Source organism: Shewanella sp. OMA3-2 (assembly GCF_021513195.1).
GTDB lineage: Bacteria > Pseudomonadota > Gammaproteobacteria > Enterobacterales > Shewanellaceae > Shewanella.
The window spans coordinates 1,298,085-1,355,755 of sequence record NZ_CP090974.1; the positions used below are offsets into that span (position 1 = coordinate 1,298,085).

A 57,671-nucleotide genomic window follows, 5' to 3' on the forward strand; every position below is an offset into this window, starting at 1 on the left:
AGCCGGTTTAATAGTATCTAATAACCGGGTAACAGAGTTAAATGTCACTAGGTAACCATTAATAGACTGATCAAGGTTTTCTAACCATGCCAGTTGATATATGTAGGGTTCAAGTTTGCCGTCAATCGGCGTGAATGCCATATCGGAAGAGTAAATTTCTGCTCCTCCCATGGTACTTTTACCTTTCAATAGTTTTGGTGGTAGGGTTAAGTTTTCTAAATTATTTGCAGTGGCAAATTTAAGTTTTCCTTGCGGATCATACAATGCCAAACCGAGTAATTCAGGGATGTTTTGGGTCAACGAGTTCCAGCTTTGGAAAAGTTTTTGTTTTTGTTCATCATTTGGACTAGAAATGTATTGACGCAGTAACTCACCATTAGCAAATGTTTGGGTCCGAAATTGTAGAAAAACCATTTTATCAGTCGCAAGTGAAGCTACTGTTTGCAATTCGCTGTAACGCTGTCCAGCCCAGTCTTCTTGCAGTCTGCGCTCACCCATATCAATAATGGTATTACTGATAATAATCAGCCCAATCAACAATAAAATAACCTGACTGAAAAGTGATAAAATCTGGGTGCGAGACCAATGAATATCTTGGACTGAAGCAATGAGAGATGTGATACCTGAGATTGTTGTTTTTCTTTTAAACATCGTGCCAACTTTGTCTGTATAAGTAGCCAAACTACACTAAAGTGAAGTGGACGCTAATATTAGCATGAATTACTTAATTAAATCATGCTAACCCACAATATCAAGTTGGCGTTCGATAAAGTAGCAATTAGCATCAAAGGCTATGGTTCGGCACTGATTAATATCAACCCCAGCTAAGCCGTTTATGGCGCTGACGGATACTGATTGAATATATTGCGGGGCTAGGGTAATAAATTCACGCACAGCAGTATAAGCATGGGTTAATTTGGGTTGGCAATGTTCAATATAGGCTTGCTCTGTGTCGGCGTTGAGGGATATCGACATCGCATCAATACACCTGGCTAATTCAGGTAAAATATTACGTCGATGAAATAGATTGCCTAATCCATCGGTATTGAGCCTGACTTGAGCGCCACGATTTTTCAATTCTTTAGCTACCGTCAGCAGGGTGTTTAAATTCAGTGTCGGTTCGCCGTAACCGCAAAAAACATATTCCTCAAACTTATCTACCTGTCCCAATAGTGGCAGTATCTCGTCAGCGCTAATGGGGTGATTTAAGGTTAAATCATATTGGGCAACTTGCTTGCTACCATTATGTTTAGGGCAAAACTTACAACGTAAGGTACAACGGCTGGTTAAATTGATATAGCGACTGTGACGAATATCATAGACTAAGGTGTTGTGAGTTGTCGTAGTATGATCGGTTAGCTGAATTTGCGACATAGCATGCTGAAGTTGTGAATGTTGGTTTATATTAACCGTTCCATTAATAAATGAATGATCGACAGGTCTCAGATTAGACAAACAAAAACAGCGCTAAATAAGCGCTGTTTTTGTTTGTAAATGATAGCGATTAATAATAATCCGTCTCTGTGTTTTTAGGTTGCCACCACCATAAATAGAAGCGCTTCAGCACACGTTTAATGTCATCTAAAATAATATACAGAACCGGCACTAAAATTAACGTCACCACGGTGGAAAACAAAATACCAAAAGCCAATGACGTTGCCATAGGGATAACAATTTTAGCTTGTAAGCTCTTTTCCATAATAATGGGTACCAGGCCAACAAAGGTGGTTAACGAGGTAAGAATAATCGCTCTGAATCGATAACAACCTGAGTCAATAGCTGATTGCAGCATCGACTTGCCTTCTTCGCGTGATTTATTAACAAAGTCGACTAAGATTAACGAGTCATTGACCACCACACCTGCTAGCGCGACTATGCCGCATAGGCTCAACACGCTCATTGATAATCCCAGCATGTAATGACCGACTAACGCACCAATCATACCAAAAGGGATGACTGACATAATGATCAAAGGCTGGGTGTATGATTTAAGCGGAATAGCCATTAATGCATATATTGTAAACATGGCGAAGAAAAAGCCCTGTATTAAGCCTAACATGGCATTTTGTTCATCTAAACTGCTGCCATCTAATGATGCTGATACATGAGGATATTTAGCTGATAAATAGGGAATAAACTCAGACTGAACCTCATCAACAACTTTGCTTGGCTCTACTTTGTTGGTATTGGCATTAGCGCTAATCGTAATGGCTCGGCGGCCATCTACACGGGTGATAGACGCATAAGAGTCACCTAACTCGATGGAGGCTACACTTGAAAACGGCACCGTTTGGCCGTTACTGGTGCGGATCATCATGTTTTCAAGATGCCCCACGGTGCGACGCTGCTCAAGTGGGTAGCGGATCATCACCTTAACTTCTTCTTTATTGCGCAAAATACGTTGTGCTTCGTAACCATAGAAGCCGTAACGAACTTGGCGCGCTAAGTCAGACAGTGTTAATCCTTGTGCCTGCGCTTCAGGCAAAATATTTAGGCGAATTTCCTGACTGCCCGAGGAGAAGTTGTCTGAAATATCATATACACCTTCGTAGGTCGCCAGCTTATCTTTAATTTCTTTAGAGGCTAAGGCCAGTTGATCTAAATCTGTTGAGGTTAATCTAAAGGATAAATCGCCACCGGTCTCATTAGTGCTGGCATTAATATTGAGTTTTTTAACCGACAGTAATTCAGGCAATTGTTTACGCCACTCTTCAGCAATAGACACGCCGTCAACGTCTCTATCTTCACCTTTAGTTAACTCAGTAAAAATAAACGCTGAAGTGCGTGAGCTTAATGATACAAAACTGTGTTTCACTACACCTGTGCCATATTCCTGCTCCATAACTTGGTTCATTTTATATAAAGCATCTTCTACTTGCTGAACTGTCGCTAAGGTATTCAGCTCAGAGCTACCTTCTTCCATTTCTAGCTGTACTTGAATAAAGTCAGAGGGAATATCAGGGAAAAAAACCCAACGGACTTTACCACTGGCAACCAAAGCGATAGAGAGGATTAACACCCCAATAAAGACGGCAACAACATTGTAGCGGTGTTTAATGCAGGCTTCTAAAAAGTGGCGATATTTATGATGAATAAAATATTGTAGTTTGTCATTTAAACTTACTTTGAAGCGTGAAAATACATTAGTGGGTTTAGTTTTCTTTTTGACTTTCATGTGCGCTAAATGGGCAGGCAAGATAAATTTTGATTCAATGAGTGAGAAGGCTAAACACAAAATCACAATCATGCCGATAGACTTCCAAATAATCCCCATCGGACCGGAGACCAGAATCATAGGAGTAAAGGCTGCAATTGTAGTGAGCACCCCGAAGGTTGCAGGCATAGCGACCTTGTGGACGCCCTTTATCACATTATCTAAAGAATGACCGTTTTCTTCAACTTCACTGTAGGCACTTTCACCTATAACGATGGCATCATCGACGACTATCCCTAGTACCAAGATGAAGGCAAATAAGGTCAACATGTTAATCGACATGCCTACCACTGGCATTAGCAACATGGCGCCTAAGAAACACACAGGTAACCCCATCATTACCCAAAAAGCTAATTTCAGGTCAAGAAACAAGGCGAGAATAATAAATACCAATAGGGCACCGTAAAACATGTTAGATAACATCATGTTCAAGCGGCCTTGAAGGTAGTGAGTTAAGTCCCCCCAAGTATCTACTTTTATATTAGCGGGTAGGGTGCTTTGACGATCAGCTATATAGGCTTTTACTTGTGTGGATATTGCTAATGCGTCTTGATCATCAATACTGGTGACTTCAATAATTGCTGCAGGCTTGCCATTAAAGCGGGTGTATTCTAATCTTTCTTCAAAGTCATCTTTAATATTAGCAACTTGAGGCAGCATAATACGGCTGCCATCGGTGCGGGTTAACACTACAATTTTAGCAAAGTCTTCGCCAGTATAAGCTTGGCCTTTGGTACGCAATAATATATCACCATCTTGAGCGCGAATAGCGCCACCGGGTAAGTCGATAGAGGCATTTTGGACAGCTTGCGCTACCTGGCTAAAACTTAAGCCATATTCGCGCAGCTTATCTTCCGACACTTCAATGCCTATTTCGTAATCTCTTACACCACTTAATTTAGCGCGTGTTACGCCGGGTAAGTCGGTGAGATCTTCACGAATTGATTTAGCCATCTCTTTCATGTCATGGGCCGACATGTCACCATAAACCGACACCCAAATTACATTGTTTTCAGGCTTTATTTGAAAAATATTAGGTTTTTCAATGTTATCAGGAAAGGTGGATATTGCATCAATACGCAATTTAGCTTCATCAAGTACTTGTTGGACATCAAAACCATCATCCACTTCAATGGTGACTGACCCTACGCTATCACTGGCTACTGAGGTGGTTTTCTTAATTCCAGAAATATCCTGAATCGCTTCCTCAATTTTAATGTTAATCCCCTCTTCAATTTCTTGTGGGGCTGCACCAGGATAGGCCACAGTGATATTAATCAGATTAAGTGAAAAGCTTGGGAAAATTTCTTTATTAATGATTACGGCGCTGAATAATCCACCAATAATCAGGACTAACATAAGTAAGTTTGCTGCAACGTTATTGCGTGCAAACCAAGAGATGATTCCTGAGTGGCTTTGCATTACAGCTCTCCTGCAGGATTTAGCTTATCATCAGAGACATCATCGGCAGGAGTTAACTTGTCGTCCTCGCCTAATATTTTCACTTTTTGACCATTAGACAGGTTGGCAACATTGGTCATTGAGATTCGTTCACCATCGGTAAAGCTGTCTTTAATATACACGCTGTCAATGTCGGTTCTTACTAGGTTGACATTGCGCATCTCAATGACATTATCATCACTGACAATGGCCACTTGGTCATTGCGCACTACGTGTCTAGGAAGCTGCACAATACCGCTTACGGTGCGACCTTTAATGACTGCGCTGACAAAACTGCCGTATTTTAAAGGTAACTGTTTATTGTTTTTTGACTTAATAAGATAAGGATCAAGTACTTCAGCAACCAGATAAACCATACGATTTTGCTCGTCGATGACATTCTCGCTGCGGATGATATTGCCATTCCAAGTGACGTTTTGCCCCGCTAAAGATGCGCTTAAGGTGACTTCTGTGTCTGGATTGTCAATTGACTCTAGATAAGCCAAATCATTATTGGTCAATGGCAAACGAATTTCTGCGGTACTGGTATCGTATAATTCGCCTAAATTAGTGCCCAAAGTCACGTATTGGCCCAAGTCGACATGGCGAGCTTTAATTATGCCGTCAAACGGGGCGCGAATAACGGTGCGTTCAAGATTACGTTGCGCACGAGCCAGTGCTGCTTTGGATGACTTTACATTAGCCTGTTCTTTTTTAAGCTGTGGAATACGTAAGCCTAATTCTGGGGCTACGCCATTATCGAAATCTTTAAATTCTATTTTAGCCACTTGGCCGCGAGCCATTTCTTCGTTTAGCATTGCGGTTGCCTGCGCTACATTGGCTTCCGCTTGCATTAAGTCTGCTTCATAATCAGAAGGTTCAATTAACGCCAATTGCTCGCCTTTCTTAACCATGCCACCGGCAACAAACTCGGCCGATATACTTTGTAGTCGGCCTTGTACTTCTGTTACTAGCTGGGTTTTATACTTGGGATTAACGACACCATAGGAAGGTAAGTTTAATGAAACGGTTTGTTGCTTTACTGTCATCACATCAATAATAGTGAGAATTTCTGCCTCTTCTTTTTGTTCAGGAGCTTCTTGGGTTTGCATCAATAATTCTGCAAATCCAATCGCGACGATCAGGATAAAAAGGGGGCTCAGTCTTCTTAAAATAATTTTCATTCTTTTTGCGTATCCATGCTGAAATGATGCTGATGAATTTATTTTGTACAAAATGCGGTATTTTTAGGCAATATATATACATTTTGTTATTCTTATCAGTAATCTGTCTAAATTAGCAGATTTTATGATTCGGCTAAACTGGTTTATGTAAAATAGCTGTATCAGGATGTTGCGGTTGTTAACAATTTGAAGGGGAAAAATGAACAGCAATGTGTTGCTGGGAATGTATGTTAGATATTATGTAAGCAATAAAAAAACGAACCCGTTTAGGTTCGTTTTTATCTTTAATTGGAATATTTCAGTTAGCGCAGTATTTACTACTGCCAATTAACTATTTTTTCTTTTTTGATTTTTTAGAGAATTTTTTAGCGTCCTTGGCATTAGCTTTTTTCTTACCGGGCACTTTAGCTTCTTTATGCTTTGGACGAAGCTCTTCAATAACACGGCGTTTTAAAGGTTGCTCAATATAGCGCTCAATTTTGCCTACAATTCGCACATCATGGGCTTCCATTAATGAAATAGCAGTCCCTTTAGCGCCAGCGCGTCCTGTACGGCCAATACGGTGTACATAGGTGTCAGCTGAACGTGGCATGTCAAAGTTAATCACATGGGTAATATCATCTACGTCAATACCACGGGCAGCAACATCGGTAGCCAACAGTACATTGACTTCACCTTTGGTAAAACGTCCTAGGGCTTGGAAACGTTTCTTTTGTTCCATATCGCCACGCATAAACGCACAAGGTATATTGGCCTTTAATAATAATCCTTCAAGACTAGCCACGGCTTCACGGGTTTTAACGAATACGATTGTGCGTTTAACTTGCTCTTGTCTTAAGATGTTACACAGTAAGGCAAACTTATGATCTTTATCGTCAGCTAAATGCGCCCACTGATGAATTTTAGCTTTTTCGCTGCGAGGAGCTTCGACGTCTATGGTGACAGGATCTTTTAATAGATCACGTGCGAAACGCTCTACACCACTGCCTTCTAAAGTAGCAGAAAACAACATGTTTTGTTTACGGCCTTGGGCTTCAATCGCAATGGCTTGTACCACTGAAGAGAATCCCATGTCCAGCATGCGGTCGGCTTCATCAATTACTAAAATATCGACTTCAGTAGCGTCGAATTTTCTTTTATCTAGGTATTCCATTAATCGGCCCGGTGTGGCGATTAATATATCGATATTACCTGCAAGGGCTTCTTCTTGAGGCGCATAAGGAACACCACCAGTAATAATGGCAATATCTAAATCTAAGTCAGTAGCGAGATGACATGCATAACGATGAATTTGGCTGGCAAGCTCGCGGGTAGGTGTTAACACCATGATGCGGGCTTGACCTTCGAAACGACGTGGAAAATCGATTAGGTGTTGTAAAGCTGGCAATAAGAAACTTGCTGTTTTACCTGTCCCTGTTGGCGCACGTGCAAGAATATCCCGTTGCTCCATCGCCATAGGAATAGCTTGTTGTTGTACTGTCGTGGGGCTTTTGTGGCCCATGGCTTTCAGTGAATCTAATAACCTTGGGTCTAAATCGAAATCTTCAAATAACATGCACGTGGGTCTCGCTTAAAAGTAGCCGTCTATTATAGCTGACGAATCACACAGGCTAAAGTTTTAAGTAGAAATCCTTGCATAAAACTGTCATTGCAGCCGAATAGTGACCTTGTTTATCACGTATATCGATCGTGTCTGTAACATATTGCTGATTTGAGGCAAGGTGCTTAATCGCTAGCAGTAGCCGAGTAGGTGGCTTTTTAGTGACACTGCAAACTTCAATACGTTGAGTTATGTCTAAGTCTGAGCCAGACAATGCTTGTTTGAACATGACCTCACTTTGAACCGGAATAATGCAGCTGGCCACGCCATCTTTGGCTAATAAAGTACATATGGATTGAGCTAAGTCCGAAAAACTCAGCTGATTGGTGTGTCTTGCTGTCGCTCTCGCCACATGTTGGGTTTGCGGGCCATTGGTGAAATAGGGGGGATTACAAATAATATGATCAAAGTATTGGCGGCAGCTTGTTGCTATTTTTTGCTGTGCTAAGCAAAAGTCTTGAATGCTTGATGATACCAATGCAATTTTTTCAGCCCATGGGCTTTGAGCGATATTATTGAGGCAATCTTGAGCCGCTAAGGTATCTAACTCTATTGCAGTGATATGAGTTTTTGTCGATGTTCGTTGTGCAGCCATTAAGCTCAATAAGCCACTTCCTGCGCCAATATCGATAACACGTTCAGCATTAACTAAATTAGCCCAGGCACCGAGTAACACTCCATCGGTACTCACACTCATGCCGCAATGGCTGTCATCAATATGGAATTGTTTAAATGTGAATGGCATCAAAGTTACTGTGTGAACGAATTAAAGGTCGATTATAACAAATCACCGTAGCGTTTTATTGATTGGCGAACGCTTATTTAATAACACCCAGTATTTATTTTACACAGTATTGTTACCCCAGCGAATCTGCGCAGCGGTAACAATATAAATATCAGCTTCATCATTGACTAATTTACCGGTTTGTTAATTTATGTTATCGCTTATTGAAGGCTGTGCTAGTTATGTTTAGTGCTTTTGGTAATTGTTTCAGGCTTAAAAACTAAATAACTGAATATATTTAGTCTCTATTGCGTATTATTAGCATCTTTGCTATTAGTTCAGGCTGCTATTTCACAGTAAAACCGTTTGGAATGGCTGGATTCAGTCAAACACTAACAAAGGATTATATAAACAGATTAACAATGATTATTTTTCGCACTAATTTTAACGTATTTAGCTAGGTTGATGTGTAAATATAGTTTTACGATCTGTGGTGTGTTCATTATTAGCAGTAGCTAAAATGAATTTGATCACTTAAGTTGGTTAAAGAACAAATACAACAAAAAGAGATGTTAACGTGCAAACAACTAAATTATCGATCGTCGATACCTTTGGCCTAGGATTTATGGCTTTCGCATTCTTTTTAGGTGCAGGTAATCTTATATTTCCACCTTTTGCGGGGTTTTTAGCGGGTGAGAATATGTCACTGGCTATGGTGGGCTTTTTATTAACCGCGGTGGGAATGCCACTGATTGGGTTAATTGCGGTTGCTAAAGCCAATGGTAAAATTATGGCCTATTTGCCACCATTGGCTGCTACAGCACTGGCCATTGCCATTTATATTATTATTGGACCGGCTTTTGCGGCGCCTCGAACCAGTTTGGTCGCCTTTGAAATCGGTGTGCGTCCGTTTATTATTAACCCAGATGCGGTGATGATGATCGCTGGCCAAGCAATTAATATCGCTCAGCTTATATTCACCTTAGTCTTTTTCTCTATTGTGATGTTTATGTCGCTTTATCCTGGCAAGCTTTTGGACAACGTCGGCAAAGTGCTAACCCCTATTTTACTGACTTTGTTGGTTGCTTTAGCTATGAGCGTGATGTTTATCCCTGGCTCAGCGGTAGGTTCTCCTTCAGCCGAATATCTGGCAAGTCCATTATCAAAGGGGATTCTTGAAGGTTACAACACTATGGATACCTTGGCATCACTGATGTTTGGTATGCTGATTATCGATTTACTGCGTAAAAAAGGCGTTAACAATGTTGCGGATCAAACCAAGTATCTAATCCGCGCCGCAATTATTGCCGCATCTGGATTAGCATTTGTGTATATATCGCTATTCTTTCTAGGTGCTTCTGCTGGCGATTTAGCCAATGGCGCATCAAACGGTGGAGTCATTTTAACTAACTATGTTGACCATAATTTTGGCATGTTAGGTATTATTATGCTATCGACCGTAGTTGGCTTAGCATGTTTGACTACCGCGATTGGCTTGGTCACTGCGTGTTCTGAGTTTTTTAATGAGCTTCTGCCGTCAGTTTCATATAAAGGTTTTGTGATTATTTTCAGTGTGGTGTGTGCCACGGTTGCTAACGTTGGTTTATCGCAATTAATCTCAATTAGTATTCCGGTATTGATGACGATTTATCCGGTGGCTATTGCATTGGTATTAGTGACCTTTATTACGCCACAGTTTGCTCGCCCTGAATTATCACAACGCTTAATTCTAAGCGTTGCGCTAGCTTTTGGCGTGTTAGACGGATTAAAAACCGGTGGCTTTGATATGTCGACGTTTAATTTTTTACCCTTGCACGCAGAAGGCATGGCTTGGTTATTACCAACCGTTATTGTTTCAGTGGTATGTTTATTTTTACCTAAAAGAGACCAAACAGCCTCAGCAGCATAAATACTTATAAGCTAAGTGACTGTAAGCTAGATAACTTAGAAGCTCAGCGCTAAGCAAGGATTGCTAATACTTAACCGTTGGATATGTTAACCTACAAGCAGCATATTCAGCGTGTTAAATAGAGTCTTACGTGAAATTGAATCAATACTCTCCGCACTCCCTAATCGAACAATTTATTGACGAAATATGGTCAACCAAAGGCTTAAGCGATAATACCTTAGCATCGTATCGAACTGATGTGGCGCATTTTGAACGTTTTGTTTTAAGTCAAAAGTCTTCTCTTATTGATGCGGATGCATTGTTATTAAAAGCGTATCTTGGATATCGATTTGAGCAACAATATGCCAAAACCAGTACCGCAAGATTGATGAGTAGCTTACGACGCTTTTATGGTTATTTAATTGTGAGAAAACTGATTGATGTTGATCCTACCGCGTTAATTGAGTCGCCTAAATTGCCACGTAAATTGCCTGATGCCTTATCTGAAGCGCAAGTTGATGCCTTACTATCTGAGCCCGATACCGATGATCCAATTGAATGCCGTGATAAAGCTATGTTGGAACTACTGTATGCGACAGGGCTAAGGGTAACTGAGTTAGTCAGTTTAACCATGGAACAAATAAGTTTACGCCAGGGCGTGGTGAGGGTGATGGGTAAGGGCGGTAAAGAACGTTTAGTACCACTAGGTGAATTAGCGATAAGTGAAGTCGAATTATATTTGAAAGCCGCTAGGCCAACACTGCTACATATGAAGCAGTCTGATGTGTTATTTCCGTCAAGGCGTGCCCAGATGATGACCAGGCAAACTTTTTGGCATCGCATTAAGTTATATAGTGCACGAGCGGGGATTACGGTACATTTATCGCCTCATACATTACGCCATGCTTTTGCGACTCATTTACTGAATCACGGCGCTGATTTACGTGTTGTGCAATTACTCTTAGGTCACAGTGATTTATCCACGACACAAATATACACTCACGTAGCTAAAGCGCGTTTACAGCTGCTTCATCAACAGCATCATCCGCGAGGTTAATCAGCTAAGTAGCCTTTCGTTACATTAAAAAGCTTTTAGCATAGTTGCGTTAAGTGAACTAAATCTGTAAGTTTTGCAATCAAAGTCGGGTCTAGTCATTTAATCCCGTGTAAATTAGGAATAATTATGAAGTTATCTAAAGCCTTAATTCTTGTCGCCAGTTTAGTTGTTCCTGTAATGAGCTATGCAGCAGCCACTACTGATACCCAAAACAGTGAGTTAAAACAGAAAATATCAGACATGCTAGGTGTTGAGGTGATGAGTTTTCAAGCATCGCCGGTTAAGGGGGTTTTTCAAGCTTTGACAGATCGTGGAGTACTTTATATTACCGAAGATGGATCTAAACTGATCCATGGCAATATGTATGATTTAAATGACCGTATGAATAACTTAACTGAGGCTGCTTTAGCCGGTCCCCGTATCGACATGCTTAAACCGCTAGAAAAAGACATGCTGGTATATAAGGCCAAAAATGAAAAACATGTGGTAACTGTGTTCACCGATGTTGATTGTGGTTATTGTCGTAAGTTGCATAATCAAATGAGCGAATATAATGATTTAGGTATTACGATCCGTTACTTAGCTTATCCTCGCGCTGGGATCCCTTCTGCTAACGCCGATGAAATGCAAGCGGTATGGTGTGCAAAAGATCCATTACAAGCAATGACTGACGCTAAAGAAGGTAAGAATATTCAAGCGTCATCGTGTGATATTGATATTAGCAAACAGTTTGATCTTGGACGATCATTTGGTGTTAACGGTACGCCTGCGATGATTCTTGCTGACGGCAGTATGGTGCCAGGTTATCAGCCTCCGAAAGACTTATTGAAAGTTTTAGAATCTCGATAGTAAACTGATTAAGGTGAGCAATAGCTCACCTTTTTATTGGTGGTTTTTCTTCATATAACAGCATTAGGGTTTGTTTTGCCTCATAAAATCACTCGTCGTCTTCCAGTAGATGATTCACATCTCCCCGCGACTTTACCATCCCTATTAAAACAGTTGTATGCTCGACGTGGTGTGGGTCAAGATGACTGCGAGCTGGCGTTAGCAAAGTTACTGCGTCCTAATACCATGAAAGGTTTAGATATTGCCGCTAGATTAGTCGCGGATGCAATGCAAGCACAGCGGCAAATATTAATCGTGGGAGATTTTGATGCCGACGGTGCAACTTCTACTTGCGTTTGTTTACTCGCCTTAAGAATGATGGGCGCAACTCATGTTGATTATTTAATTCCTAATCGTTTTGACTACGGTTATGGCCTGAGCCCTGAAATTGTCGCTGTTGCACACGATAAAAAGGCACAACTACTGATTACGGTTGATAACGGAATTTCATCGATAGAAGGGGTTAAAGCTGCCAAAGATTTTGGCATGCAAGTTGTCGTCACGGACCACCATCTTGCTGGCAAAATCTTGCCTGAAGCAGATGCCATTGTTAACCCTAATCAACCTGATTGCCAATTCGCCAGTAAATCCATTGCAGGAGTTGGGGTTGCATTTTATTTGATGACAGCAATTCGTGCAGAGCTTCGCAGCCGTAATTGGTATGTCTTGCAGGGCATTATAGAACCTAATTTAGCTGAGCTACTTGATATCGTCGCACTGGGCACGGTTGCTGACGTGGTATCACTCGACCCCAATAACCGTATTTTAGTTCAAGCAGGCTTACAACGAGTGCGCGCTGGACGTTGTCGCCCAGGTATCACTGCGTTATTAGAAGTCGCTAAGCGTGACCCAAGTAGAATTGTTGCTGCCGATTTTGGTTTTGCGGTTGGCCCAAGGCTAAATGCTGCAGGGCGATTAGATGAAATGGCGTTAGGTGTCGAAACCTTATTGTGTGATGACATTATGCGCGCCAGACAAATGGCTGCTGAATTAGATGGATTGAATCAAGATAGACGCGATATTGAAGCTGGTATGCAACAAGAAGCTTTAAAAAGCTTACAAGCTATAGCGCTAGATGAAGCTACAATGCCCTGGGGACTAGCCTTGTTTCAATCTGATTGGCACCAAGGTGTGATTGGTATTTTAGCTTCACGTATTAAAGACAGATATCATAGACCTGTGATTGCTTTTGCACAGGCGGGTAACGGTGAAATTAAAGGATCTGCTCGTTCCATAAAAGGCTTGCACATGCGGGATTTACTCGAGCGTATTAATTCATTACATCCTGGTATTATTATCAAATTTGGCGGTCATGCAATGGCAGCAGGCTTGTCTTTAAGGGCTGATGCGCTAGAGACATTTAAACAAGCTTTTGATGACGTAGTTAGACAGACGCTAGATTATGAGCAACTTACTGGTGAGTTAATGTCAGATGGTGAGCTTATTCCTGCTGATATGACCTTAGAGACCGCCTTTATGCTGCGTAATGCTGGTCCCTGGGGACAATCATTTGAGGAGCCGTTATTTGATGGTTTCTTCAATGTTGTACAGCAACGTATTGTGGGTGAAAAACATCTTAAGTTATTACTTGAAACAGAGTGCGGTCAATTAATGCTAGATGGCATTGCGTTTAATGTTGATATGCAAATCTGGCCCGACGCGAGTATTAAACAGGCCCGGGTGGTTTATAAGTTAGATGTGAATGAGTTTAGAGGTAATCAAACCGTTCAACTTATGGTTGAGTATATAGAACCTATGTGATTCCTGGGCGCAGGCTAAGACTAAACCTGTTGCCAGCATTGATAGAATGACTTAAAACAAAAAAGGCCTCGCAATGCGAGGCCTTTTTGTTTATTCGTTTTAATTTGCCGCTATTTAGCCACCAATTTAAATATGGTGCCCGAACCGGAATCGAACCAGGGACACGAGGATTTTCAATCCTCTGCTCTACCGACTGAGCTATTCGGGCAACGGGCGCTATTAAACGGCTTTTAGTGATGTGAGTCAACCGATTTTTTGAAAATTAATTCATATTCTCTTACATGTGGTGGATAAAACAACGTTTCGGCTAAGAAAGCGACATTTAAGGCGTAGTCGCTAACGAATACAATGATCGAGGCGATAGATGACAGTTGAGTTAGTTATTATAATCTTTCACCTGTCATGATGATTTGTTAATCCCTAAATCATGATATTGCCATAGGTTCTATTAGGGGTTGTTGCTCTTTGCTGGTTGAACTCTTCGGTCAGCGTTTATTGGCTTCAAAAACAACCTTGAAAGATCACTGGTCCTAATCAAAGTGGGTTAGCTGTTTATTATACTATTAAGGTATTATGCGGTATAAGTGGATTTGATAATGAACAGTGTGGATGATTTATTGCGATAGGTTGATTCAATGACTCTGTAACAGATACAAAAAAGGCCTAATTAAAGGCCTTTTTATAGCAAGTACCATCTACCCTTTAACGAGTAGACATACAATTAACTGACATGTGTTAGTTACTGACAAGTTTATTGTTTGGAAAGTTTGCCCGCATAACGCTTAACGTGTTTTGTTTTAGCTTATCTTGGCTAAGTTCATCATAGGCCTGAGCCATAATTTCAAGAGCAGATTCAGCTTCTGGTGTGCCAGGGAATTTTTCTAACACGGTTTGAGCACGAACTGCAGCAGCACTCCAAGCATTCATCTTTATGTAGTATCTTGCAACGTTGATAGAATATCGCGCTAAACGGTTTTTCAAGTATTGCATACGTTTTTGAGCGTCGGCAGCATACTTGCTTTCAGGGTAACTTTTTATCAAACGGTCGAAGTCTTTAAAGGCATCTTCAGCGTTTTGAGGATCACGATCCGTACGGTCAATATTCATCATATCGTGAAATAAATAACTATCTGCCTGCATATTTGTTAAACCACGCATATAATACACGTAATCAATATTAGGATGAGTCGGATTCAGGCGTAAAAAACGGTCGATATTGGCAACACCTGAAGCAACATCATCCATTTTGTAATAAGCAAAGATCAGATCTAATTGAACTTGAGTTTTATGTGGGCCAAAAGGATAACGCGAGTCTAAAGCTTCTAGCGTTCGAACTGCTTTGGAATAGTTTCCTAATTCCATTGAGGTTCTAGCTTGAGAATAAAGTACGTCAGGAGAGGCTTTATTGGCAAACTCGTCATCTTCGGGACTGCTACTACAAGCGGTAATAGCGACTGAAAGTAATACTAGGGCGGCGCCTTTGGCTAATTTATACATACTTTAATTTAATTCTTTTATAAGTTGTGGTTAAGAATTTTTCCATTTCACGGTAAAATAGAAAACATCCGATTGTAACAGATACTACATTCACTTTGGACCCCAGAAAAGGGTTACGGTTCCTATGACACAAGAGATTAATCTAAAAAGCGAGATAACAGCAACTCAAACAGGACAAAGAATTGACCAAGCATTGGCGATTCTTTTCCCTGATTACTCGCGCACACGCATCAAAGAATGGATTTTATCCGGTGCAGTTACCGTAGACGGTATCATAGTCGACAAGCCGCGGGAAAAGATTTTTGAATCACAACAGATCGAAATCAACGCTAAGCTTGAAGAAGAAGTACGCGCTCAAGCGCAGAACATCGCGTTAAACATTGTTTATGAAGATGATCACATCATCGTTGTCAATAAACCAGCAGGTCTTGTTGTGCATCCTGGTGCCGGCAATGCCGATGGTACTTTGATGAATGCATTGTTGCATCATTGCCCTGATATCGAGCATGTACCACGAGCTGGTATTATTCATCGCCTCGACAAAGATACTACAGGCTTGATGGTTGTGGCTAAAACAGTAGAAGCGCAAACGCATTTAGTTGCCGCCTTACAAGCTCGTGAAATTGTACGCGAATACGAAGCCATTGTTATTGGCACTATGACAGCCGGTGGTACTGTAGATGAGCCTATCGATCGTCATCCTACCAAACGCGTGCAAATGGCGGTAGTCAATGGCGGCCGCCCATCAGTAACGCATTATCGTGTCGCGGAAAAATTCCGTGCCCATACACGATTACGTTTACGTCTGGAATCTGGCCGTACTCACCAAATTCGTGTGCATATGGACTATATTGGCCATGTGTTGGTTGGCGATCCAGTTTATGGTGGCCGTCCCCGTCCACCTAAAGCGGCTAGCCCAGAGTTTTTTGATATATTGAAAAACTTTAAACGCCAAGCGTTGCACGCTATTCGTTTAGAGTTAGCCCATCCAATAACCTGTGAAATCATGAGTTGGAAAGCGCCAATACCTGAAGACATGTTGCTTTTGACTCAAGCAATGCGCGTTGATACTGAGTTAAACCCGATAGTGTATTTATAATTGTGTCTCTATAAATGCTAAGACCTCATTGGCCTTTACCCGACAATGTCGCTATTGCGTTTACTGACCGTTATGGGGGGAGCAGTTGTGCCCCCTATGACAGTTTAAACCTAGGGTTACATGTAGGCGATAATCCTCAAACGGTATTGGCTAATCGGCATCAACTTTCGACTTTACTGACATTACCTTGCGAACCTTTGTGGTTAGAGCAAGTGCACGGTGTTGATATTGTGTCCATATCTGAGTTGGCTAATAGGGCAAGTGTTCCGTTAGCCGATGGCAGTTATAGTAACCAGTATGGCCAAGTTTGTGCTGTGATGACGGCAGATTGTTTAGCCGTATTGTTGTGTGATAAACAAGGTTGTGAGGTTGCCGCTGTGCATGCTGGGTGGCGCGGTTTATGTGCGGGGGTTATTGAACAGGCGGTAAAGCGTTTTTCAATGCCGGCATCTGAATTGATAGCGTGTTTAGGACCCTGTATTGGGCCTAATCAATTTGAAGTGGGTGCTGAAGTGCGCAGCGCGTTCATGGCGAGTGCAGCTGCTGATACCTCTAATGCTGGACTCGACAATGCCATTGCAGACTGTTTCATCCCTAAAGTGAATGCCACTGGCAAATATTTAGCTGACATGGTTGGTTTAGCTAAATTGCGTTTAAAGCAGCTCGGTGTTGATGTTGTTTATAGTGTCGATGAATGCACTGTTTCAAATAATGACTATTTTTCTTATCGTCGAGATAAACAAACTGGTCGTATGGCATCATTAATTTGGCTTAAATCTTAATCCCATCGCTTTTATCATCTTGTATAAAAATAATTCACTTTTTATATCGCATCATATCTTTTTCGCTTGAAATCTCTGTACCACGCCCCCATATTTTAGATAACAGTGTATCTCATCAGGATACCCATTATTTGTATCAGATGTAGGAGGTTATATGAGACTCGACCGTATGACGAATAAGTTTCAAATTGCCATTTCTGATGCGCAGTCATTAGCATTAGGACGGGACAATCAATTTATTGAACCTATCCATTTAATGATGGCTCTGCTTAATCAAGATTCTGGCTCAATTCATCCATTATTAACTCAAGCGGGCATGCGTGTCAGCGCGTTACGTTCAACCCTAAGTCAAGAGTTAGAGCGCTTGCCACAAGTTGATGGTAGCGGCGGTGATGTGCAGTTATCGCAAGGTCTTATTCGTCTGTTGAATTTGTGTGACAAGCTGGCCCAGAAACGTAATGACAAATATATCTCGTCAGAGTTATTTATTCTTGCCGCACTAGAAGGTAATGATGCTTTAGCCCAAGCGTTAAAAGATGCTGGAGCGACTAAAGAGTTGATGGAAACTACCATCAAGCAAATTCGTGGTGGCCAAAAGGTCGATGATCCTAATGCTGAAGATCAACGCCAAGCTTTGAAAAAGTACACCGTCGATTTAACTGAACGGGCAGAGCAAGGTAAATTAGACCCTGTTATTGGTCGTGATGAGGAAATTCGTCGTACGATTCAAGTGCTGCAACGCCGTACTAAAAATAATCCGGTACTTATAGGTGAACCTGGTGTCGGTAAAACCGCTATTGTTGAAGGTCTAGCTCAGCGAATTGTTAATGGTGAAGTCCCTGAAGGGATTAAAAATAAACGGGTATTGTCATTAGACATGGGCTCGTTAATTGCCGGAGCCAAATATCGTGGTGAGTTTGAAGAACGTTTAAAAGCAGTATTAAATGAGCTATCCCAAGAAGAAGGTCAGGTTATTCTGTTTATTGATGAGCTACATACTATGGTCGGCGCAGGTAAGGGCGAGGGCGCAATGGATGCCGGTAATATGCTTAAACCTGCTTTAGCACGTGGTGAGTTACATTGTGTTGGCGCAACAACCTTAGATGAATATCGTCAATATATTGAGAAAGATGCCGCACTTGAGCGTCGTTTTCAAAAAGTGCTGGTGGACGAGCCTAGCGTCGAAGACACCATTGCTATTTTACGCGGCTTAAAAGAGCGCTATGAATTGCATCATCATGTTGAAATTACCGATCCTGCTATTGTTGCAGCTGCAACTATGTCTCATCGATACATTTCTGATCGTAAATTACCCGATAAAGCCATCGACTTAATTGATGAAGCGGCTTCAAGTATTCGGATGCAGATTGACTCTAAACCTGAATCTTTGGAACGATTAGAGCGCCGAGCTATTCAGCTAAAACTAGAAGAGCAAGCGTTAGCCAAAGAAACCGATGATGCTAGCCGAAAACGTTTAGACCATCTACAGCTTGAGTTAAAAGATGTTGAGCTAAAAGCATCAGAGCTTAATGAAATTTGGCACACCGAAAAAGCCGCATTAGCCGGTACTCAACATATTAAAGCAGAGCTTGAGCAAGCTCGAATGGATATGGATGTTGCACGAAGGGCAGGTGATTTAACCCGCATGTCCGAGTTACAATACGGTCGCATTCCTGAGCTTGAGAAACAATTAGATTTGGCCTCGCAAGCAGAAATGCAAGACATGACGTTGCTTAGAAATAAAGTCACCGATATTGAAATTGCTGAAGTGTTATCTAAGTCGACCGGTATCCCTGTGTCAAAAATGCTTGAAGGTGAGCGCGAAAAATTATTGCAGATGGAAGATGCGCTGCATGAGCGCGTAATTGGGCAAAATGAGGCGGTTGATGCCGTGTCTAATGCAATTCGTCGAAGCAGAGCTGGCCTTGCCGATCCCCAACGTCCTATTGGTTCATTCCTATTTTTAGGCCCTACAGGGGTTGGTAAAACTGAATTGTGCAAATCGTTAGCTAAATTCCTGTTCGATACCGAATCAGCTTTAGTACGCATCGATATGTCAGAGTTTATGGAAAAGCATACCGTTTCCCGACTAGTCGGTGCGCCTCCTGGTTATGTTGGTTATGAAGAAGGCGGTTATTTAACTGAAGCGGTTCGTCGCAAACCTTATTCGGTTATTTTATTAGATGAAGTTGAAAAAGCCCATCCAGACGTATTTAACATTTTACTGCAAGTGTTAGATGACGGCCGGTTAACGGATGGGCAAGGGCGTACCGTAGACTTTAAAAATACCGTTATCATTATGACATCTAATCTGGGGTCAGATCGAATACAGGAAAGTTTCGGTCGAGTGACTTATGAAGAAATGAAACGAAGCGTTATGGATGTTGTCATACAAAACTTTAGACCTGAGTTTTTAAATCGAGTGGATGAATCTGTAGTGTTCCACCCACTCGATGCAAGTAATATTAAACATATTGCTAGCATTCAGCTTGAGCTATTACGCAAACGTCTGGCGGAAAAAGAGTTTGATCTGCAAGTATCTGATGAAGCGCTATCGTTAATTGCTGAAGTGGGGTTCGATCCCGTCTATGGCGCAAGGCCATTAAAGCGAGCGTTACAGCAAGAAGTGGAAAACCCTTTAGCGCAAAAGCTGCTCCGCGGAGATTTAATTCCGGGCAAAGTGATTCAAGCTAATGTAGAGCAGGGGAAGTTAGTGTTTGTGCAGTAACACCATCTTTGATTAGCTATATAAAGAAAGGGAGCATTTAGCTCCCTTTTTAAATCTAGAATAAATTTAGCTGCTAAAAGTCGTTAATTGCAAAAAAGCTTCACTCTTTGTTCATTCTCAGCTCTAGCCGCTTGTTTATCTTCTTCTGTCATTGCAATAACTTCACCCGTTTTAGGATCTTTCTTCGTGAGTCGATTATATGAACCAAGCAAAACCATACTGTGCTTAGCCGTTTCACAGATTGATTCGGCTTGCTTAGCATCTTTCTCTTTAATTAATTTGGCCGATTTGGCTAAATCAGACTCTGGCTCTGCTTCGACGGCCTTTCGTATTGGGGTGGCGGTGCCAATTTTCTGAGGTTCAAGGTCATCAGTGGTTATACGTTGGGCGTCGACTCCCTTTGGTGCTTGCTGACTGTAATGTACTACACCGCTACTATCGGTCCAAGTATAAATAGTCGCCGCCATACTTGTTGACAATGTAAGTAGACAGGCGACTAATAAAAGTAATTGTTTCATGTAAGCATCCAAAGGTTAAAGCTGAAATATACAAGTATCTTTAATAGAACAAAAATATGTTATCTGAAGGTAAAATCCAACTTATATTTACTATTAATAATGAATGTATAAAGAACTCATCGGATTATGCAATAAGAAGTAAAGGGATTTACTCATTAACTAGCCTGTTCAGGGTAGCTAGTTAATGCCTACACCTGTAACTAAGCATCTACAGCTAATTGAAACAAAATAGCGATGGCGTAACGCTGGACAAACTAAATAATGGCAGTTATCGCGTAAATTATACCTTCTTTGTTATCTATAAGGACATATGCTCATTTTTAGATAAGTATTAGTTTGCCGTTAATATTACTTTATCGACCTTTGTTGGTGCTAAATACGCTTTAATAGTCCCTTTTTTGTGCGTTTCGTCCAAAAAATGCCCCCTTGATGCTATTTTGGTAAAAAACTTCTTAAAAGCTCTTGCACTACCTCAGAATCTCCCTATAATGCGCATCCACTGACACGGCACAGCGCGAAAGCAACGCGGCGAGTTAGGTTGATTTGAAAGGATAAAAACTTCGGTTTCATCATCAAATCAACAGCGAAAAGAAAGTTTGAAAAAACACTTGACGCTGACAACAGGGTCTGTAGAATACGCAGCCCAAGCCAACGACCTAGCGTCTAACGGCGATGTTTGAAAAATTAACATCAACGCTCTTTAACAACTTAAACAAGAAATCTGTGTGGACATTCACAGGTATTGAGTTATTCGAAATTGTCTTCTGTTCTTCGGAATGTTGGCAATCAAAAAATTTAAACTCAATGCAACGATGAATGTTCATAGCAATATGTACAAAAAGACTTTGTTAACTTCGGTTGATAAAGCAATCAGAATTCATTGAGCCGAATCGCAAGATTCAAAAAAACTTTAATTGAAGAGTTTGATCATGGCTCAGATTGAACGCTGGCGGCAGGCCTAACACATGCAAGTCGAGCGGCAGCGGGAAGATAGCTTGCTATCTTTGCCGGCGAGCGGCGGACGGGTGAGTAATGCCTAGGGATCTGCCCAGTCGAGGGGGATAACAGTTGGAAACGACTGCTAATACCGCATACGCCCTACGGGGGAAAGGAGGGGACCTTCGGGCCTTTCGCGATTGGATGAACCTAGGTGGGATTAGCTAGTTGGTGAGGTAATGGCTCACCAAGGCGACGATCCCTAGCTGTTCTGAGAGGATGATCAGCCACACTGGGACTGAGACACGGCCCAGACTCCTACGGGAGGCAGCAGTGGGGAATATTGCACAATGGGCGAAAGCCTGATGCAGCCATGCCGCGTGTGTGAAGAAGGCCTTCGGGTTGTAAAGCACTTTCAGTAGGGAGGAAAGGTAGACGTTTAATAAACGGTTACTGTGACGTTACCTACAGAAGAAGGACCGGCTAACTCCGTGCCAGCAGCCGCGGTAATACGGAGGGTCCGAGCGTTAATCGGAATTACTGGGCGTAAAGCGTGCGCAGGCGGTTTTTTAAGCCAGATGTGAAAGCCCTGGGCTCAACCTAGGAATAGCATTTGGAACTGGGGAACTAGAGTCTTGTAGAGGGAGGTAGAATTTCAGGTGTAGCGGTGAAATGCGTAGATATCTGAAGGAATACCGGTGGCGAAGGCGGCCTCCTGGACAAAGACTGACGCTCATGCACGAAAGCGTGGGGAGCAAACAGGATTAGATACCCTGGTAGTCCACGCCGTAAACGATGTCTACTCGGAGTTTGGTGACTTAGTCACTGGGCTCCCAAGCTAACGCATTAAGTAGACCGCCTGGGGAGTACGGCCGCAAGGTTAAAACTCAAATGAATTGACGGGGGCCCGCACAAGCGGTGGAGCATGTGGTTTAATTCGATGCAACGCGAAGAACCTTACCTACTCTTGACATCCACAGAAGATTGCAGAGATGCGATTGTGCCTTCGGGAACTGTGAGACAGGTGCTGCATGGCTGTCGTCAGCTCGTGTTGTGAAATGTTGGGTTAAGTCCCGCAACGAGCGCAACCCCTATCCTTATTTGCCAGCGAGTTATGTCGGGAACTTTAGGGAGACTGCCGGTGATAAACCGGAGGAAGGTGGGGACGACGTCAAGTCATCATGGCCCTTACGAGTAGGGCTACACACGTGCTACAATGGCGTATACAGAGGGTTGCAAAGCCGCGAGGTGGAGCTAATCTCACAAAGTACGTCGTAGTCCGGATTGGAGTCTGCAACTCGACTCCATGAAGTCGGAATCGCTAGTAATCGTGAATCAGAATGTCACGGTGAATACGTTCCTGGGCCTTGTACACACCGCCCGTCACACCATGGGAGTGGGCTGCAAAAGAAGTGGGTAGTTTAACCTTCGGGAGAACGCTCACCACTTTGTGGTTCATGACTGGGGTGAAGTCGTAACAAGGTAGCCCTAGGGGAACCTGGGGCTGGATCACCTCCTTACCTATACGACTAACTCAATACCTAAAGTGCAGCAATGCATGTGAGTGTTCACACAGATTACTTGTTAACTTCTTCGGAAGTAGAGTGAAACACGCCGCAAGCCGGTCAGTGTTGTTCTTTAACAATTTGGAAAGCTGATAGTACTAACTAAAGGCGCATAGATGATGATTCGTTGTCGTTTGTGTGATTATGTTAGTGCGAAAAACGTTAATACGAAAGTATTAACACTTGAGTTCTCAAAACACTGTTTAAGTGTCTTGAATATTCTAAAAACTAAGGCGAGTCACACTTCCTGGTCGGGAGTGAGACAAGTAAAAACCAGCTAGTTGCGATACAGTCTAATTAGTTCACGCAAGTGAAACTCATTTGGGTTGTATGGTTAAGTGACTAAGCGTATACGGTGGATGCCTTGGCAGTCAGAGGCGATGAAGGACGTAATAACTTGCGAAAAGCGTTGGCGAGCTAGTAATAAGCATTTGAGCTAACGATATCCGAATGGGGAAACCCGCCACATAAGTGGTCATCATGCAGTGAATACATAGCTGCATGAGGCGAACCTGGGGAACTGAAACATCTAAGTACCCAGAGGAAAAGAAATCAACCGAGATTCCCCTAGTAGCGGCGAGCGAACGGGGATTAGCCCTTAAGTCTATGGGGTGTTAGTGGAATGTGTTGGAAAGCACAGCGGCACAGGGTGATAGCCCCGTACATGAAAACTAACCATAGATGAAAACGAGTAAGGCGGGACACGTGACATCCTGTTTGAATATGGGGGGACCATCCTCCAAGGCTAAATACTCCTGACTGACCGATAGTGAACCAGTACCGTGAGGGAAAGGCGAAAAGAACCCCTGTGAGGGGAGTGAAATAGAACCTGAAACCGTATACGTACAAGCAGTGGGAGCGGTTCTTGAGACCGTGACTGCGTACCTTTTGTATAATGGGTCAGCGACTTACGTTTTGTAGCGAGGTTAAGCGAATAGCGGAGCCGTAGGGAAACCGAGTGTTAACTGCGCGTTTAGTTGCAAGGCGTAGACCCGAAACCGAGTGATCTAGCCATGGGCAGGTTGAAGGTTGAGTAACATCAACTGGAGGACCGAACCGACTTATGTTGAAAAATGAGCGGATGACTTGTGGCTGGGGGTGAAAGGCCAATCAAACTCGGAGATATCTGGTTCTCCTCGAAAGCTATTTAGGTAGCGCCTCGAGCGAATACCATTGGGGGTAGAGCACTGTTAAGGCTAGGGGGTCATCCCGACTTACCAACCCTTTGCAAACTCCGAATACCAATGAGTACTACTCGGGAGACAGACAGCGGGTGCTAACGTCCGTTGTCAAAAGGGAAACAACCCAGACCGTCAGCTAAGGTCCCAAAGTGTATGTTAAGTGGGAAACGATGTGGGAAGGCTTAGACAGCTAGGATGTTGGCTTAGAAGCAGCCATCATTTAAAGAAAGCGTAATAGCTCACTAGTCGAGTCGGCCTGCGCGGAAGATTTAACGGGGCTAAACATACCACCGAAGCTACGGGTTTGCAGTTTACTGCAAGCGGTAGAGGAGCGTTCTGTAAGCGGTTGAAGGTGAAGGGGTAACCCACACTGGACGTATCAGAAGTGCGAATGCTGACATGAGTAACGATAAAGGGAGTGAAAAACTCCCTCGCCGAAAGACCAAGGGTTCCTGTCCAACGTTAATCGGGGCAGGGTGAGTCGACCCCTAAGGTGAGGCCGAAAGGCGTAATCGATGGAAAACAGATTAATATTTCTGTACCTCTGCTAACTGCGATGGAGAGACGGAGAAGGCTAGGCTAGCGCGGCGTTGGTAGTCCGCGTTTAAGGTAGTAGGCGGTGTTCTTAGGCAAATCCGGGAACACGTACTTAAATGTACACGTTGAGAGCTGATGACGAGTCACTAAGGTGATGAAGTAGTTGATGCCATGCTTCCAGGAAAATCTTCTAAGCTTCAGGTTAGTAGGGATCGTACCCCAAACCGACACAGGTGGTCGGGTAGAGAATACCAAGGCGCTTGAGAGAACTCGGCTGAAGGAACTAGGCAAAATGGTACCGTAACTTCGGGAGAAGGTACGCTGCTGTTGGTGATGGGACTTGCTCCCTAAGCTGACGGCAGTCGCAGATACCAGGTGGCTGCAACTGTTTATCAAAAACACAGCACTGTGCAAAATCGCAAGATGACGTATACGGTGTGACGCCTGCCGGTGCTTGAAGGTTAATTGATTGGGTTATCGCAAGAGAAGCTCATGATCGAAGCCCAAGTAAACGGCGGCCGTAACTATAACGGTCCTAAGGTAGCGAAATTCCTTGTCGGGTAAGTTCCGACCTGCACGAATGGCGTAATGATGGCCACGCTGTCTCCAGCCGAGACTCAGTGAAGTTGAAATTGCGGTGAAGATGCCGTATACCCGCGGCTAGACGGAAAGACCCCGTGAACCTTTACTATAGCTTGGCACTGAACATTGAACCTACATGTGTAGGATAGGTGGGAGACTTTGAAGCTTCGTCGCTAGATGGAGTGGAGTCAATCTTGAAATACCACCCTTGTAGTTTTGATGTTCTAACTCTGGCCCCTTATCGGGGTTGAGGACAGTGCCTGGTGGGTAGTTTGACTGGGGCGGTCTCCTCCCAAAGAGTAACGGAGGAGCACGAAGGTTGGCTAAGTACGGTCGGACATCGTACGGTTAGTGCAATGGCATAAGCCAGCTTAACTGCGAGACATACACGTCGAGCAGGTACGAAAGTAGGTCATAGTGATCCGGTGGTTCTGAATGGAAGGGCCATCGCTCAACGGATAAAAGGTACTCCGGGGATAACAGGCTGATACCGCCCAAGAGTTCATATCGACGGCGGTGTTTGGCACCTCGATGTCGGCTCATCACATCCTGGGGCTGAAGTCGGTCCCAAGGGTATGGCTGTTCGCCATTTAAAGTGGTACGCGAGCTGGGTTCAGAACGTCGTGAGACAGTTCGGTCCCTATCTGCCGTGGGCGTTGGATGATTGAGGGGAGCTGCTCCTAGTACGAGAGGACCGGAGTGGACGAACCGCTGGTGTTTGGGTTGTCATGCCAATGGCATTGCCCAGTAGCTACGTTCGGAATCGATAACCGCTGAAAGCATCTAAGCGGGAAGCGAGCCCCAAGATGAGTCATCCCTAGAGCTTTAAGCTCTCTAAAGGGCCGTAGGAGACTACTACGTTGATAGGCAAGGTGTGTAAGCGTTGTGAGGCGTTGAGCTAACTTGTACTAATGACCCGTGAGGCTTAACCATACAACCCAGATGGGTTTTACTGATACGACTTAGTATTAGGATGGGACACTTAAGCAGTGCGAGAACTCAAATAAGCGAAGCTCTGATAAGGGCCTAAGCAAATCAGCTTTCCTAATTATTATTTAATGCATAATGAGTGTGTTAGATAAACCAAATTTGTCTGGAAACCATAGAGCTGTGGCACCACCTGATCCCATTCCGAACTCAGAAGTGAAACACAGTATCGCCGATGGTAGTGTGGGGTCTCCCCATGTGAGAGTAGGTCATTTCCAGGCGCCAAATTGACTCGAAAGAGTAGTGATAAGCCCGTTACTAATGTAACGGGCTTTTTTACGTCTGCGATTTGAGGATAACATTTGAGCATAAACGTAGTGTGGCCGATATGCCCATGTGAAAGTAGGTCTTTCTAGGCGCCAAATTTCTCTGAAAAGAGAGTGATAAGCCCGTTGTTAACGCAACGGGCTTTTTTACGTCTGCGATTTAAGGATAGCATTTGAGCATAAAAGTGGTGTGGCCGATATGCCCATGTGAAAGTAGGTCATTTCCAGGCGCCAAATTAACTCGAAAGAATAGTGATAAGCCCGTTGCTAACGCAACGGGCTTTTTTACGTCTGCGATTTGAGGATAGCATTTGAGCATAAAAGTGGTGTGGCCGATATGCCCATGTGAAAGTAGGTCATTTCCAGGCGCCAAATTAACTCGAAAGAGTAGTGATAAGCCCGTTACCAATGTAACGGGCTTTTTTACGTCTGCGATTTAAGGATAACATTTGAGCATAAAAGTAGTGTGCCGACATGCCCATGTGGGAATAGGTCATTTCCAGGCTCATTAATACGCCAATAGCTGGCCTATTTAACGTTAGTGAAACGAAGTTAGCAAGACAAGGAGCTATTTGGTAAGTATTAATTATCTCGAACTGAGGTTAATTAAGTAAATCCTTTGCTAATCGATATAAAGGTTTCTATAGCAAGATAACTAATCTGTTATGGATCTAGGTTTAATGCAGGTTAACCAGACTTTATGTTACTAGCTTCGATTGTTGTTTATGATGGCATTAATTGTCTAGTATTAAGTCACAGCTTAGTGAGCATTTTAGCCAATTAAAATATATCGCTCTTGAAGTACACCGTTGTGATTTAATTGAGTGTAGGTAAGTTTGCAAATAGTGTTGTAAATATATCCACACTTGTTTGAAAATACTCCAGTTGACTATTTTTGTTGAAAAAACGCTTTACCTTTTACAGTGTTTTTTGCATAATGCCACTCGTCAACAGGGGTGTAGTTCCAATTGGTAGAACAGCGGTCTCCAAAACCGATGGTTGCGAGTTCGAGTCTTGCCACCCCTGCCAAATTTAGAAGGCCTAGCAGAAATGCTAGGCCTTTGTCTTTTCTTAGGTTTCAACTCTTTCTTAGTTATTAATTCTGTTGTTCTGAAAACCATTACGTATTATCCAAAAACCTCTTTATATTCAAATCGTGAGTGCTAGTTTGTATTGTTGATCTAATACTTGTTATTGCCAAATTAATAAAGTGAGGGTAGCTAAGTTGAGTGAGTATTGGTGTACTTACCTCATTTTTAGCTTAATGAATACTGTCGGAAGGGATCTAGCTGGTTAATCAGTTGTTTTAAGGGGATTACCGCCTCACTCCAGGGGGAGGTTTTACATGTTATGCTACGACGGTAATCCTTTTTATCTTCTTAAGCTTGGTGTCATTTCCTAAGAGGGCTAATTTGGCTTCATATTATTCATTATTAAACCATCATAGCCACTTTGAACGTACAGGCCCTGATTACCGTAATGGTGACTCGGTGAGTTTTTTGGACATTAAACATACCTTTGGTTTAAACCATATTAGAGTAGGTAAGTGGGTTAACCGAGCAGAATCAGCACTGGCGGCTAATTTAATATTCGATTCTTTAGCAGATTTAGCCAATATATTGCGGGTGCCACCAGAACTTATAGGTTTACGTGGGAGCTTACGTTTTTCTTTTGGTTATGGCGGAGAAAAGGGCGTTCAGGCGCATTACTCTCCTGCATACCGTGAACTTGCTTTAGCTAAAAACGCTGGTGCTGGTGCGCTTGCTCATGAGTTTTGGCATGCGTTTGATCACTACATTGCAGACAAAATGTTTATCGATGAGCAGCTATTAGACCCTTACCTTTCAAATGACTCTTTATCTAACATGCGAGCTAATACTAGCCTACCCCCTCCATTTTATTGTGCCAGCGACCTCTGGTTAGCCAACAGCGCTTTAGTTGCGCATCCGCTAAATCAGCAACTTTCTAAGTTATTTGAAATCATTTTTTTAACCAATATCAGCTCAGATCCTAAAACCGCTTTACCCCATGATTATGTTCGACGCTCAATAGCATTAGACAAACTGCAAAATAGCCAATACTTTTCTAAACCAACTGAAATGATGGCGCGGGCATTTGAGGCAAGTATCGAAATGTATTCTCAAATTAATGCCGGCATAAGCAATCCATATTTAGTGAATAGCACGATTAACTCTCCATTAGCCAAGCACGGTGCTTATCCTGATGCACTGCACTGTGCTGATATCTATCAAGCTTTAATGGCTTATTTTGAGCCGCTAGGAATAGCATTCGATAAACAGAGTGGTTCAAGGTAGATTAAAGGTTAGCGCTAAAAAAATTAAATGCGATTAAATCTAATTATTAGGTTTTGTCTTATTAAAGTTGGTGGCTATAACTTTGCAATTAGCTTAATACCGTTCTCTCCTATGTGGATCTAAAGTGCCATTGTAGTTTGTGATGAAATTGCGCAAATTATGATAATGATAAATTTGGAATCTGCAGATAATGAGAAATAAATACTACCGCTTAACTCATTCATTTTTTGTACTGTGTTGGATTACTTTGATACCCCCAGTTCAAGCGACTGACAGCGCTTATATTCCGCTGACAAACTTCGGTGATAATCCTGGAGCCTTAACCAGTTTTTATTTGCCACTAAATGATGACTTGAATGCCTTAAATACAGGTAATTCTTCATTGGTGGTGTTACTTCATGGCTGTATTCAAGATGGTGTTGAACTGGCTAATAAATCCGGTTTAACCACTTTAGCCTTGGACAATAATTTTGCAGTGCTAATACCACAGCAAAGTTATGACAACAACGTAAAGCGCTGCTTTAACTGGTTTTCAGAACAAGATACGCAACTTGATAGCGGTGAAATGCTATCCATAAAAAACATGATTCTAGCCACGCAAAAAAAGCTAAGAGTTAAACATGTTTATATTATTGGACTCTCTGCCGGCGGCGCCATGACCAGTGCCGCATTGGTCAATTATCCAGATCTATTTCAAGGTGGTGCTGTTATTGCGGGTTTGCCATATCCGTGTGCTGACAATTTAATTAAAGCGATATCGTGCATGAAGCGAGGTCCTGCACAGTCTGTAGATGAATTAGCTCAATTTGCTCAAGCCATACACCCGCAACAAACTCATTGGCCTGCATTAACCATTTGGACAGGGGATAGTGACACTGTGGTCGATGCTAACAATGCGCGTATGTTAGCGGCGCAATGGCAAATATTGACTCAATCTAGTGCTCAACCAGAGTTAAAGAATCAATCTGGTTATAGTATTTCACGCTGGAGTAATACTCAACATAACCTGGTCGTTGAACTTGTTACCCTTAAAGATTTTGGCCATGGAATTGCGGTTAATCCTGAGATAAAAAATGGCGGTGAGCAAGACGACTTTTTACTGAAAGCTCCCATCAGTAGCATTATGGAGATAATTAAATTGTGGGGAATTTAGTTTAAGTTAATTGCATGATTTTATTGTAGTTAGATTAAATATATCAGGCGAAAAGACATACTACTATAGTACCAAATCAATGCTATTGAAAATGCTATACAGTCAATATGTGAACAGTTAGTAGTAATCAATAAGAGTAGTAAATCAAAACATTAATAATAAATATTACAACGGGGATCTGTATGAAACAGAATACTATTAAAATTAGCTGTATTGCTTTGGCTATTTCTTCTGTGCTGACAGCGCAATATGCTGTTGCCGCTGATGAAGCAATAAATAATGCTGATAAACAAGTCGTACTAGAACGTATTGAAGTCACAGCACGAAAAACGGTTGAAAGTTTACAAAATGTTCCCGTTGCAGTGACATCTATTAGTGACAAAGAGCTGTCAGAAAACGGCATCAGTGTGATGACTGAAATTCAACAATTTTCGCCTAACACAACATTGCAATCTAGCCGCGGCACTAACTCAACACTTACCGCATTTATTCGTGGCGTGGGACAAGAGGATCCACTTTGGGGTTATGAGCCTGGTGTTGGTATATACATTGATGATGTGTATATTGCCTGGCCGCAAGGTGCTGTACTCGATATTCTAGATGTGCAACGTATTGAAGTACTTCGTGGACCGCAAGGTACGTTATACGGCAAAAATACTATCGGTGGTGCGATTAAATACGTCACTAAAAAAATGAGTGGCGATGGCGAGCTAAGTCTCAAAGGGACTGTCGGTAGCTATGGTCAGAAAGACCTTAAAGTCGCAGGACAATTACCGCTTATTGATGACAAACTGTATGTCGGCTTTGCCATGGCGAGCTTAAATCGTGATGGCTATGGTGAATTTAAAACCTCAGCATTGCCAGGACAAAATACCGAAAACTATAACAAGGATGTTATGGCTGGCCGTTTAAGTGTGGAATTTACTCCTACTGACGATTTATTTATGCGTTTTACCTATGATAAAACAGTAGATGAATCAAATTCAAAAGGTGGATACCGCTTACTGCCTAGTTTATTGACCGATGCGCCAGTGCCAGACAGTAAGTATGATTCTTACACAAGCTTACCTACCTGGAATAAAGTTGAAAACGAGGGGTGGAGCGCGACAGCTGAGTATAACCTTAATGAAAATTGGAGCGTAAAATCAGTGACCGCTTCACGTGAAGGTTACTCGCCGACAAACATTGATTTTGATAACACCAGCTTACGTATTTTTGACGTCCTGGCGATTTATGAAGACGAGCAGTTTAGCCAAGAGTTTCAAGCGAACTATGTTGGTGATGATCTCACTTTAGTTTCAGGTTTGTACTATTTTAAAGGTGATTCCTGTGGTGTGTTTGATGCTATTTTAGAAGAAGCTTTTAAAGCATTTGGTGGGTTAACTCGTGAAGTCAGTGGCTGTAATAATAGCGAAAGTTATGCTGCTTATGTGCAAGGCTCATATGATTTTACGGATCAATTATCGATGACTTTAGGTGGCCGTTATACAGAGGAATCTAAAGAAGCCACAGTTTATAATGGTGTGATATTCGATAGTATATACCCTGAAACAGGTTGGTATCCTGGTTTTGTGCGTGATGAAGCGTTAATTGAGGCTAGCATTCCTAAAGTACTTGATGATGAGGAAACATGGTCTAGGTTCAACCCGCGAGTAGGACTCGAGTATCAAGTAAACGATGATATGATGCTGTTTACCAGTTATTCACAAGGGTTCAAGTCAGGGACATTCAACCCACGTGCTACAGGTGCTGAACCTGCTGTAGATCCTGAAATTGTTGACTCATATGAAATTGGTGTTAAGAGTGAGTGGAATGATAATCTTCGTATCAACGCGACAGCCTTCTATCTTGACCATAAAGACAGGCAGTTTGTTACCGTATTACCAGGTGAAAACAGCTCAGATCTGAATCAGCGTTTAGGTAACATAGGTAAGTCTACCGCCAGTGGATTAGAGCTTGAAGTGGAATATGCTGCTACTGAGTCACTTAATCTATTTGCTAACTTAGGCTTAATTGACGCCACATTTGATGAAGTTATTTCTTATGATGAATTTGGCAATAAAATCGATATAAGTGATACTTATACTATTACTAATACTCCTGACACCACAGCAAATCTAGGGTTTAGCTATAACATTGAAGCTGATATCGGTAGCTTTATCATTAATGGTAATTACTATTATCGTGGCGATTACGACTTAGCGGTAGTGGATAATTTACTCAGTCAAGATGCTTATGGTTTACTTAATTTAGGGGTGAACTGGTATAGCAATGATGGCCATTGGAATGCTGGTTTGCATTGGAAAAACATTACCGATGAAGAGTACTTAGTAGGTAACTATGCGTTTGTTACACCAACCGATGATGGCGGCTTTACCCCTGGTTTAGGCGGGGATAACACTTTAATTGGTTATTATGGCGATCCAGCGACGATTTCGCTAACGGTTGGCTATCAGTTCTAGTTATCAATCAATTGTTTACTTGTTAAAAATAGCCGGTTCCCATAGAGCCGGTTATTGTTTTTATCCTATACACGAGGTGCAGAGTCAGTAAAACAATGCTTAAAAATAGAAAAATAATAACTAACCAAACCCAGTACAATTTTTAAGGAGCCGGCTATGTCCCAAATAAAAGTGGCTATTGCAGACGATCATCCGTTATTTCGTGCAGCCTTAACCCAAGCGGTGCTTAAAAACTTCAATGATGCTGAAGTATTAGAGGCTGAGAACTTTGCAGAGTTAATCACCATAGTGGAACAGCATCCTGATATTGAAATTATCTTCATTGATTTGCATATGCCTGGCAATGATGGTTTTACCGGATTAACCTTATTACAAAACCACTTTCCCGATATCGTCGTTATTATGGTGTCCTCAGACGACCAGCCTGAAATCATTCGCAAGGCTATACATTTTGGCGCCAGTGCTTTTATTCCTAAGTCGGCGAATTTGACCCAAATATCAACCGCGATAGCCACAGTGCTAGAAGGCGATATTTGGTTACCAGAACACACTAATATCACCGCCGATCAGCATACAGCAGTTGAACATCAACGGCTTGCTAAACAACTTGCTCAATTAACCCCACAGCAATACACAGTGCTAGCCAATATTGCTAATGGCCGTTTAAATAAGCAAATTGCCTATGACTTAAACATTAAAGAAACCACAGTTAAAAAGCATGTCTCAGCTATTTTGCTAAAGCTTGAAGTGTACAATCGCACGCAGGCAGGACTGGTGTTTCAACAGTTGATGATAACGTCCACCGAAAACCAGCAGATAAATGCTTAGCATTATGATGTAATGTTAAAATATTAACCATAAACGCCTCCAGTTGAGGCGTTTTTTGCTTAAGCAGCGTCTAGCAATACTGATGATACCAACAATAACCATGTCTATAACGAGCTGTTTCTATGCCATATCTAAATATTATATTGTTGAGATTAGGGCGTCAGTTGTTTAATGATCCGTTTTAGTGCGATAGCCTTAAGGGGTTTGCGTACAAAACTAAACTGGGCACTGCTAGTATGCTGTCTAACGGCTTCTGACGGGTCAGCAGAGCAAATAACGCATGTAATTTGCTTATCAATGTTATTAGTGTGCTGAGCTAATAAATATTGCACTAAATCAACGCCATTTTTATCATCTTCTAAATGATAATCGGCAATAATTAACTTTGGCAGTGGGTTATTCGCCAGCTGTTGTACTGCACTGGGTTGATCTTTTGCGGTGATAACATGGCATCCCCAGCCACTGAGTAATGAAGAGATGGCTTTTAACATCAGGTCATCATTATCAATAACCAGTACGCTAATATTAACGTTGTCACGGCTAATTTCATCTTCGACTATTTCAACTGAGCACATTGGCCTTTTCTGCTGTGATACCCGTGGTATTTCCACACTGAAGCAGGTGCCTTTTCCAACCTCTGAATGCAATGATATTTTAATATCCAGTAACTTAGCTATACGATCACATATTGCCAAACCTAAACCCAATCCGGGTATTTCTCGTGTGAGCTGTAAGCGCTCAAACTCACCAAAAATCGCCTGGCGTTTATCAAGTGGAATACCAGGGCCATTGTCCCAAACCTGTATCAATATTGCATTTTCAAGTCGTCTTACACCTAATAAAACCTTAGGAATAAACTCAGTGTTCCCAATCGCACCGGTTGTCTCATCGAGTGATTTAGCCTTATTAGGCGTTGGCGGGTGGTTAGTGTTACCTGACGGCGAATAATGAAACGCATTAGACAAAAAGTTTTGAATAATCCGCCGCAATAGTCTTTGGTCACTGTGTACAAAACAGGACGAAACCTGGTAGTTAAAATTAATGTGTTGTTGAACTGATAATGCCTTAAATTCATTGACCAATGTTGACAGTAAATCATCAATCGCAAATTGGCTTTTTTCAGTTTTTAACGAGTTGCTGTCCAGGCGTGATATTTCAACTAGATCTGATAGTAAACTTTCAACCACGTTTAATGAGTCTTCAATATTAGTTGCTAAATCATGTAGCTCTGTTGATTTAACTTTTTGTTTCAGCATTTCAGTAAATAAGGTTAATGCATTAAAAGGCTGCATTAAGTCATGACTTGCCGCGGCTAAAAATCGAGTTTTACTGCTATTAGCCGCTTCGGCTTCGGCCTTGGCCTTTTCCAGTTCTTGGGTGCGGCTTTCTACGCGCTTTTCGAGGGTTTCATTAGCTTGTTGTAAGGCCTTTTCCGCTTCAATATGCGCAGTAATATCGGTAAATGTACTGACAAAGCCACCGCCAGGCATAGCTTGGCCGCGAATTTCTAATACTTTACCGTCCAACATAGTGCGTTGAAAATGATGCGGGCTCCCCCCGCGCATATGGTCTAAACGTTTTTCTACCAGCTCTTGGTCTTCATTTCCTACGATAACGCCGCGGTCGATGTTAAACCTAATAAGCTGTGCAACATGAAGTCCAGCTTTGACAAAATCTTTAGGGTAATTAAGCAGTTCAATATAACGCTGATTCCAAGCTACAAGACGCATATCTGCGTCGACCACGCTAATACCTTGCTCAATGTTTTCAACGCCAGATTGCAGTAGTTCGCGGTTAAATTCAAATATCTGGCTGGCTTCATCGACAATACTCACCACATCTTCTAAAGGAAATTGTTGGCTGCGTGAGGCTGCGCTCATCACCATTCTAGTCGAAGCTGATCCAAGTACGCCAGAAAGCTTTAAACGAGTATAATCAACAAGCTGCTGTTGCAGATGTTGATGTTGATGGTTACCGCTGAGTTTTTTGGATTTTGCAATGAGCGCATCGGCTTCATCTTTATTAATAAAGCGATGTAATAAACTGGCTAAATCATCTACCGATAAGTGACGCTCTGACTGAACTTGTTTTTTGTTAACAAATAAGTCAGCTTGTAAAACCTCACCAACGCTTTGCTCTTTAAACAGTGAGATAATCACAAAACAGCCTATGTTAGCCACTAAACTGTAAAATACCCCGTGGCTAATGTTGTCTAGTTCGGTTAACCCGAATAAGGCTGTCGGTGTTAGCCAGGTAATATCCAATACACCAAAGTTTACCCAATGGGCATCAGGAAACGTAACGGGCAACAGTAAGGTATAAAGCCAGACAATGCTGCCCATGATTAAGCCAATAAACGCCCCTTGAGTCGTTGCTCTTCGCCAATATAATGCGCCTATCGCAGCGGGGGCAAATTGCGATAACAGTACAAATGAGAGTAAACCGATACTGGCCAAGTGATTTTGCTGGTTAATAAAGCGTTCAAATGCGAAAGCTGATAACAAGATTACCGCAATAGAAATCCGCCTTAAATTTAATAGAGTACCTGATAACTGAAGGTTTTTTTGCGAATTGAATTTGGGCAATCGCAACAGTATAGGGGTTAATACTTCTGTTGAAATCATGGTGCTAAGTACAATTGCTGCTACGATAACCATTGCCGTTGCGGCGGCCAGTCCACCAACATAAACTAATATTCCTAGCCATGCTTGTTGATAAAATAGTGGCAGTGTCAGCACATAGGTATCTGCGCCAACACTGCCACCTGGGAAGCTAAGTTGTCCGGCTAATGCGATAGGTAGTACAAAAATATTGATCAGTAACAAGTACAACGGCACCATCCAGCGAGCTGATTTTAGCTCCTTGTCATGATTATTCTCAATCATCATCATGTGGAATTCTTGCGGTAACGCATACATAGTAATCGCTCCCAGAATAACTTGAGATATGACAAGGTATGTCGAGTCTGCTGTACTGGTTTCTTTGATATTTTCACTTTGATGAAGTAAGTCACTAAAGCCATCAAACACATAAAAAGTGGCAAATATACCCACGGCAGTTAGGGCAAATAACTTAACGATAGAACTAAATGCAATAGCCAGCACTAAGCCTTGGTTGTGTTTACTGGCCGACAGTTGGCGCGCGCCGAATAAAATACTAAAAATAATTAATACAATAGTGACCACAAATGCGGTACTCATGCCTGATTGGAACGAACCGGTCAGTAAGTCGAAACTAGTACTGATAGCTCTTAACTGTAAAGCGATATAAGGAATAGTGCCTAGTAGTGACACTATAGCCACTGTGGCGGCAATTTTAGGTGAACGATCAAAACGGCAGGCAATAAAATCGGCAATCGAGGTTAGGTTTTGGCTTTTTATTATTTGTAAAGTCCGCATCAGCATCGGCCAGGCAAGCACTAAACAAATGATCGAACCAATATAAATCGGAGCCAGCCATGCCCCAGTGGTTGCGGCTTGACCCACTGTGCCATAAAAGGCCCATGAGGTGCAGCAAACCCCTAACGAAAGACTATAAACCCATGGCTTTTGGCTAAGCTTTTTGATGGCACGATTTTGTCCCCACTGTGCAACCACAAACAGCATCGCAAGATAGGCAATCGAAATTGAACTGATCAACCAAGTGTCAATAGATAACCAAGCTTGCAAGTTTATTCCCCAATATTTTTATTTTATCCTCTTGAAACTACACTAGACGTCCAGTTTGATAAAGATTTTTAATATCGCGGTGAACTAAGGTAGTACTTATTTATCGATACCCATCAGATAACATGATTAATATTATATTAGTGTCATTGAAGGTACTCATTACGCCTATGAAAATAACCCATAGATATTTAATCGAAGGTCTGGTTTTTACCAGTTATGTTCTCTTTGCTATGGCATGGGTAGGAGGCACTGCCAGTATGGGCAGCATTATGGCATCGATGCATATTGATAGCTTAGCCTCAGCAAGCTTTATCAGTGGCGCAGTGACTCTGGCTAAAATTGTCGGCACGTTTAGCGCAGCTTATGTGGCGGTGAAATTCGGGGTCAAGTATGCATTTTTCCTTGCCGCACTATTAATCGCGGTCGGCATAGTGACCCCTTTTGCGAGCAATTATGAATTACTACTGATAAGCCGCTTTTTAATGGGCTTAGGCGGCGCCTTTATGATTGTGTATTTTAATCCTATTGTGATGTTGTGGTTTGCGCCTGAAGAGCGCCCTGTCATTAATGGCCTTAATGCGGTGGCTTTTAACGTCGGTACAGCGATTATTTTATGGGGCATGAGTAGTATTAACGCGCTGACTGGCAGTTGGCAAAACAGCTTAGTGTTGTTTTCTGCCGCGAGCTTAGTGCTGGCTATCGTGTGGCTGCTGGTTAAGTTTGAATCACCAAACGCTGCCAGTACATTAGGTGTTGAGCCGGCAATATACGGCTATCTTGAGGGCTTAAAAGATAAGTTTAATTGGGCTTATGCATTTACATATTCAGGACTACTGTCTTTTTATATCTGTTTATTCACTTTTTATCCTCAAGCAGGGATCAGTCAAAGTAAATGGGTGATTGGTTTTGGGATTGTCGGCACCATTGCGGGGATCTTGTATAGCCGAAAAAATCCACTGCGTCTGCCTATTATTCGCTGGAGCGGCTTGATCATTGTTATCACAGTTTTAGGATTATCCTTTAGTACCCAACCCGAATTGCAAATTGTATGCGCTATCGTATTGGGCTTTTTTATCTTTTTCCTGGTGACGGCTTTGGTGTCTATTCCACACGAGCTGCCTAAGATGACTGGCCAAAAAATAACTGTCGTGTTTAGTCTATTTTGGTCAATCAGTTACTTGGTTTCTACCCTAGTGTTGTGGGTGTTTGGTAAGTTAGTTGATTTAAGCGATGGCAGTTATTTTAGCTCATTTGTAATGATCACTATACTCAGTGGTACAGTGTTTGTGGGCAGTTATTTTTTACCCGAAACAGGCAAACCAAAGGAGTTAATATAATGCGCGGCATCGTTTCCCCTAAGCTCACCGATTTTTTAGCCGTAGCGAACAATAATATTGCCCTGGCTAAGCAAAATAATGTCCAATTTACCCCAAGCATATTGCGTGAAAACTTAAATAAACTTGGCGGGTTAATGAGTGATTCACCCTCGGTGAACTATGTGGCTGACAAAGTGTTTACGTTAATCGATCGAACGATTGCTGCTAGAGTTTACAGCCCTGCACCCGATAAGCCTTTACCTGTATTAGTGCACTTTCATGGTGGCGGTCATATGTGCGGCAGTGTGGCATTGTACGATCCTATTTGCCGTCACCTTGCCAGTATTGCCCACTGCGTGGTGATCTCGGTCGAGTATCGACTTGCGCCTGAATATCCTTATCCTGCTGGGCTTAATGACTGCGAACATGCACTAATCCATTACGCCCAGCTGCTTGATGATGTTAACCACCAAGATTCTGTGACTATTATCGGTGACAGTGCTGGTGGGGCTATTTGTACCAGTTTAAGCATGAAAAGCTTAACCGATAAACGGCTTCATATTGACCAACAAATTCTGATTTATCCCAGTGTCGATTACACCTTAACAAGTCCATCGCTTGACAGTAACGGCAGTGGTTTTTTACTCGAAACGAGTCGGATTAAATGGTATTTCGAACAGTATTTTCAATCAACGGATAGCGATATACTTAAACAGGCTTCACCTTTATATGGCGCCATTAACGCTAACTTGCCAAAAACCCTGATTTTTACAGCAGGGTGCGATCCGTTGAGATATGAAGGTTTTGCCTATGCAAATGCCTTAAGTACAGCTGGGGTGGAGGTTGAGCATCATTCATTTGACGGTATGATCCATGCTTACATGTTACTGCATGATTTGGTTAAAGAAGAATGTATAACAACCTATCAGCACATTGCTGAGTTTATGGCAAAGTCTTAATCCACTCTCATATTCTAAGTACCACATCTTGTGAGTAGATCCATTGGTAAAGCTTTCGACCCAAAGCTAAAAAGCCCCGCATTCAGGTAATGAATATAGGGCTTTTGGTTTTTTTAATGATGCTTAAATGTAGGCTTAATTCAATAATGTTGGCTTAACTCGTTTGGCGTCAGTCTAAGCGTTTATTGTGCCGTCCAGGCACCATCCATAGGCAATGCAGAGCCTGTAATGCCTCTTGCTCCATTGCCACAAAGAAATAACACAAACTCACCGATTTCTCTGGGGGCTAACATTTCAGGTAACGGCTGCTTCGCGGTCACCAGTTGATATTTAGCATCGTCATAGCTCAAGCTTTTATTGGTTGCTATGGTGTCAATTTGTTTACTGATAAGCGGGGTATCAACCCACCCAGGACAAATAGCATTGACGGTAATACCCTGTTCAGCACATTCAATAGCAACTACTTTGGTTAAACCAACAATGCCATGCTTCGCAGCGCAATAGGCTACTTTATTGGCTGAGGCGACTAAACCATGCACCGACGCAATATTAATAATCCGTCCCCAGTTTTTTTGTGCCATTGCTGGCACCACTTTTTGAATGGTATGAAAAGCAGAAGATAAGTTAATTGCTATGATGTCATTCCACTTTTCTATCGGAAAATTTGCTACATCTTGTGTGTGTTGAATCCGGCGTTATTGACTAAAATATCAATACTGCCTAAGGCATTAACCGCAAGGTCGATAAATTCATGTATGCAATCAGCGTCTCTTAAATCGGCATTGCTAAAAAAGCTGTTTATTTGGTATTGCGCCTGAAACTCAGCAGCTAAAGACAGTCCTTCAGCTTGGTCCATCAGACCATGTAATACAATATGACAGCCTTGCTCGGCCAGTACGCGAGCAGTAGCTAGGCCAATACCACTGGTTGAGCCGGTAATAAGTGCTACTTTGCCTTTTAGTCCTGTTTGTAACGTCGACATAATCTTGCTTTCCTTCATTCAGTCACCACAATCGCAGTCGGTGTTAATTTTATTGTGGGCATTTTTAATAAAAAATGACCACAATAATCCAATTTATTACAGGTAGCATAAAGCAATAATAACCATATTGAATTGGCACCTTAGTACCATAGGAACACGGCTGGTTTTCGGTAATAGTAGCTAACATAACTTATGAGTTAACCTTCAAAAGAGAGAGCTTTATGTCTGGATTTAATAAAGTCGTTAACAGCTATACTGAGGCATTATCAGGTCTTGAAGATGGTATGACGGTTATTGCTGGTGGGTTTGGATTATGTGGCATTCCTGAAAACCTCATTAAAGAAATTAAAAGAATGGGCACCAAAAATCTGACCGTAGTATCCAATAATTGCGGCACCACAGATTACGGCTTGGGCCTATTATTGTTTGATAAACAAATAAAGAAAATGATTGCCTCCTATGTGGGAGAAAACGCCAATTTTGAAGCTCAAATGTTGTCGGGTGAGCTTGAAGTTGAACTAACACCTCAAGGTACCTTAGCGGAAAAAATGAGAGCAGCAGGCGCTGGCATACCGGCGTTTTATACTGCTACAGGGTTTGGAACTGATGTGGCGATAGGTAAAGACGTCAAAGAGTTTAAGGGTAAAAGCTATATACTTGAGGAGTCGATAAAAGGTGACTTTTCAATAGTTAAAGCGTGGAAAGCAGATACGTTTGGTAACCTGGTTTTTCGTAAAACTGCCCGTAACTTTAACCCACTAGCAGCCACTGCAGGAAAAATAACCGTCGTTGAAGTTGAAATTATTGTTCAACCTGGAGAGTTACATCCAGATGAAATTCATACCCCAGGCATCTACGTTGATCGCCTTATTCAAGGCACGTTTGAAAAACGTATCGAGCAAGTGACCACCCGACCAGCAGCAATAAAAGTAGAGGTGTAAATTATGGCACTAACAAGAGAGCAACTCGCTAAACGTGTCGCCCAAGAACTTAAAGACGGCTACTACGTTAACCTAGGTATTGGCATTCCTACATTAGTCGCAAATTATATTCCTGATGGTATTGAAGTGATGCTGCAATCAGAAAATGGCTTGTTGGGTATGGGGCAATTCCCAACGGAGGATGAGGTTGATGCCGATCTTATTAATGCAGGCAAACAAACGGTAACTATGGCGACAGGCGCCGTTGTGTTTGATTCAGCAGAGTCTTTTGCCATGATAAGAGGCGGGCATGTAGATTTAACCGTTTTAGGCGCTTTTGAAGTCGATACTCAAGGAAATATAGCGTCTTATATGATCCTGGTAAACTGATAAAAGGCATGGGCGGTGCGATGGATTTGGTTGCAGGCGCTGAGAATATTATCGTGACCATGACACATGCTTCTAAAAGTGGTGAATCTAAGTTGCTGACAGAATGTACATTACCGTTAACGGGTAAGGCATGTATTAAGAAAGTGATAACTGATCTGGCATTTATTGAAATAAAGAATGGCAAATTTCACTTACTTGAACGGGCACCAGGCGTCAGTGTTGAGCAAATTATCAAACTGACTGCTGGCGAACTTGTTGTACCCAGTGTTGTACCTGAAATGGTGCTTGATTAATACCTGCTAGTACTAATTCCATTTAATTCTGACTGTTTAAAAACTTATAAGCTCGGTTGAGTTTCGACCAGGCGTTATCTACATCAAACATCCAATTAATACTAGCCTTCTCGTTATTCCTGGTTGTTTCCCAAGCCTTAAGAGAAAGCCGCAGATCATTCCACGTGCCAATTCGTCTATCCAAACATTGTCTGTTCATCACGCCTATCTCAATTTCTACCATATTTAACCAACTGGCATGTTTTGGGGTGTAGTGAAATTCAATTTTCTTCAAGATACGCCGAGCTTCTGCTGCTGGATAAGCTTTGTATAAAGAGCCTGGGGAGTGCGTTGTGTAGTTGTCTAAAACCAAGTGGATTTTATCGGCATCAGGATAATGAACATCAACCAAATCCCGCATACACGCTGCAAAGTCTTCTCGTTTCTTGGTTGCTGTTGCTTTAGCATGTCGCCAGCCTCTATGCCTATCGTACATCAGATAGATATTGGCCACATCTTCACGCCGGTACTCGTAATCTTCTTTAGCTAAGTGTCCTGGCGAAGCTAATTTGGGCGGTTTCACATGTGACACCAGTTGTTTCATTGCTTCATCAAAATTAACCACAGGATGTTTTTCATCCGCAGGCATTGCATAAATATCAAGTACCTCTTCCATCTGCGCAATGAAGTCGCTATCTAACTCGCCAATACACCACATCTTCTTTTGCCATGGTTTTAATTCATTGTTTTTAAGCCGTTGACGGACGGTTTCCAGCGATACGCTTTCAAGCTCTGTCAGCGTAATTAATCTGTCTGCGATGAGTGATAATGTCCAGCGAGCGCGGCCATCTGGTGGCTCGCTACAAGCAATGCTAACTAATGTTGCATCATCATTAGCTGAGAGTAATTTGGGTTGCCCTGTTCGTTTTCCTTCGGCGAGTGCGACCTTCAGTCCTTCTTCTACGAAGCGTTTTTTGGTTCGGTAAATAGTAGAGGTACTGGTATTGAGTAACTGGCTGATATCTTTATCACTGTGTTGATGTTGGTTTGCAAGCAACAGTATGTTGGCTCGTTTTAACAAGCGAGCATTGTGTAGGCCCTTGCTTAATAAAGTCTTTAAGGTGTGCAGTTCTTCTTGGGTCAACTCTACAAGGTAAGTGATATTCATGGCATGATACTCTCATCTATCAAAGACGATAATTGATCACAAAGCCTTAAAAATGTCGATCCCCACAGAGAAAAAAATTAATTCCGCATTTAGTGTGAAGCAAGGCCAATACCTTGCTTTCATTTATTATTACAGCAAAGTGAATGGGTATCCGCCAGCTCAGGCTGATATCCAGAAGTACTTTGGTGTTTCAGCCCCAACAGTTCATCAGACAATTTTGAAGTTAGAAACAGACAAATTGATCAGCCGAACTCCGAGAGAAAGTCGTTCTTTGAAAGTATTAATAAAGACCGATGAGCTACCATTGGAATGGTAGCTCAATCGATCATAACTAAATTGAAATGGTACTAGATTAAGCAAATAGCGGCCAGTAACGAGAAGGTTTAGTATCAATGTTTCACTTAGTGAAGCTTTGTCCTGTTTTGGATACTCGCTGGCTCATCTACACCCGAATTATTGTCTCTTCGATTTAGCTTCATTGATGGACAAAAACTGAGTAAGACTGAAACTCTATCTATAGGCTTGCTCAGCCTTACAGTTGGACAAAAGCGGGTTGGCAGGTTTCATTTTATAACAGTGTAACCAGATCCAATTAAAACCTCATAGATGTCAGATTGACTTCAAGTGCAAATGATCCCGCGAGACGCCGCAAGCACCTCCATGTAGGCTTAACCAAAACATCCCTGTTTTGGATACTCGCTGGCTCATCTGCACCTGAATCTTTGCCTCTTCGATTTAGCTTTATTGATAGCTGTGGCAAACGATAAACACAAGGCCTGGGATGACCCATCGGAAGCGTTAGGGCTTTTGACAATGGCCGAAGCAGACTACAAGCGAAATTAAAAGCTGGATCGACCCCATCGAATTATGCGCTTTCAGCATTTTTCGTCTGGGGCGGCAGGGCCTAATTCTCACATGGAAAGTAAAGAGGGTATTGCTGCTGATACCCTTTTGGTCAGGTGTGGGCGAAGCGCCAAAACGTTGATTTTTTTAAAATGGTAAACAAACTTTGGGCACAAACATTTTAAGACTTCATTTTCTCTTTTTAAAATGCTGCTAAAAATGATCAAACGATATTCTAAATGAGCAGACTTTATGAAGGCTTATCAAACGTTAGTATAAACACACAACATTAAGTATCGACTACACAAATCAGCTTGTAACGAAATGCCATTAAGCTGGCAATATTACCAACAAAAACAGTGGTTTTATTTGAACCTCTGTATAAAGTCAGTTAGTGTTTATTTTATATACCACCACGCGAGTCATACTAATATGCTTGTTCTGCGATTTGAGGGTGTATGCATCATTTTAATATAAGCCGTATTAATACTGATTTTGGTATCTTTCGTCTTTCAGGTATTTGGCAGGGTGAAAGCATAGATACTTCAAGCGTAGATGTGACAATGATAGAAATTATGGGAACTGACGGTTGGGTGTTGTTACATCAATTAAATGATATGACTATAAAGCTAATTAATGACTTAACACCGACTATTCATGCACACTTAACCGCTCAAAACGGGTGAATATACACGTTAGTGAATAGGGCGTTTACTTGCAGCAATATCACTTTAAAGCCTTAAAAAATGCTACAAGTTAACGTGTTTTTAATTTAAACAACGATATAAGGGATTTTTACATGAGCGATAAAATTAACCCATCAGCGTTAAATGCATTAAAAATTGCCTTTACCTATATGCCAAAGTCAATTGAAGTCACTAAATATGAGTATGGTGATGATTACAAAAAAATCTTAGAACACATTGAAACAGTAAGAGAAATATTATTGATCAATGATGTTGATCCTGAAGAGGTTTATGGTGACATTAACCCTGAAAGTACGCCTAATTCCTCTTATTAATTTGGTGATGTTAACTGCCGTCATTCAAATGATAAATTTTAGATGTTTGAGGCCGACTTACAATAGTGGGGGGGACAGATAGGCTATTGAAATGAAAATGATACGCAGGAATATGACATAGTTTAAACTTGCCATAATTTGCTGGTTTCAAGGCAGTTAATCGCTATTGAATGACAAGTTTTTCCAATAATCGATTTTTGATTAAGCTTGGTCTAAAGTTATACATTAGATATGATTTAAAGTCGTTCAGATACTTTTTATAGGTTCTTTTTATAGGTTCTATGCCATAGTACTGATATTCGATGTGACAATATTAATAGCAATCCCAACTATGGGGTTGAATCTAAAATTATTATTTATAATCAATTGCCTATAATGTTGTTCATGGTTGACGGAACTACACACTCACTAGAGACAAAATGAAATTACACCACTTTAGCCTACAAATGACTCTTTCATTATCCCTGATACTGTTGGGATTATATGTATTATGCGGTTGGTCATTAGGCTCGGAAGTAATGGTACGCATTCTGTCTGGTTCTGTCGTTATGAGTATTAATGCCGCTAGCATGTTTATTATTGCTGGATTATGTTTATTCCCCGCTAACGGTAATTATTTGCTGTTACGTATACAAAGTATTCTGCCTTGGTTTCTGGTGTTATTACCCTGTGTGATCCTGAGTCAACACCTGTTTGACTATAGCCTTGGTATTGACTGGGATAGTATCCATGTAGCAGTTAAAGATGGCAATCCACACCCAGGTCGCGTAGCCCCCAATACTTGTTTTGCACTTCTTTTAGCCGGTATCGCTTTCATTCTGGTCGCACGGTCTCAACTTAGCAGGTCTATTCATATCAGTTTAATGCTACTGATTGGTACTGTATTTTTGATTGGAGTAACAGCATTACTGGGTTATGCATTGGATCTGGAAGGTATGTATCGAGTCGCTATGTATAACAAAATGGCTGCTACTTCAGCTTTTGCTATCACAGGGATTGGTATTGGGTTATGGCTACGTTTACCGCCAGCTTCACTATCGCATGTAAAGGATGTTGAGAGCCCAGATAAGCATATTATCCGAGTTGCTGCCGTTGTACTGACAATTGTTACTATTTTAACGGGTTTGATTGGGTTCAGCGTTTTAAGGCAAGGACTAGAACAGTCGATGTCTGATTCGCTATTACGTACAACTAAAAACTACGCAACGACATTTGCAGTGTCTATTAACCAACAAGTTGAATTTGCTAATATTATTGCAACTCGTCCTGCACTACAAAAACACCTGCTGCGAATTAACGCTACGCCACAGGATACTGAAGTTATGAACTTGATTGACACTGTAGCAAAAAGTTTTCTGGTCAGAGGATTAAGCGGGATCCAGTTTTTTAATGCAAAAGGGGAATATTTATTAACAGCCGGTACTATGGTGCGAAAAGACGCTGTTATGGCTATACCACTACAAGGGACTGAAGATCACGCAGTGCTTCTTTGGCACAATGGCTTTGTTCTGTGGGTTGAAAAGTTCATAGTTCGTGATGGTCAGGTAATAGGTAAATTTATCACCGAGCAAAAAATGGATGCCTTAACAGAGATGTTATATGAGGCACAGCAAGGCAGTAAATCGATTGATACCTTGATTTGTGGTCGCGATAAAAACGATGCATTGTGCTTTGCTAGTCGCTTTTATCCGGCTAATTTGCGCTTTCCAATGTACAAAGATGGCCAGCTTAATTTAGCTATACCGCGGGCATTAATTAACGAACAAGGTGTAATTAAGGTCAATGATTTACGGGGTATACCGGTTTTAGCGGCCTATACGCCAATTAGTCATTTTGGACTTGGTTTAGTATTAAAGGCTGACTCTGTTGAGTTTTATGCACCCATCCGCGAACGATTTAATATGTTTGCTGGTCTGCTTTTTATAATTATTGTGATTGCAACTTTGATATTACGATCTCAAGTTCAGCCATTAGCACGCCGCTTACACCAAGATCAGCAACGTATGCGAATTATTATTGATAGCTCACATGAAGCGTTTATTGAGATGGATCATCGTGGACTCGTAACTGATTGGAATATAGAAGCTGAAAAAACCTTTGGCTGGTCTAGTCAAGAGGCAATAGGACGAAAGCTTGCTGAATTGATTATTCCGTCGTCACTAGCACACAGCCATCAACACGGTTTGGAAAAATTCCTTAGCACAGGTCAAGGCCCTATGGTCGGCAAGCGTACGGAATTGACAGCGGTTGATCGTAATGGTATTGAATTTGTGGTTGAGATCACTATTAGCGCACTTAAATCTAACGGTCACTATAGTTTCACGGCTTTTTTACATGATATTTCTGATCGTAAAAGAAGTGAAGTAGCATTACTTGCAGAGAAAGAATGGTTACGCGTGACACTGAGTTCTATTGGCGATGGTGTAATCACCACAGATACAAGCGGTAATGTGACGTTTTTGAACCCAGTAGCAGAAATGATGACAGGCTGGAGTACCGAGCAGGCAATGGGTTTACCCTTAGTCACAGTATTTCAGATAATCAATGAAATAACCGGCGAAGCGGCACCTAATCCGGTTGAGGAAGCACTACTTACCCAACAGGTAGTAGAGCTTGCTGAAAATACCGTACTTATTCAACGTGGTGGGACTCAGTTTTCTATCGAAGATTCCGCCGCTCCAATCCGTGACCTGCAAGGCAATATTTTAGGGGTTGTGCTCGTGTTCCACGATGTTACCCAAGCACGTGCAATGGCTGCTGAGCTGCGTTTTCAAGCCAAGCACGATTCATTGACAGGGCTAATTAATCGTCGTGAATTTGAACGTCGTGTTGAGCGAGCATTACAAACAAGCCAGCTACAAGATAAAACACATACCTTGTTATATCTGGATCTTGACCAATTTAAGATTGTTAATGATACCTGTGGGCATGTTGCTGGCGATGAGTTATTACGACAGTTAACTACATTAATGCAGCAAAAACTGCGTAAAAGAGACACTTTTGCCCGACTAGGCGGCGATGAATTTGGTGTGTTACTGGAAGATTGTGTCACCGAACCCGCTAAAGTTGTGGCTGAGCAATTACGCCAAACGGTTGCTGATTTTCGTTTTGTTTGGCTTGATAAAGCGTTTCCAGTCGGGGTGAGTATTGGACTGGTTACCTTCAGTAATGATATACGCCTTTTATCTGATATTTTACGAATGGCCGATGTAGCATGTTATGCCGCGAAAGAGAAAGGTCGTAATCGAATTCAAGTATATATGGCCGATGATGAGGAGCTTGCGCGCCGTAATGGTGAAATGAGCTGGATTGTGCGCATTAAGCAGGCACTGGATGAAAATAGATTTGTGCTTTATTCACAGCGCATCGCTCCACTGGGAGATGACGCCGATAAGGGCGAGCATTATGAATTATTGCTTCGTATGAGTGATGGGAATAATACTATTATTCCCCCTATGGCGTTTATTCCTGCCGCAGAACGCTATGGTATGATGCCGTTATTGGATCGTTGGGTTATTCGAACTGCATTTTCCCAGTACGAAACTCGACATGCGCTTGGTAGTAAAGTGACATGTTCGATTAATATATCGGGAAAAACCATTTGTGATGATAGCTTTTTATCATTCGTGCTTGAACAATTTGAGCAACATAACATACCGCCAGAATGCATTTGTTTTGAATTAACAGAAACCGCAGCGATAGCTAATTTAAATCAAGCCGCCATATTAATCCGTGATTTAAAAGCCATAGGTTGCCGCTTCTCTTTGGATGATTTTGGTAGTGGTATGTCATCTTTTGCATATTTAAAACATCTTCACGTTGATTATTTAAAAATTGATGGTGAATTTGTCAAAGACATGCTTGATGATCCGATAGATCACGCCATGGTGGTTTCGATAAACCATATTGGGCACGTGATGGGAATTAAGACCATTGCGGAGTTTGTCGAAAGCGATGCCGTTATGGCCGCACTAGCTGATATAGGCGTTGATTTTGCTCAAGGTTACGGTATCGAAGTTCCTAAGCCAGCATGATACCATCGAAAATCGTACCACTCATTTAAGTCAGTTTATCTCTCATTATGCCGAGTTTGCTAAACTGCCGCTGCCGCAAAAACAGCTGATTGATTGGCCTAGGATGACCCAGCAGTTAGCGCAGCAATATCCCTTTAAGGTGTTATCACCTTTACCGCAAAATCCTATTAAGCTTGATGCGGTTCAGTTAGAGCAAGTGCTGATTAACTTACTTAAAAATGCCCATGAGTCTGGTGCAAGTGCTGAAAGCATCGCACTAATTTTTGAGGAAATAACCCACCCAGTGATTGGTTTATTGATCAAAGTTGAAGATGATGGGAGTGGCATGTCTAGTGAGGTGTTATCACAAGCTTTGTTGCCTTTTTATTCGACCAAGCAATCTGGCACTGGGATTGGTTTGCCTTTGTGCCGCGAAATTATCGAAGCGCACGGTGGCCGAATTAGCATGCAAAACCGCTCGAAAGGGGGCTTAACGGTCAAAGTATGGTTCCCAGTACTGCAGAGTTAATTGAGATTAATCAGCGTTAGGCTTAACGTGCAAAGACTTCTGCGACACGCCACCAGCACGCCCTTGTGGGCTTTGCTACCTTTGCCTGAATCGATGCTGGCAAAGCGGCTGCCACGTTGGCACTGCTTTCTTTTCGAAATCACTACTTTGAATTAATGCTGCACCAACAAAAAATGGTGGCAGTACTTAAAAATACTGATAGTGGTATGTAAGCAGGTAGATAATGGTATGCAAACAGGTAGACAGAAGTATGCAGATGTAGACTCTAAGTTACGGGTAGTTGGCTCTGAATTAGAGCAATACCATAGCAAAGTCATAAACAATAAAGTTTAACAAGGCGCTGAATAATATAGAGCTGTTTTATGAGTGGTTTCAAAGTGGGATGAATTCGTCGATTTTGAATGAGAGCCACTCGACTAATTTACATATACAAGTCATTCAATCAGGACTTTTAACCGTTGGCGTCCTTAGCTTGGCAATGTGTGCTTCGAAGCTGAAGCGCTATAGTAAGACATTAAAGCTCAACTAAAGCAGTTGGTTATGTTGAAATTCACGCCACATTATAACCAACAATTTTAGTCCATTTTGCTCATTATTGAACTTCAAGTACATGATCGAGCAATGCTGTTATGCTTTTAATATATCCAATCCGTTGAGCAACACTTGCCTTATTTGGGCTTAATGAGATTTTTGCGCCAATAAAGTCTAGTTGTTGATAATTACATTGTTGTATGGATTTTTTCATTTGCTCCATTGTTAACAACGAATTTTCCGCATAGCAAGGAAGAAACAAGGCTTGCGCTGGTGGCATGTGGGTATCTTTCCATTGCCCGTAGGGGCCGTCTATATCTGAGGTGCCGGAAAAAATAATGCCTTTTAACAAGCCATTTAGATAGGCTTGCTTAATATGTTGTATGGGGCCATTAGTGTCACGAGTTTCAATAGCTGAACGCCCCCAATTTATACTGATCCCTATGTCACTATTCAGTTTACTGTTAACCTGTTTAACCGCCGTTATTTCATCTTCTAAGCGCATGAAACCTTTTTCAGCTTCTTGTCCTACAATATAAGCATCGCAATGTTCGATGATGAGTTTTGCACCATACCAATTCCAAGATTGCATAGTTTCAAGCGATGTTTTTAAAGCTTGAATTGATGATTGGGTGTGTTCAGTTATCTTTGGCGCCGTATGTATTTTTAAATAGCTAACAGCTTCTCTTTTTAAGTGATTATTTAATTTTAATATGGCTTGCTGAGCTTGTTGATAAAAGGCCAGGGCGGCTTGTCTGCCTGCTTCATTGGTGGAGGCTATACCAAAGTGCGGATTGTGCGCAAGTTGTCCCATTACACCAGGAATTGACGTGAAAATAAATTGCCACCTGTTATCAATATTCTGAAGAAACCACTCATCATCATAAGGATGTAGCCGTCCCACAAAAGGATGCTCTAAGCCAACGATATTGCTCAGTGATTTGAGCTCTTGGTAGTAGTTAGTCTCTAATTCTTGATCCCATAGTTGGGTAGAAGGTGCTGTAGCATAAGCACCAATCATATATTCCATCAAATATCAGCCTCAATAATCGGTTAAGTCCATTTTGGTATACCTATTACACCACGCGGACTAAGGTAATGCAATCCAGCTTTGTTATTTTTATTGATAAGTAGGATAAGAGAGAGCTCAATAATGTTGGCTGAGCGTAATCTATATTAAAAAAGTGAAGAATCAATAGACGATATCACTGTCACATATCAAACATTATGCTTAAGAAATTAAGCCTTAAAAATATCACTATTTCAGATGATTATGTCATTCCTTTTTACATCAATCTTATTGTCATTTTTTACTTTGACAAAAATAAATCATAAGGTATATTGGTATGACAGGTTGACAGTGTACCTGTAGTAGTTGAGTTTGCGAAACACTTTTATGAAGCCATACGAAGTCGAGATGTCATGATCACAACCGTAATAGCCGATCAAATATTTGATGGCAAAAACATCATTCATCATCAAGCCATCAGTTTTAAAGATGGCAAGATCATCGCTTTTGATTTTGTTGAACATGCGACGACAATAAAGGTGTCCGGGCTGCTTGTGCCGGGTTTTATTGACGTACAGGTTAATGGCGGTGGTGGTTATTTGTTTAACCATGATGTGAGTTTGTCGACTCTTACCGCAATGGTGCAAGCACATAGTAAATATGGGACAACTGGATTATTACCGACATTGATCACCAGTGATCTTGCTACTCTCAGTGCTGCCGCCGATACGATTGCGCTGGCAATTAAACAGAAGCTGCCTGGTGTGATAGGTGTCCATTTTGAAGGGCCTCATATCAGTAAACCTAAGAAAGGCATACATAGTAGTCAATACATCAGACCCTTAAGTGAGCAGGAGCTGGCTATTTATTTTCGCGAGGATTTGGGGGTAAAAGTGGTCACTTTGGCACCAGAACATGTGACCATTGAGCAGATCCAGCGATTAACTCAGCACAACGTCAAGGTGTGTCTGGGGCACTCCAATGCCAGTTTTGAGTTGACTCAAGCTGCATTGGCTGCTGGGGCGTTAGGTTTTACGCATTTATTTAATGCTATGTCCCCTTTGACATCTCGCGAACCTAATATGGTCGGTGCCGCATTGCTCGATGAACACAGTTGGTGTGGATTGATACTTGATGGTCACCATGTTCATCCTGCAACGGCGATGCTGGCTAATAAGATAAAATCCACCGGAAAAATGATGTTAGTCACCGACGCTATGTCAACCATTGGCAGTAGTCAAACCGCTTTTGAATTTGATGAACATTGCATAGTACTCGAAGGCGATAAGTTGATGAGCCAAACTGGGCAGTTAGCCGGTTCAGCATTAGATATGATCAGCGCAGTGAATAATGCTCAACTTATGCTTGGCGTCTCACTTGAGGAGGCGTTAAGAATGGCGAGTTTATACCCTGCTAATTTTCTTGGAATAAATAACAACTCACCCCAACTTGCCATAGGTGCGAATGCTGATTTTACCGTCCTTGAATGTGGTAATAATTCTGCTTTGCATGTTAGTCACACATGGATTGGCGGCAAAAAAATATTTTAAATTTATGGAGATATAAAATGCAAAAATTGACTGGATTAATTTCAGCCCCTCATACCCCATTTGATAGTAACGGTGAAGTCAATCTTCCTGTCATCGACCGCATTGCTGAACTCCTTATTCGACAGGGTGTTAAAGGAGTTTATATTTGTGGCACCACGGGTGAAGGCCTTAATTGTTCTGTGGTAGAACGAAAAGCGGTAGCCGAACGTTGGGTTGCAGCCTCTCAAGGAAAGCTAAGTATTACGGTACATACTGGTGCTTTATCGATTGTTGATACACTTGAACTAACCAGGCATGCAGAAACTCTCGATATTTTTGCTACTTCGATTATTGCGCCTTGTTTTTTCAAACCGAGTTCAGTCGATTGTCTTGTCGATTACTGTGCCACCATTGCTGCACAGGCACCAACTAAGGCGTTTTATTATTACCATTCAGGTATGTCTGGAGTGATGTTTGATATGGAACAGTTCCTTATCAAAGCTAATAAGGTAATCCCAAACCTCGCTGGCATTAAGTTTAACCATGTTGATCTTTATGAGTATCAACGATGTGTACGAGTTTGTGATGGTAAGTTTGATATTCCATTTGGGGTTGATGAGTTTCTTCCTGGTGGCCTGGCCGTTGGTGCTATAGGGGCAGTAGGAAGTACTTATAATTACGCAGCGCCTCTCTATTTGGATATTATTACTGCTTTTAATAAGGGAGATCTGCAGACTGTGACAGCTCTTATGGATAAGGTTATTGCACTTATTCGTCCACTTGTACAATATGGAGGTGTTGCAGCAGGTAAAGCCGCAATGCTGTTACATGGTATTGATGTTGGTGATCCACGCCAGCCAATTAAGGCACTATCGAGCGAAGAGAAAGCGGATGTGGTTGCGAAAATGACTGCGGCAGGTTTTATGGAACACATGTTGCCTTAAAGCAATACTGGTGTACTTGTTGGTGAGTGATTTACTCACCTTGTTACACTGAGATATCTGTTAGTGCACCATTTATTCAACCATCAACAAAATGTTGATGGTTTTTTTATGCCAAATAATAGAGTGTAGGCTTTAGATAACTTTTTTGCTTAGTTAGATAAACAGTCCGTAGGCTTGGTTAATCTTCTGGTGTTCTTGGTTGGCCCAGATGAAATACTCTTGGTCGTTCAACTCACTCGCAGCGTCTTTATCGAGCAAAATGATCGCATTTTCATGCATCTGTAAAGCGGATGCTGGACACATGGCCGTTATCGGTCCCATGATCATTTGTTTTACTGCGGCCGCTTTGTTTTTTCCGGTTGCCATCAATAACACATAACTAGCGTCAAGAATGGTGGCGATGCCCATTGTCATTGCCATTGTAGGTTGATATTCGTTTTTATCAAATAAGCGGCTGTTGTCTTGTAAGGTTTGCTTGGTTAAGGTTTTAATTCTGGTGCGGGACGCTAAGCTCGAAGTCGGTTCATTAAAGCCAATATGCCCGTTTGCACCTATCCCTAATACTTGCAAATCAATACCACCAGCATTACGAATTTTTTTTCGTAAGCAAAGCCTTGAATACGTGGGTTTTGATCTTGCTGGCAAATGGGTAAAAATGTCTTATTTTGATCTATGTCTATATGATCAAATAAATTATCTTTCATAAATGTGCGATAGCTTTGTGCATTATCTGCGGCAATATTATGGTACTCATCAAGGTTAAATGTAGTGACATTAGCAAAGCTTAATTCTGCTTTTTGATGGCGTTGTACCAGCCGTTTATAGAGTTGAATAGGGGTACTGCCTGTGGCTAGGCCTAGAACCGGATTTGATTTATGTTTAATAACTTCAACAATCCACTGTTCAGCATGAGTAGCAACTTGGTCGGGATTATCCAAAATAATAATTTGCATGTTTGTTCCAATAAAATCGCGTTTTAGTCGTTGTTATTGCGTGTCGTGATTGGAGCCATTGAGCGCTTGAGCATACATAGCAGCGCCGGTAAGATCTGCATGCTCTCCTGTCATTGGTGAGACCAAGCTAACTTGATATATGCTCGGTAACTTAGCTATTTTAGCGATCACTCTTTCTTTAAAAGGTGATGCAGTACCGACGCTTCCTCCTAGCACAATCACAGTGGTGCCAGTCAGGGCTTTAATGTTAGCAATTAAGTCAACGAGCGCATCGGTGCATTGGTCAAGCAAAGTATCTATGTCTGGGTGGTCAAGATACTGTTCAAACACGGTTTTACAGCTAACCTCGGTTTTTAATATTTGAGATGCTCGTTTAGCGATTGATGTGCCAGATGAAATAGCTTCGATGCAATTAATTCGGCCGCAATGGCACTGAATATTGAGCGCCGTGGGGCAAGTCACCGACATATGACCTATGTGTGCACAAAAGCCGTCAGTCGCTGTGATTAGCTTGCCATTCTGGATAATGCCACCGCCAATTCCGGTTGATACTGTAATATAAACTAAGGTGTTGTCTTGCCTTTTGGGCCCCAAACAATATTCTGCCCATGCGGCTGCTGCGGCATCATTAAGTATGACCACAGGTAAGTTAAATCCGGTTTTGAGCTGCTGCTGTAAGGGTAAGGTTTGCTTTGCCGACAGGAACTGCACGTGATTTTTACCCACTTGTCCAGTGCAAGCGACAGCAACTAAATGTGCTTTTTCACTCCAGTCTTGGCATAAGTGAATCACATAATTAGCTAGGTTATTGAGATCTTTATGAATTATTGAATCAGTCTTTCTTGATTCAATAATTTTATTGTCATCCATTAATGCGGCAGATATTTTTGTGCCACCAATATCGATTGCAATGATCATCGGGGGATCTCCTCTGTAAGTACAGCACCTGCGATACTTGTCGCAAACCATTGAGTGATATGTTCTACACGGGTGATTGCCGAGCCGACCGTGACAGAGAAAGCCCCAAGTTCAATCGCTTTAGCTGCTCTGTCTGGAGAGTGATAACGGCCTTCTGCAATCACATGTAATCCTTGGCTAACCCAACGAGTGACAAGGGCATAATCGGGATCATGGGGGGGAGGATTCAAATCGGTATAACCAGACATAGTGCTACCAATAAAAGTACAGCCTTGCTGTGCCAACATCAGACCCGTTTCATAGTCAGCGCAATCAGCCATGGCGATACAACCTGCACTATGAATCGCTTCAAGTAGCGTTAACATGGCCACGGGTCTTTGTCTTTGTGTGCCGTCAAACGCTACAATACTCGCGCCAGCTTGCGCTAAGGCTTTTACATCGTCAATAAATGGAGTAATACGTATTGGACTATCGACTAAATCCCTTTTAACAATACCCACTATCGGCGTGTTAGTGACCTTGGCGACCGCTTTAACATTTTCAACGCCTTCAATTCTTAACCCTTTTGCACCGCCATCAACAGCAGCCAATGCCATAGCAACAATATGCTCGACCTTATCCATAGGGCCGTGATCAACCGGTTGGCAAGAAACAATTAACGACTGTTTTAATAATGTTAGTAGTTGTTTCTCTTTTTCTTTATTTACAGGTGTCATACAGATTTCCTAATTTCTAGATTGATACTGGTGTCGATTTAATTGAGGTAGATCGCATGGTATATAAGGTGAGTCCGGTTAGATCTTTGTTCGCACTATTGGCTGTTTGCGTTAAAAGGCTGGCAATATAGCCCACCACTAAACACGACACAATTCCTATGGTGGCAAATAGATAACCATCGGCCCAGCCCAACTGCCATGCAGATACCATTGCTGCTACACCGGCCAAAATACCTGTAATAGCCCCAAAAGAGTTGGCTTTTTTAGTTAATGCACCTAGCACAAATAAGCCACCCAATGCGCCCATAAACATACCGATGACTTTGAAATACGCTTCCATCAGTGAGCGAATTTCAGGGTCGATAAAGATAAGTCCTGCAAGAGTGCCAAGGATGCCCATGATAAAAGTGAGCCAACGCGCAGCATTCATATAGCCTTTTTCGGTATTCACTAGGTTAAAAGGTCGAATAAAGTCTGTGACTAATGTGGTGGCGATTGAGTTCATGCTGGTTGAGACAGTTGATTGCGCAGCAGCAAAAATACCGGCAACAATCAGCCCCGCAACCCCGATAGGCAGTTCAGTAGCGATAAAGGTTGGAAATATTTGATCAATTTGAATGCTAGGGTCTAATTTTTCTGGGTGTGTTTGATAAAAGGCGTATAGCGCTGTACCAATACAAAAGAATAGTAATGCACTTGGTGCTGCAATTACGGCGTTGGCCCAGATAGATTTTCTAGCGTCGCTCGGGTTTTTGGTCACCATATAGCGCTGCACTACCGCCTGGTCGGCGGTGTAGCTTGATAAATTCTGACCAATCCCCCCAATTACAATCACCCATATAGACAGTGTTGTGATGCTATCTAAGCTGAAATCAACATTTACCATAGTAAATTTATCATCACGCAATCCAATGCTAATAAATTCAGTTAATCCGCCATCTAAGCCAGCTACTATAATTACGAAACAGGCTATTGCACCGAGAATGAGTACAAAGGTTTGTAAGGTATCAGTCCAAATAACGGCTTCGATACCCCCCATGGTGCAATAAATCAAACATAGCCCGCCCATAATCAATACACTATCGCTAGCCGATAGTGGGGTTACCGCTGATAGGGATAATGCTGTTAATGCCATGACTATCCCCATTCTGCCAACGTGAAATAGGGTAAATAAACTACTGGCAAATAGCCTCACACTCATGTTGAAACGTTTTGATAAGTATTCGTAAGCGCTGGTGGCATCAATTTGGCGAAAAAAAGGCATAGCCACATAGATTGCCAGTGGGGCAACAGCCACTATCATCCATATACCAATCAGTAAGACCCAATTACTTTGGTAAACCACAGCTGGCAGAGCGACATATGTTAACGAGCTTAACATGGTGGCATATATCGAGCAGGCTGCAGCCCACCAAGGGATAGATTGGCCGCCACGGAAGTAATCATCGGTATTTCTATTTTTGAAGACAAAAAATAGCCCGAGCAATACCACGCAAATTAAATACACCACTAAAACAGTCATATTGATCCAACCAAAATTCTTTTCCGGTTGTTTGAGCGATGCTTGCCAGAGGCGCAACGAGCTCGTGTTATCAGTACCACGATTTAATGAGTAGATGACGCCATTAGAAGAGGTGATGTTTTCACTAATATATTGAGCTGTTTTAGTGTTTTCGTTTATCTGGATATCGTCAGTATTGCTGGTTAAGTAATCTGTCCAACTGTTGGTAATGGCATTAAATGACAGAGTATTACCTTGTTCTGTAAATGCTAATATATGTGATTGGCCAAATGAACT

34 protein-coding genes, 2 tRNA genes, 3 rRNA genes and 4 pseudogenes (2 of these 43 cut by a window edge) are annotated in these 57,671 nt (G+C 41.9%); 26 read left to right on the forward strand and 17 right to left on the reverse strand.

The window, feature by feature from the left end; genetic code table 11:
* The 6 genes from L0B17_RS05750 to L0B17_RS05775 form a co-directional block, all read right to left on the reverse strand.
* Positions 1-651: the 5' end (the start) of a PAS domain-containing protein gene (locus L0B17_RS05750; RefSeq protein ID WP_235088280.1), read on the reverse strand. 1,587 nt of this gene lie to the left of the window's left edge; 651 of the gene's 2,238 nt are visible here — the first part of the coding sequence; it begins with the start codon at positions 649-651; the stop codon falls past the left edge of the window.
* An 87-nt stretch (positions 652-738) separates the two neighbouring features.
* Positions 739-1,374 carry a TatD family nuclease-associated radical SAM protein gene (locus L0B17_RS05755; RefSeq protein ID WP_235088281.1) on the reverse strand — a complete coding sequence of 212 codons (636 nt, stop codon included), beginning with the start codon at positions 1,372-1,374 and terminating at the stop codon, positions 739-741.
* Between the two features lie 130 nt (positions 1,375-1,504).
* Positions 1,505-4,636, reverse strand: a complete 3,132-nt coding sequence (locus L0B17_RS05760) for an efflux RND transporter permease subunit (protein ID WP_235088283.1) — start codon at positions 4,634-4,636, stop codon at positions 1,505-1,507.
* Entirely contained in the window at positions 4,636-5,838 is a 1,203-nt protein-coding gene (locus tag L0B17_RS05765) for an efflux RND transporter periplasmic adaptor subunit (protein ID WP_235088284.1), read from the reverse strand. The genes L0B17_RS05760 and L0B17_RS05765 overlap by 1 nt, the downstream gene beginning before the upstream one ends.
* A gap of 331 nt (positions 5,839-6,169) precedes the next feature.
* Positions 6,170-7,393, reverse strand: coding sequence for an ATP-dependent RNA helicase SrmB (gene srmB / locus L0B17_RS05770; RefSeq protein WP_235088286.1), 1,224 nt, complete (start codon positions 7,391-7,393; stop codon positions 6,170-6,172).
* Positions 7,394-7,448: 55 nt separating this feature from the next.
* Complete coding sequence (locus L0B17_RS05775; RefSeq protein WP_235088288.1) at positions 7,449-8,183, reverse strand: tRNA1(Val) (adenine(37)-N6)-methyltransferase; 735 nt, start codon at positions 8,181-8,183, stop codon at positions 7,449-7,451.
* Between the two features lie 556 nt (positions 8,184-8,739).
* Here L0B17_RS05775 and brnQ point away from each other — a divergent pair.
* The 4 genes from brnQ to recJ all read left to right on the forward strand — a co-directional run bounded on the left by brnQ (position 8,740) and on the right by recJ (position 13,756).
* Positions 8,740-10,071 (forward strand): branched-chain amino acid transport system II carrier protein, encoded by a 1,332-nt coding sequence (gene brnQ, locus L0B17_RS05780; protein WP_235088290.1) that lies wholly within the window; start codon positions 8,740-8,742, stop codon positions 10,069-10,071.
* A 136-nt stretch (positions 10,072-10,207) separates the two neighbouring features.
* The gene (xerD, locus tag L0B17_RS05785) at positions 10,208-11,107 is read left to right on the forward strand and encodes a site-specific tyrosine recombinase XerD (protein WP_235089606.1); all 900 of its coding nucleotides are present in this window, start codon (positions 10,208-10,210) and stop codon (positions 11,105-11,107) included.
* A gap of 126 nt (positions 11,108-11,233) precedes the next feature.
* On the forward strand, positions 11,234-11,956 hold the full coding sequence (gene dsbC, locus L0B17_RS05790; protein WP_235088291.1) for a bifunctional protein-disulfide isomerase/oxidoreductase DsbC: 723 nt from the start codon (positions 11,234-11,236) through the stop codon (positions 11,954-11,956).
* A gap of 75 nt (positions 11,957-12,031) precedes the next feature.
* A complete protein-coding gene (recJ, locus tag L0B17_RS05795; protein ID WP_235088293.1) occupies positions 12,032-13,756 on the forward strand; it encodes a single-stranded-DNA-specific exonuclease RecJ in 1,725 nt (574 codons plus the stop codon).
* Between the two features lie 133 nt (positions 13,757-13,889).
* Here the strand turns inward: recJ and L0B17_RS05800 are convergent.
* Together L0B17_RS05800 and L0B17_RS05805 are read right to left on the reverse strand one after the other, a co-directional pair.
* A tRNA-Phe gene (locus tag L0B17_RS05800) sits at positions 13,890-13,964 on the reverse strand.
* A gap of 527 nt (positions 13,965-14,491) precedes the next feature.
* Entirely contained in the window at positions 14,492-15,253 is a 762-nt protein-coding gene (locus L0B17_RS05805) for an outer membrane protein assembly factor BamD (protein ID WP_235088295.1), read from the reverse strand.
* A gap of 124 nt (positions 15,254-15,377) precedes the next feature.
* On the opposite strand from L0B17_RS05805, the gene rluD reads away from it, so the two are divergent.
* The 3 genes from rluD (at position 15,378) to clpB (ending at position 19,862) form a co-directional block, all read left to right on the forward strand.
* Positions 15,378-16,352: a 23S rRNA pseudouridine(1911/1915/1917) synthase RluD gene (gene rluD, locus L0B17_RS05810; RefSeq protein ID WP_235088297.1), complete on the forward strand. Its 975-nt coding sequence runs from the start codon at positions 15,378-15,380 to the stop codon at positions 16,350-16,352.
* A 14-nt stretch (positions 16,353-16,366) separates the two neighbouring features.
* The gene (pgeF, locus tag L0B17_RS05815) at positions 16,367-17,134 is read left to right on the forward strand and encodes a peptidoglycan editing factor PgeF (protein ID WP_235088299.1); all 768 of its coding nucleotides are present in this window, start codon (positions 16,367-16,369) and stop codon (positions 17,132-17,134) included.
* Between the two features lie 154 nt (positions 17,135-17,288).
* Positions 17,289-19,862: an ATP-dependent chaperone ClpB gene (clpB, locus tag L0B17_RS05820; RefSeq protein WP_235088301.1), complete on the forward strand. Its 2,574-nt coding sequence runs from the start codon at positions 17,289-17,291 to the stop codon at positions 19,860-19,862.
* Between the two features lie 83 nt (positions 19,863-19,945).
* On the opposite strand, the gene L0B17_RS05825 is transcribed toward clpB, so the two are convergent.
* Positions 19,946-20,380 (reverse strand): DUF4124 domain-containing protein, encoded by a 435-nt coding sequence (locus L0B17_RS05825; protein WP_235088302.1) that lies wholly within the window; start codon positions 20,378-20,380, stop codon positions 19,946-19,948.
* 911 nt (positions 20,381-21,291) lie between these two features.
* Between L0B17_RS05825 and L0B17_RS05830 the strand changes: the two genes are divergently transcribed.
* The 8 genes from L0B17_RS05830 (at position 21,292) to L0B17_RS05865 (ending at position 33,192) form a co-directional block, all read left to right on the forward strand.
* Positions 21,292-22,836: ribosomal RNA gene (locus tag L0B17_RS05830) — 16S ribosomal RNA — on the forward strand.
* 377 nt (positions 22,837-23,213) lie between these two features.
* A 23S ribosomal RNA gene (locus tag L0B17_RS05835) occupies positions 23,214-26,114 on the forward strand.
* Between the two features lie 159 nt (positions 26,115-26,273).
* Positions 26,274-26,389, forward strand: a 5S ribosomal RNA gene (gene rrf, locus L0B17_RS05840).
* The 16S, 23S and 5S rRNA genes sit together here, the layout of an rRNA operon.
* A 997-nt stretch (positions 26,390-27,386) precedes the next feature.
* A tRNA-Trp gene (locus tag L0B17_RS05845) sits at positions 27,387-27,463 on the forward strand.
* Between the two features lie 383 nt (positions 27,464-27,846).
* A complete protein-coding gene (locus L0B17_RS05850) occupies positions 27,847-28,749 on the forward strand; it encodes a CLCA_X family protein (protein WP_235088304.1) in 903 nt (300 codons plus the stop codon).
* 190 nt (positions 28,750-28,939) lie between these two features.
* Complete coding sequence (locus tag L0B17_RS05855; protein WP_235088305.1) at positions 28,940-29,902, forward strand: extracellular catalytic domain type 1 short-chain-length polyhydroxyalkanoate depolymerase; 963 nt, start codon at positions 28,940-28,942, stop codon at positions 29,900-29,902.
* Between the two features lie 182 nt (positions 29,903-30,084).
* A complete protein-coding gene (locus L0B17_RS05860) occupies positions 30,085-32,364 on the forward strand; it encodes a TonB-dependent receptor (protein ID WP_235088307.1) in 2,280 nt (759 codons plus the stop codon).
* Positions 32,365-32,520: 156 nt separating this feature from the next.
* Entirely contained in the window at positions 32,521-33,192 is a 672-nt protein-coding gene (locus tag L0B17_RS05865) for a response regulator transcription factor (protein ID WP_235088308.1), read from the forward strand.
* Positions 33,193-33,344: 152 nt separating this feature from the next.
* Here L0B17_RS05865 and L0B17_RS05870 read toward each other — a convergent pair whose 3' ends face one another.
* Positions 33,345-36,860, reverse strand: coding sequence for a hybrid sensor histidine kinase/response regulator (locus tag L0B17_RS05870; RefSeq protein WP_235088310.1), 3,516 nt, complete (start codon positions 36,858-36,860; stop codon positions 33,345-33,347).
* Positions 36,861-37,027: 167 nt separating this feature from the next.
* Between L0B17_RS05870 and L0B17_RS05875 the strand changes: the two genes are divergently transcribed.
* Positions 37,028-38,197 (forward strand): MFS transporter, encoded by a 1,170-nt coding sequence (locus L0B17_RS05875; protein ID WP_336246500.1) that lies wholly within the window; start codon positions 37,028-37,030, stop codon positions 38,195-38,197.
* Entirely contained in the window at positions 38,197-39,135 is a 939-nt protein-coding gene (locus tag L0B17_RS05880) for an alpha/beta hydrolase (protein ID WP_235088314.1), read from the forward strand. The genes L0B17_RS05875 and L0B17_RS05880 overlap by 1 nt, the downstream gene beginning before the upstream one ends.
* A gap of 182 nt (positions 39,136-39,317) precedes the next feature.
* Here the strand turns inward: L0B17_RS05880 and L0B17_RS05885 are convergent.
* Positions 39,318-40,135, reverse strand: a pseudogene (locus L0B17_RS05885) (3-hydroxybutyrate dehydrogenase).
* Between the two features lie 203 nt (positions 40,136-40,338).
* Between L0B17_RS05885 and L0B17_RS05890 the strand changes: the two are divergent.
* Together L0B17_RS05890 and L0B17_RS05895 are read left to right on the forward strand one after the other, a co-directional pair.
* Complete coding sequence (locus L0B17_RS05890; RefSeq protein WP_235088315.1) at positions 40,339-41,058, forward strand: CoA transferase subunit A; 720 nt, start codon at positions 40,339-40,341, stop codon at positions 41,056-41,058.
* A 3-nt stretch (positions 41,059-41,061) separates the two neighbouring features.
* Positions 41,062-41,720: pseudogene (locus L0B17_RS05895) on the forward strand (3-oxoacid CoA-transferase subunit B).
* Positions 41,721-41,742: 22 nt separating this feature from the next.
* Here the strand turns inward: L0B17_RS05895 and L0B17_RS05900 are convergent.
* Positions 41,743-42,867 carry an IS630 family transposase gene (locus L0B17_RS05900; protein ID WP_235088316.1) on the reverse strand — a complete coding sequence of 375 codons (1,125 nt, stop codon included), beginning with the start codon at positions 42,865-42,867 and terminating at the stop codon, positions 41,743-41,745.
* Positions 42,868-42,919: 52 nt separating this feature from the next.
* Between L0B17_RS05900 and L0B17_RS05905 the strand changes: the two genes are divergently transcribed.
* The 5 genes and pseudogenes from L0B17_RS05905 to L0B17_RS05925 all read left to right on the forward strand — a co-directional run.
* Positions 42,920-43,183 carry a LexA family protein gene (locus L0B17_RS05905; protein ID WP_223418192.1) on the forward strand — a complete coding sequence of 88 codons (264 nt, stop codon included), beginning with the start codon at positions 42,920-42,922 and terminating at the stop codon, positions 43,181-43,183.
* Between the two features lie 985 nt (positions 43,184-44,168).
* Entirely contained in the window at positions 44,169-44,396 is a 228-nt protein-coding gene (locus L0B17_RS05910) for a hypothetical protein (protein ID WP_235088318.1), read from the forward strand.
* A 113-nt stretch (positions 44,397-44,509) separates the two neighbouring features.
* The gene (locus tag L0B17_RS05915) at positions 44,510-44,731 is read left to right on the forward strand and encodes a penicillin-binding protein (RefSeq protein WP_235088320.1); all 222 of its coding nucleotides are present in this window, start codon (positions 44,510-44,512) and stop codon (positions 44,729-44,731) included.
* Between the two features lie 2,045 nt (positions 44,732-46,776).
* Positions 46,777-48,765: an EAL domain-containing protein gene (locus L0B17_RS05920; RefSeq protein WP_235089612.1), complete on the forward strand. Its 1,989-nt coding sequence runs from the start codon at positions 46,777-46,779 to the stop codon at positions 48,763-48,765.
* Positions 48,764-49,273 (forward strand): annotated as a pseudogene (locus L0B17_RS05925) (sensor histidine kinase); the annotation flags it as partial. The gene L0B17_RS05920 and the pseudogene L0B17_RS05925, both read left to right, overlap by 2 nt.
* A 592-nt stretch (positions 49,274-49,865) precedes the next feature.
* Here the strand turns inward: L0B17_RS05925 and L0B17_RS05930 are convergent.
* Positions 49,866-50,834, reverse strand: a complete 969-nt coding sequence (locus tag L0B17_RS05930; protein ID WP_235088322.1) for a DUF4862 family protein — start codon at positions 50,832-50,834, stop codon at positions 49,866-49,868.
* 392 nt (positions 50,835-51,226) lie between these two features.
* On the opposite strand from L0B17_RS05930, the gene nagA reads away from it, so the two are divergent.
* Both nagA and L0B17_RS05940 read left to right on the forward strand, forming a co-directional pair.
* A complete protein-coding gene (nagA, locus tag L0B17_RS05935; protein WP_235088323.1) occupies positions 51,227-52,363 on the forward strand; it encodes an N-acetylglucosamine-6-phosphate deacetylase in 1,137 nt (378 codons plus the stop codon).
* A gap of 17 nt (positions 52,364-52,380) precedes the next feature.
* Positions 52,381-53,286 (forward strand): dihydrodipicolinate synthase family protein, encoded by a 906-nt coding sequence (locus L0B17_RS05940; RefSeq protein WP_235088325.1) that lies wholly within the window; start codon positions 52,381-52,383, stop codon positions 53,284-53,286.
* A 153-nt stretch (positions 53,287-53,439) separates the two neighbouring features.
* Here L0B17_RS05940 and nagB read toward each other — a convergent pair.
* The 4 genes and pseudogenes from nagB to L0B17_RS05960 form a co-directional block, all read right to left on the reverse strand.
* Positions 53,440-54,239: pseudogene (nagB, locus tag L0B17_RS05945) on the reverse strand (glucosamine-6-phosphate deaminase).
* A gap of 33 nt (positions 54,240-54,272) precedes the next feature.
* Positions 54,273-55,157, reverse strand: a complete 885-nt coding sequence (locus L0B17_RS05950; protein WP_235088327.1) for an ROK family protein — start codon at positions 55,155-55,157, stop codon at positions 54,273-54,275.
* Positions 55,154-55,873 carry an N-acetylmannosamine-6-phosphate 2-epimerase gene (locus tag L0B17_RS05955; protein ID WP_235088329.1) on the reverse strand — a complete coding sequence of 240 codons (720 nt, stop codon included), beginning with the start codon at positions 55,871-55,873 and terminating at the stop codon, positions 55,154-55,156. Before L0B17_RS05955 ends, L0B17_RS05950 begins: the two co-directional genes overlap by 4 nt.
* Before the next feature lie 16 nt (positions 55,874-55,889).
* Positions 55,890-57,671: the 3' portion of a sodium:solute symporter gene (locus L0B17_RS05960; protein ID WP_235088330.1), read on the reverse strand. 924 nt of this gene lie beyond the right edge of the window; only the last 1,782 of its 2,706 coding nucleotides appear in the window; its start codon lies beyond the right edge, outside the window; its stop codon occupies positions 55,890-55,892.

What these genes read in the sequence shown, in the direction of transcription:
- clpB (WP_235088301.1), top strand. Translation starts at nt 17,289, where the DNA reads ATGAGACTCGACCGTATGACGAATAAGTTTCAAATTGCCATTTCTGAT.
- L0B17_RS05855 (WP_235088305.1), top strand. Translation starts at nt 28,940, where the DNA reads ATGAGAAATAAATACTACCGCTTAACTCATTCATTTTTTGTACTGTGT.
- pgeF (WP_235088299.1), top strand. Translation starts at nt 16,367, where the DNA reads ATGCTAAGACCTCATTGGCCTTTACCCGACAATGTCGCTATTGCGTTT.
- L0B17_RS05765 (WP_235088284.1), bottom strand. Translation starts at nt 5,838, where the DNA reads ATGAAAATTATTTTAAGAAGACTGAGCCCCCTTTTTATCCTGATCGTC.
- dsbC (WP_235088291.1), top strand. Translation starts at nt 11,234, where the DNA reads ATGAAGTTATCTAAAGCCTTAATTCTTGTCGCCAGTTTAGTTGTTCCT.
- L0B17_RS05920 (WP_235089612.1), top strand. Translation starts at nt 46,777, where the DNA reads ATGGATCATCGTGGACTCGTAACTGATTGGAATATAGAAGCTGAAAAA.
- L0B17_RS05905 (WP_223418192.1), top strand. Translation starts at nt 42,920, where the DNA reads ATGTCGATCCCCACAGAGAAAAAAATTAATTCCGCATTTAGTGTGAAG.
- L0B17_RS05875 (WP_336246500.1), top strand. Translation starts at nt 37,028, where the DNA reads ATGAAAATAACCCATAGATATTTAATCGAAGGTCTGGTTTTTACCAGT.
- L0B17_RS05915 (WP_235088320.1), top strand. Translation starts at nt 44,510, where the DNA reads ATGAGCGATAAAATTAACCCATCAGCGTTAAATGCATTAAAAATTGCC.
- L0B17_RS05910 (WP_235088318.1), top strand. Translation starts at nt 44,169, where the DNA reads ATGCATCATTTTAATATAAGCCGTATTAATACTGATTTTGGTATCTTT.
- L0B17_RS05880 (WP_235088314.1), top strand. Translation starts at nt 38,197, where the DNA reads ATGCGCGGCATCGTTTCCCCTAAGCTCACCGATTTTTTAGCCGTAGCG.
- srmB (WP_235088286.1), bottom strand. Translation starts at nt 7,393, where the DNA reads ATGTTATTTGAAGATTTCGATTTAGACCCAAGGTTATTAGATTCACTG.
- L0B17_RS05900 (WP_235088316.1), bottom strand. Translation starts at nt 42,867, where the DNA reads ATGAATATCACTTACCTTGTAGAGTTGACCCAAGAAGAACTGCACACC.
- L0B17_RS05755 (WP_235088281.1), bottom strand. Translation starts at nt 1,374, where the DNA reads ATGTCGCAAATTCAGCTAACCGATCATACTACGACAACTCACAACACC.
- L0B17_RS05955 (WP_235088329.1), bottom strand. Translation starts at nt 55,873, where the DNA reads ATGACACCTGTAAATAAAGAAAAAGAGAAACAACTACTAACATTATTA.
- L0B17_RS05865 (WP_235088308.1), top strand. Translation starts at nt 32,521, where the DNA reads ATGTCCCAAATAAAAGTGGCTATTGCAGACGATCATCCGTTATTTCGT.
- L0B17_RS05775 (WP_235088288.1), bottom strand. Translation starts at nt 8,183, where the DNA reads ATGCCATTCACATTTAAACAATTCCATATTGATGACAGCCATTGCGGC.
- L0B17_RS05760 (WP_235088283.1), bottom strand. Translation starts at nt 4,636, where the DNA reads ATGCAAAGCCACTCAGGAATCATCTCTTGGTTTGCACGCAATAACGTT.
- L0B17_RS05950 (WP_235088327.1), bottom strand. Translation starts at nt 55,157, where the DNA reads ATGATCATTGCAATCGATATTGGTGGCACAAAAATATCTGCCGCATTA.
- L0B17_RS05940 (WP_235088325.1), top strand. Translation starts at nt 52,381, where the DNA reads ATGCAAAAATTGACTGGATTAATTTCAGCCCCTCATACCCCATTTGAT.
- rluD (WP_235088297.1), top strand. Translation starts at nt 15,378, where the DNA reads ATGACACAAGAGATTAATCTAAAAAGCGAGATAACAGCAACTCAAACA.
- nagA (WP_235088323.1), top strand. Translation starts at nt 51,227, where the DNA reads ATGATCACAACCGTAATAGCCGATCAAATATTTGATGGCAAAAACATC.
- L0B17_RS05860 (WP_235088307.1), top strand. Translation starts at nt 30,085, where the DNA reads ATGAAACAGAATACTATTAAAATTAGCTGTATTGCTTTGGCTATTTCT.
- L0B17_RS05805 (WP_235088295.1), bottom strand. Translation starts at nt 15,253, where the DNA reads ATGTATAAATTAGCCAAAGGCGCCGCCCTAGTATTACTTTCAGTCGCT.
- L0B17_RS05825 (WP_235088302.1), bottom strand. Translation starts at nt 20,380, where the DNA reads ATGAAACAATTACTTTTATTAGTCGCCTGTCTACTTACATTGTCAACA.
- L0B17_RS05930 (WP_235088322.1), bottom strand. Translation starts at nt 50,834, where the DNA reads ATGGAATATATGATTGGTGCTTATGCTACAGCACCTTCTACCCAACTA.
- L0B17_RS05890 (WP_235088315.1), top strand. Translation starts at nt 40,339, where the DNA reads ATGTCTGGATTTAATAAAGTCGTTAACAGCTATACTGAGGCATTATCA.